Source organism: Pantoea sp. SM3640, from assembly GCF_015654165.1.
Lineage (GTDB): Bacteria > Pseudomonadota > Gammaproteobacteria > Enterobacterales > Enterobacteriaceae > Pantoea > Pantoea vagans.
In genome coordinates this window covers 3,854,838-3,912,508 of sequence record NZ_CP064872.1, presented here as the reverse complement: position 1 = coordinate 3,912,508, position 57,671 = coordinate 3,854,838, and the positions used below count along the sequence as shown (strand labels likewise).

Here is a 57,671-nt window from a genome sequence, read left to right as displayed (position 1 = left end):
CATCCGTTTCGGTTCATCAACGTCCGGCTCACATGTGGCTATCGACGATATCGAAGCGGCATGGAACACCGGTAAAGAGTACGAAGGCGGTAACAAAGGTCACCGTCCGGGTCTGAAAGGCGGCTACTTCCCGGTTCCACCGGTTGACTCATCACAGGACATCCGTTCTGCCATGTGTCTGACCATGGAGCAGATGGGTCTGGTTGTTGAAGCGCATCACCACGAAGTGGCGACCGCAGGTCAGAACGAAGTGGCAACCCGCTTCAACACCATGACCAAAAAAGCGGACGAAATTCAGATCTACAAATATGTCGTCCACAACGTTGCGCACGCTTACGGCAAAACGGCGACCTTTATGCCGAAGCCAATGTTTGGCGACAACGGTTCAGGCATGCACTGCCACATGTCACTCTCTAAAGGTGGCCAGAACCTGTTTGCCGGCGATAAGTACGGCGGCCTGTCTGAAATGGCGCTGTTCTACATCGGCGGTATCATCAAGCACGCGAAAGCGATCAACGCCCTGGCGAACCCGACAACCAACTCTTACAAGCGTCTGGTCCCAGGTTATGAAGCACCGGTTATGCTGGCTTACTCTGCCCGTAACCGTTCTGCCTCAATCCGTATCCCGGTTGTTGCCAGCCCGAAAGCTCGTCGTATCGAAGCGCGCTTCCCGGATCCAGCCGCTAACCCATACCTGGCGTTCACCGCTCTGCTGATGGCTGGCCTGGATGGCATCATCAACAAAATCCATCCTGGCGACGCGATGGATAAGAACCTGTATGACCTGCCACCGGAAGAAGAAGCTGAGATTCCAAAAGTTGCAGGCTCGCTGGAAGAAGCGCTGAATGCACTGAACGAAGACCGCGAGTTCCTGACTCGTGGCGGTGTATTCACAGACGAATCGATCGATGCTTACATCGAACTGCGTAAAGCAGAGATGGATCGCGTTCGCATGACGCCACACCCGGTTGAGTTCGAGCTTTACTACAGCGTTTAACTGGTCAGACGTTTTTGTTGCCGTGGAAACTTTTAGCCCATCTTCGGATGGGCTTTTTTCTCCGCGAATTCACCGTTCATTCGCCCTCTTTTCGGCTTAAAGACTAAAATGCACCTGACTGGTGCAGAGGAACGTTGTATGGCAACTGGCTCTCTGCCCGATGCAGGGCAGATTCTCAACGCGTTAATCAACAGTATTTTGTTAGTGGATAACGATCTGGTTATTCATTACGCCAATCCGGCGGCGCAGCAATTACTGGCGCAAAGCTCACGCAAATTGTTCGGCACACCATTACCGGAATTAACCGGCTACTTTTCGCTGAATATTGAGGTGATGCGCGAGAGTCTTGAGGCTGGCCAGGGATTTACTGACAGTGAGGTCACGCTGGTGGTAGATGGTCGCGCACATATTATGTCGCTGACCGCCCAGCGGTTACCCGATGGCTTAATCCTGATGGAAATGGCGCCGATGGATAATCAGCGTCGCCTCAGTCAGGAGCAGTTACAGCACGCGCAGCAGGTCGCCGCTCGCGATCTGGTTCGCGGTCTGGCACATGAGATTAAAAATCCGTTGGGCGGATTACGCGGCGCGGCACAGCTTCTATCCCGCGCCCTGCCCGATCCGTCACTGAATGAATACACCAAAGTGATTATTGAACAGGCCGACCGGTTGCGAAATCTGGTGGATCGTCTGTTAGGTCCGCAGCAGCCAGGCATGCACATCACGCAGAGCATTCATCAGGTGGCCGAACGGGTGGTCAATCTGGTGTCGATGGAGCTGCCGGAGAATGTTTCGCTGGTACGGGATTACGACCCCAGCCTGCCGGAACTGCCGCATGACCCCGACCAGATTGAACAGGTGCTGCTTAACGTAGTTCGCAACGCACTTCAGGCGCTGGGCGACGACGGTGGCACCATTGTTATCCGCACCCGCACTGCTTTCCAGTTGACGCTGCACGGCACGCGTTATCGCCTGGTGGCACGTATTGATATTGAAGATGATGGCCCCGGCATTCCGGCCCAGCTGCAGGATACGCTGTTTTATCCGATGGTCAGCGGACGTGAAGGCGGAACCGGTTTAGGCCTCTCCATCGCCCGTAGCCTGATTGATCAACATTCAGGAAAAATAGAATTTAACAGTTGGCCGGGACACACCGAATTTTCGGTTTACCTGCCTATTCGCCAGTGAGGTTTCTATGCAACGAGGGATAGTCTGGATCGTCGATGACGATAGCTCCATCCGCTGGGTGCTTGAACGCGCGCTCACTGGAGCCGGTTTGAGCTGTGCGACCTTTGACAGCGCAAGCGAGGTGCTGGATGCCCTCTCAACCAAGACCCCGGACGTTTTACTGTCAGATATTCGCATGCCCGGTATGGATGGCCTGGCGCTGCTGAAACAGATTAAGCAGCGTCATCCGATGCTTCCGGTCATCATAATGACGGCGCATTCGGATCTGGACGCCGCTGTCAGCGCCTATCAGCAGGGTGCCTTTGATTACCTGCCTAAACCGTTTGATATTGACGAAGCGGTGGCGCTGGTCGAGCGAGCCATCAGTCACTATCAGGAACAGCAGCAGCCGCGAAATCAGCCGGTCAGCGGACCCACCACCGATATCATTGGTGAAGCGCCAGCGATGCAGGATGTGTTTCGTATCATCGGCCGGTTATCGCGCTCGTCGATCAGTGTGCTGATCAACGGTGAGTCAGGAACCGGTAAAGAGCTGGTAGCTCATGCGCTGCATCGCCATAGTCCGCGTACCAAAGCGCCTTTCATCGCGCTTAACATGGCGGCGATTCCCAAAGATTTGATTGAATCCGAACTGTTCGGTCACGAGAAAGGTGCCTTTACCGGCGCCAACCAGATCCGTCAGGGCCGTTTTGAGCAGGCGGATGGCGGCACGCTGTTTCTGGATGAGATCGGTGATATGCCGCTGGATGTGCAGACCCGTCTGCTGCGCGTGCTGGCCGATGGCCAGTTCTATCGCGTTGGTGGTTATGCGCCAGTGAAAGTGGATGTACGTATTATCGCCGCAACCCACCAGAATCTGGAATTACGCGTGCAGGAAGGCAAGTTCCGTGAGGACCTTTTCCACCGCCTGAATGTGATTCGCGTGCATCTGCCACCGCTGCGTGAGCGTCGTGAGGACATCCCGCGTCTGGCACGTTACTTCCTGCAGGTGGCGGCCCGTGAGCTGGGGGTGGAAGCGAAGATTCTGCATCCGGAAACCGAGACAGCCTTAACCCGTCTTCACTGGTCCGGTAACGTTCGTCAGCTGGAGAACACCTGTCGCTGGCTGACCGTGATGGCGGCGGGCCAGGAAGTACTGATTCAGGATCTGCCCGGAGAACTGTTTGAATCCAGTACCCCGGAAAATCCGGTGCAGTCGCTGCCTGACAGCTGGGCAACCCTGCTGGCACAGTGGGCCGACCGCGCCCTGCGTTCCGGTCATCAGAATCTGCTGTCAGAAGCCCAGCCAGAGATGGAGCGTACGCTGCTCACCACTGCGCTGCGTCATACGCAAGGCCACAAGCAGGAAGCAGCACGTCTGCTGGGCTGGGGCCGAAACACGCTGACGCGCAAGCTGAAAGAGCTGGGCATGGAGTAAGCGGTTCAGTACGGGCTGGTGTGGTCTGCCAGCCCGTTTCTTCAGATAACGCGCGAGAACTGCTGCTGACGCGCTTTCTGACGCAGATAACGATCAAAACACATGCAGATATTACGAATCAGTAACCGGCCAATCCCCGTCACCTCCAGCCCGCCAGCCGTTTGTACCAACAGCCCATCGGCGATTAACGGTTTCAGCAGCGCCAGGTCCTCAGCAAAATAGTCGCTGAAGCAAATTCCCCATTGCGCTTCTGTCGCGGCAAAATCCAGCGAGAAGTTACAGATCAGCGTTTTAATCACGTCACGACGCAGGCAATCATCGTCGGTTAAGGCGATGCCGCGCCACAGGCCATTCCCCTGCTGTTCAACACTCTTGTACCAGGTGTTGAGGTCTTTCTGGTTCTGCGCATAACTGTCGCCAATCATGCTGATGGCTGAAACGCCAAGCCCCAGCAAATCGCTGTCGCCCTGCGTCGTGTATCCCTGGAAATTACGATGCAGCTGCCCTTTCCGCTGCGCGATGGCCAGCTCATCCTGCGGCTTCGCAAAGTGATCCATCCCGATAAACTGGTAGCCCTGCTGAGTCAGCGTCGTGATGGTCTGCTGTAAGATATCCAGCTTTTGCTGAGCGGAGGGCAGTTCGTCCTCTTTGATTTTACGCTGTGCCGCGAACATCGCTGGCAGATGCGCATAGTTAAACACGCTAAGGCGATCGGGATTGAGTGCCAGTACCCGCTCCAGCGTCCAGGCAAAGCTGGCTGGCGTCTGCAGGGGCAAGCCATAGATCAGGTCGATGCTGACAGAGCTGAAGCCCTGTTCACGGGCGCGCGCCATCAGGCCGAAAATCACCTCTTCGTCCTGCACCCGGTTAACCCGTTCCTGCACCGCTTTATTGAAATCCTGCACGCCCATGCTCAGACGATTGAATCCCAGCGATCGCAGGTGATCAATCATATCCAGCTCAATTTCACGGGGATCAATCTCGATTGACATTTCAACATCGCTGGCCACGCTGAAGTGTTGCTTCAGTAAACCCACCAGCCGTGAAATCTGCGCATTGTCGAGAAAAGTTGGCGTGCCGCCGCCCCAGTGAAGCTGCGTGACCTGACGCTGACGAAACAGCGGCGCACGCTGAATAATCTCCTGCTCAAGCACATCCAGATAACGGTCCGCTTTGTGGCGCTGACGGGTCACAATCTTATTGCAGCCGCAGAAGTAGCAGAGACGATGGCAGAAGGGAATATGGACGTAGAGTGACAGCGGACGGTCAGGGTAGCGCGCCACGGCTCGCTGAAAATCGCCTTCCGCATAGTGCTCGCTGAACTCCAGCGCGGTGGGATAAGAGGTGTAACGCGGGCCGGCATAATTGTACTTTTCAATTAACGCCTGATCCCACTCAATCTGCTGCGATGGCATGCTCACTCCTTCCGATGACGTCGTCTGAGAGAAGGTCGCGAAGAAGAGGAGATGAAAGGTGAGCGGGTTGAGACCCGACGTAAACGTTGCTTCAGCCGCGACAGGCGTCGTAGTTTAAACAATAACCACAGCAGATAAAATGTCGCCAGCAGCGCGAAAATTGATCCAGGCCAAAACATTGTTGTTTACCTGATAAGTACGGCATGCGGAAACCGCATGCCGATCAAATCTGCTTAGTTGCCCTTCAGCAGACGGTACATATCTTCTTCAGCCTGCTCATCTTCAGCATCATCCATCACAATGCCTAACTGCTCCATCAGTTCGTCGATACGATCCAGCGAGGCATCCAGCCAGCCCTGATCTTCAGCCGACAGCGTTTCGCCATTTTCCAGACGATCCAGCAGCGCATCCAGACGCTCGTCATTTTCCAGCTTCGCCAGCTCTTCTTCGGGCGTCAGACGCACTTTCTTCTCAGCTGCCGGTTTTGCCACGCTTTTCTTTGGCTTAACGGCTGCGGTTTTCCCCTCAGCAATCAGGGCCACCGGTTTTTTACTGCCGATACGCGGATCTTTTACGCTGCTCTCCTGACGTCCGCCGTTGCTTTCGGACGCAGCCGGATTAGCACGGCTGCCAGATGCGTGTCCGCGATGCTTTTTATCACGTTTGCGATCGCGTGCTTCATGGTTGATATCGTCACGCGATTTGCGTTTGGCTTTGACGGCAGGTTTGCCGTTAGCAGCTCGTGCAGGTTGCTTCATAGTATTCGGTCCCGGCTTTTTTATTCAGTATAGAATTGCGGCGAAATCTAGCAGAAACCAGACAAAGAAAAAAGGCGACAGCTCAAGCTGTCGCCTTATTTCATACCTTCATAAGAAGGAATCATGTTTTAAGTCCTTTTCGGCTCGTAACATCCCGGTCAATCCCGCGCCTGCTCAACTCCTGAGCTTTTCCTTATCCCTTTCTGGCCGTATCCCTGACCGTTTCCATTCCACCGCTCGTTGCCTTCCTGACATCCCTGAGCGCATCATCCTGATGTGTGCTGCCGTTCACTGCACAATAATGTAGACCAACTGGTAAAAGCCTCAAGTCGGTGTCAAAAATAGTTAGTTCAAAAAAAGAACGATTATTGTCAACGTTATGAATTTTAATGTTTTTTATTTTTAGTAATTAAAGTAAAAAGCGAAATAACCTGCAGCCTGAATGGCAAATCTCTTACACACTTTGTTATCGAGATGTGATTGAGCACTTTCGCGCCATAACGCGTATAATCGCCGCCATTGCCTTAATGCGTTTTCTGGAGTGTTACCTTGTCTGAATTGAATTATCACGTTACCCACTTTGTCATGAGCGCGCCGGATATCCGTCATCTGCCTGCCGATACCGGAATTGAAGTGGCTTTTGCTGGCCGTTCGAACGCGGGAAAATCGAGTGCGCTGAATACGTTAACCAATCAGAAAGGTCTGGCACGTACCAGTAAAACGCCGGGACGTACGCAGCTGATTAACCTGTTCGAAGTGAAAGAAGGTAAGCGTCTGGTCGACCTGCCAGGTTACGGTTATGCCGAAGTGCCGGAAGAGATGAAGCTGAAGTGGCAGCGTGCATTAGGAGAATACCTGCAAAAACGTCAGGCCCTGAAAGGACTGGTCGTGCTGATGGATATCCGTCATCCGCTGAAAGACCTTGATCGACAGATGATTCAGTGGTCAGTGGAAAGCGGTATTCCGGTGCTGTTGCTTCTGACCAAAGCAGACAAACTGGCCTCAGGTGCCCGTAAAGCGCAGCTCAATGTCGTGCGTGAAGCCGCACTCGAATTCGTGGGTGATGTGCAGGTAGAGCTCTTCTCCTCGCTGAAGAAAATCGGCGTGGATAAGGTTCGTCAGAAGCTGGACAGCTGGTTTAATACGCTTGAACCGGCGGTTGAGGATCAGGACGGGGAAGAGTAACTGGCAACACGGTGCCGATGAAGCTGGCGGTACAAAAAGCCCAATAAAAAACGCCCCAGTCACAGAATGACTGGGGCGGCTAAATTCAGCCAAATCCGATTACGTGAAGTAAAAGGTCTGAAAGATAGAACATCTTACCTCTGTACCCTACGCGACGAACTTTACCTGATTTTGTGTGCGTGACAAAGGCTTTTTTGTTGCTTACTTACATCAAACAGGGCTTTTTTTACCATACACATCACAAAAATAGCGTTGCGATGTAGTTAAATAACGAAAAAAGTGTTTAGCCGATAAGCAGTTAGAAAAGCGCGTAATCTCAGTACCAGCGCTGGCCGGGTTAAACCAGGTAATTAAACGATTTACTTATACCTGACTAAGGGTCGATTCCGCTCTGTGGAACCGACCTGAAGCCGTGAATCAGTGGGCTTCATCCCAGTTGTCACCCACACCGACTTCAACCAGTAAAGGCACGTCGAGCTGCACGCTACCTTCCATCAGCGCGCGGATTTTCTGACTGGCTGCTTCAACGGCCTCCGCTTTCACTTCGAACACCAGTTCATCGTGAACCTGCATGATCATTCTGACACTATTGTCGTTTTGCTGTTCCAGCCACGCATCAACAGCAATCATCGCCCGCTTGATAATATCTGCTGCCGTTCCCTGCATCGGCGCATTGATCGCGGCACGTTCAGCGGCTTTCCGGCGAATGGCATTGCTGGATTTAATATCCGGCAACCACAGTCGACGGCCTTCAATCGTTTCGACATAGCCTTTACTTGCCGCCAGCTGGCGGGTGTTCTCCATATAGCGCAGTACGCCCGGATAACGTTCAAAGTAGAGGTCCATATACTTTTTCGCTTCGCCTGCGCCAATGTTCAGCTGGCGCGAAAGACCAAATGCACTCATGCCATAGATCAGACCAAAGTTGATCGCTTTCGCACTACGGCGCTGTTCGGCGCTGACCTTGTCCAGTGGTACACCAAATACTTCGGATGCCGTGGCACGGTGAATATCTTCGCCCTGGGCAAAAGCGTCCAGTAATCCTTTATCCTGAGAGAGATGCGCCATGATACGCAGTTCGATTTGTGAATAGTCTGCCGCCACAATGCGATAACCTTTGGCCGCGACAAAGGCCTGACGGATTCGGCGTCCTTCGTCATTACGCACCGGGATGTTTTGCAGATTCGGATCGGCAGAGGATAAGCGACCGGTTGCGGTAACGGCCTGATGATAAGAGGTATGCACCCGCCCGCTCAGCGGGTTGATCATCAGGGGTAATTTATCCGTATAGGTCGACTTAAGTTTAGATAAGCCGCGATGTTCCAGAATCACTTTGGGCAGCGGATAGTCGAGTGCCAGCTCAGCTAACACCTCTTCGCTGGTTGACGGCGCACCGCCCGGTGTTTTCTTGGTGGGTTTGATACCCTGTTTTTCAAACAGGATCACCTGCAGCTGCTTGGTGGATGAGAGGTTGAAGGGTTCTCCCGCCAGCTCATGTGCTTTTAATTCAAGCTCAGCCAGTCGGGCAGTCAGCTCTTTCGAATGTTGCGCCAGAATAGCCTGATCGATTAACACGCCATTGCGCTCAATCCTGGAAATTACCGTCAGTAATGGCATCTCAATCTGCTCGAAGACTTTTCTCGGGCCCGCTTCTTTCTCCAGCTCTGGCCACATCTTCAGATGCAACTGCAGGGTCACATCGGCATCTTCGGCAGCATAATGGGATGCCTGCTCCAATGCGATTTGATTGAACGTCAGCTGATTTTTGCCTTTACCAGCGATCTCCTGGAAGGTGACCGTTTTGTGGTTAAGCCAGCGAGCAGCCAGGCTATCCATGTCATGTTTACCCACCACGCTGTTGAGAATATAGGACTCAAGCATGGTGTCGAATTTGATACCGGCCAGTTCAATATCGTAGTTTTTCAGTACGCCACGATCGTATTTCAGGTTCTGGCCCACTTTCCAGGCGCTGTCATCTTCCAGCAGGGGCTTGAGCTGTGCCAGAACGGCCGCGCGATCCAGTTGTTCAGGCGCATCGAGATAGTCATGGGCAACCGGCAGGTAGGCGGCTTCGCCGGGCGAAATCGCGAAGCTGATGCCCACGATGTTAGCGCTCAGGGTATCCAGCGCGTCGGTTTCCAGATCAAAGGCGAAGACCTCGCTGTTTTTCAGTTTCTCCAGCCAGCTGTCAAAAAGATCCTGATCCAGAATGGTGACATAATTCTCGGTCGGTAATACGCTGCTGGTTTCAGGCACAGCAACCGGCTCATCGGAGAGCGCTTTCTGTGCCTGAGTATTACTTTTCTTGCCCTGCAGCCATTTCCCATCCTGCAGGTCACTCAGCCAGCGTTTGAACTCATAACGGCTGAACAGGGTCTGCAGCGCCTCGACATTGGGTTCAGTGACCGTGAGCTCTTCACAGGGCAGCGCCAGCTCGACGTCCGTCTTGATGGTCGCCAGCTGGTAAGAGAGAAACGCCACATCCCTATTCTGCTCAAGTTTGGTCGCCATGGTTTTCGCGCCACGAAACCCGAGATCCGCTACTTTATCCAGATTGTCATAGATGGTCTGCATGCTGCCCAGACCCTGCAGCAGAGCCTGTGCCGTTTTCTCACCCACGCCGGGAACGCCAGGGATGTTATCTGAGCTGTCGCCCATCATGGCCAGAAAATCGATGATTAAGGCTGGTGGCACACCATATTTCTGCTCGACCTCTTCCGGCCCCAGGATGGTGTTGCTCATGGTGTTAATCAGCGTGATGGCTGGCGTGACCAGCTGCGCCATATCCTTGTCGCCGGTGCTGATTAGCACTGAAAGGCCTTTTTTCTCCGCTTCCAGCGCCAGCGTACCGATAACATCATCGGCTTCAACGCCGCTCACAGCCAGTAGCGGCAGACCCATCGCCCGCACCATCTCATGCAGCGGCTCGATTTGCGCCCGCAGTTCGTCAGGCATCGGCGGACGATGAGATTTATAATGCTCGAACAGCTCATCCCTGAAGGTTTTGCCTTTGGCATCGAACACTACAGCAACGTGACTCGGATTATATTGCGCCAGCAGGCTTTTCAGCATGTTGAGCACGCCGTACATGGCGCCAGTGGGTTCACCTGCACTATTGGTCAGCGGCGGAAACGCGTGATACGCGCGATAAAGATAGGATGAGCCATCGACCAGAATGAGGGGATTTTCTGCTATTTGCGCCATAAGTCTGTGTTGTCTTCGTTGCTATGGGTTGGTCTATAAGGATGCCACAAGCTGGCGGAAATGGTGAACTAAGGCACAGGATATATCGCGTTTTTAACGGTTCTGGAGGAAAGATCGCAACGATCATTCTGTGGATAACTTTGTGCGTAAAAATTATAACGCGCTGCTATTCAGGATCTTAAATGATTTGGCTATTAATAAAATACATAATTTTCATTAGCTTATTTAATTTCCGTGACCCGATCGCCATTTTTAATTACGTGATCCCTTGTGTGGATATTAAATTTATGCCCTGGAGATGGACAAAATTTACGTCTCTGTTTAATGGCATAAAAAAACGCCAGCAGAGCTGGCGTCAGATGGGGTGGTAAGGCAGATTACTTCTGGCTTACGAGGAATTTAACCACGTTCGCGTAATCAGCAACGAAATTGTCCATAGAGCTGGTATCGAGGCCGCCGTTGTTCACCATATATTTGCCATTCACGAACATCGCTGGCACACCGCGCAGATCAACATCCGCAGCCGCTTTCTGCTGTTGTGCAACCAGCGCTTTTACGGCAAAGCTGTTCCAGGCAGCATCGTAGTCAGCAGCGGAGATACCGGCCGCTTTAACAAAAGCCTCTTTCAGACTGGCAGGATCGGTAATGGTCTGCGTTTTCTGAATGCCATCAAAGATCGGTGCTGTCACCTTATCTTCAACGCCCAGCGCCATGGCGACAGCCCATGCCTGAGTCACAACCGGTCCCAGATCACCACCAAGGAAATCGACGTGGTATTTCACCAGCTTTGTATCAGCAGGCAGATTCTTTTTCACCGCGTCATTAACGTGATAAATACGTTCAAACTGATAGCAGTGCGGGCAGAAGAAGGAGAAGAACTCCATCACCTGAGGTTCACTGGCCACAGGTTTTGGCAGACTCACATATTGTTTACCTTCAGTGAACTGGGCAGCAGACGCGCTGAATGCCAGCACTAAACCCATCAGTGCAAACCAAATTTTTTTCATCGTGAAAACTTCTCCTGACTACGTCGTTAATATTGCGGTGTCAGCTGCAGAGGAGGTTCCTGCAACAGCTTCTCCTGCTCGGTAAAGAGTGAAATTTGCCTGCGCCAGAAATCTTCATCTGTCATCCAGGGGAAAGCGCGCGGAAAAGCGGGATCCTGCCAGCGTCGGACAACCCAGGCCAGATAATAAACCATGCGCATAGCGCGTAAAGGTTCAATCAGTGACAATTCATTAATATCAAAGTCACTGAATTCACTGTAAGCCTCCAGCAAAATATCCCACTGTATACGCTGTTCCTGTCGATCGCCGCTGATGAGCATCCACAAATCCTGTACCGCCGGACCATTACGGGCATCATCCAGATCGACAAATAGCGGTCCATCGCGCCACAGGATATTCCCCGGATGACAGTCGCCATGTAATCGTAGCGGCTGCCACGTGGTACGCCACTGTTGCTGCAGCGTGTTACCTAGCTTATCGATAGCCTGTAGCAGCGCGGTCTTAAGCGAAGCAGGCACTAATTGTGAGTGCTCCAGCGCCTGTCGGGGTTCATGCAGATACTCATCAAGACCGATGGCAGGACGATGGTTGAACAGCGCTTTGCGCCCGGTCTGATGAATGCGGCCCAGGAATCGGCCTACCCATTCCATCTGATCTTCATTGTCTGTCTCATATTGCCGTCCGCCCAGACTGGGAAATACGGCAAAGAAGAAGCCAGCGTGGCTGTGCAGTGTCTCGCCCTTTAACCGCAATGGTGCCGCGATGGGCACCTCATCAGCCAGCAGATCGAGCGCATACTGATGCTCTTCAGCGATCTGTTCAGCACGCCAGCGCTGTGGGCGATAAAACTTCGCGACATAGCGGCGTTTTTCATCATCGCTGAATTGGTAAACCCGGTTCTCATAGCTGTTCAGGGCTGTCAGACCTGATTCGACGCGAATTCCTGTATCCCAGAGCGCATCAAGCAATACGTCGGGATTCAATGTCTGGAAGTTGAAAGCAGCGTCGCTCATCATATTACCTGTAGTTGCCCTTGCAAATAGCAGCCAAGGATAACACTACTCGTCCTGTTTAATGACACCCCGTGCGCGGAGCAGTGCGGTTTTGAAATCAACTTCATAGTCTTTTTTCAGGCCTGGGATCGCATCATCGCTGGCTGAGTCACGCATTTTGAGATGGTAAATTAATACATCGTCGGTTAATTCACTTAACGGGCCACGGAAACCAGATTCCTGCGCCAGTTTCTGTAAAAATGTGACCAGATTCAGGTCAGGCTCTTTTTGCCAGGCGGGTTGCAGCAGTTCGATCAACTCGTTTAAACGATGGCATTTCATTGAGGTTTCTCCGTTATTCACAGTGCGTCATCAGCGAGGGCAAAGCCATGACAATATTGACCGGCATCATTCTGGCTGGTGGTCAGGGCCGCCGTATGGGTGGTCAGGATAAAGGATTAGTGCAACTGGATGGCAGGCCGCTTTATCAGCATGTCCTTGAACGGCTCAGGCCACAAGTCGACATTGTCATGATTAATGCCAATCGTAATATTGATCGCTATCAGTTAAGCGGGTGTCGGGTTGTGCAGGATGTTTTTGATGGCTATCCGGGTCCGCTGGCCGGTATCTACAGTGCATTAGTAGCCATCGACGGTGAATGGGCTGCGTTTTGCTCCTGTGATACGCCTGCAGTTCCTCTTAACTTCGTTGAAAAGCTGGCTGAACAACGTGGAGACGCCCCTGCAGTCTGGGTCCGCTCACAATCACGCGACCACCCCACGCTGGCGCTGATTCATCGGAAGATGGCAGTGCCTCTTCATGACTATCTTCACGCCGGTGAACGACGTCTGATGCATTTCCTGCGCGACCACGGCGGCCATGCTGTTCAGCTGGATAATGATGAAGCTGCCTTCCACAATATCAATACGCCTGATGATCTAAATCATACTAGCTCAACCAACTGAGGAGGGGATTAATATAGATAAAATTTAAAAAACGAAGCTCAGTTAACAATGTTTTTTTATTAAAAATAAGGCAGGCAATTTATCACGCTCGAAAAAATAATCCGTTACTCATTTAAAATAATAGAATTGTATCTGAGTTGAATTTTCCTGAAAGTGACCAATAAAATTGTTAACGGGAAGTCAGCGGACTACATTAAATGGGCAATAATAGTCATTACTGCCCAAGCGCTTTAGAGAGCTATCAGCCAGCAGTGAGGATATTAGTCCAAACTGCATCAGCACGGGCCACTGAGTCAGTAGTCCCTTCAGCAGCACCGACTACCAGTCCAAAAACAGCACCCCAAATACCGCCAAACAGGCCACCAAGGACACCCTGTGCTGGAGCCAGAATTCCACTGGTTACGCCGTCAGTATTAGCAGAAATATTATAGCAGGACCATGCAACGCCCATTGCGCCAGCGATCATTCCAACCACTGCGCCACCGATGCTGTCTAAGAATCCAGTAGAGGCAGCACCTGATACTAATTCTGTTTCAGCGATAGTAAGTTCTTTCATTTTAATCTTCCTTAAATTAGTTAATACGCAATTGAAATCCATCTAAGACATTTAACTTAATTAAACATCATCATTAGTTTCAATCAGTTACTAATAAATGTAAATAGAATAAAATCCATTTATTCCAGCAATATATTTTCCGTCTGTTATAAAATCCACAATCACATTAAGTTAATAAGTTAGTTAAATATTAAATTGTAGAATATTAAAAGTAATTAACTCGATATTTATTCTATTTTTCACCTGTTGAGTGTCGTAATAGTCAATATAAAGGAGATCACTGGCCGTAGTTTACCGTATCAGAGAGGGGTTCTCAGGCTGTTTTCGGAGATTATGGTGCGGTTTTTCACGATCTGCAGACGTAAAAAAGCCCCGCACTCGCGTGCGGGGCTTCTTCACTTATTTAATGCCTGGCAGTTCCCTACTCTCGCATGGGGAGACCCCACACTACCATCGGCGCTACGGCGTTTCACTTCTGAGTTCGGCATGGGGTCAGGTGGGACCACCGCGCTAAAGCCGCCAGGCAAATTCTGTCTCCGCGCCGCCACAGGGGGCCGCGCAGAATATCCGGTAACAAGGCTGAAAATCGTGTCTCTCAAAAACGCCTCTGGCGTTGTAAGGTTAAGCCTCACGGGTCATTAGTACCGGTTAGCTCAACGCATCGCTGCGCTTACACACCCGGCCTATCAACGTCGTAGTCTTCAACGTCCCTTCAGGACTCTCAAGGAGTCAGGGAGAACTCATCTTGGGGCAAGTTTCGTGCTTAGATGCTTTCAGCACTTATCTTTTCCGCACTTAGCTACCGGGCAATGCCATTGGCATGACAACCCGAACACCAGTGGTGCGTTCACTCCGGTCCTCTCGTACTAGGAGCAACCCCCCTCAATTCTCCAGCGCCCACGGCAGATAGGGACCGAACTGTCTCACGACGTTCTAAACCCAGCTCGCGTACCACTTTAAACGGCGAACAGCCGTACCCTTGGGACCTACTTCAGCCCCAGGATGTGATGAGCCGACATCGAGGTGCCAAACACCGCCGTCGATATGAACTCTTGGGCGGTATCAGCCTGTTATCCCCGGAGTACCTTTTATCCGTTGAGCGATGGCCCTTCCATTCAGAACCACCGGATCACTATGACCTGCTTTCGCACCTGCTCGAGCCGTCACTCTCGCAGTCAAGCCAGCTTATGCCATTGCACTAACCTCACGATGTCCGACCGTGATTAGCTGACCTTCGTGCTCCTCCGTTACTCTTTAGGAGGAGACCGCCCCAGTCAAACTACCCACCAGACACTGTCCGCAGCCCGGATCACGGGCCTACGTTAGAACATCAAACATTAAAGGGTGGTATTTCAAGGTTGGCTCCACGCAGACTGGCGTCCGCGCTTCAAAGCCTCCCACCTATCCTACACATCAAGGCTCAATGTTCAGTGTCAAGCTGTAGTAAAGGTTCACGGGGTCTTTCCGTCTTGCCGCGGGTACACTGCATCTTCACAGCGAGTTCAATTTCACTGAGTCTCGGGTGGAGACAGCCTGGCCATCATTACGCCATTCGTGCAGGTCGGAACTTACCCGACAAGGAATTTCGCTACCTTAGGACCGTTATAGTTACGGCCGCCGTTTACCGGGGCTTCGATCAAGAGCTTCTCCTTGCGGATAACCCCATCAATTAACCTTCCGGCACCGGGCAGGCGTCACACCGTATACGTCCACTTTCGTGTTTGCACAGTGCTGTGTTTTTAATAAACAGTTGCAGCCAGCTGGTATCTTCGACTGGCTTCGGCTCGGGGAGTAAATCCCTCCACCTACGCGCCAGCGTGCCTTCTCCCGAAGTTACGGCACCATTTTGCCTAGTTCCTTCACCCGAGTTCTCTCAAGCGCCTTGGTATTCTCTACCTGACCACCTGTGTCGGTTTGGGGTACGATTCTGTGTTACCTGATGCTTAGAGGCTTTTCCTGGAAGCAGGGCATTTATCACTTCAGCACCGTAGTGCCTCGTCGTCACGCCTCAGCGTTGATAAGGGACCGGATTTACCTGGACCCTCCGCCTACACGCTTAAACCGGGACAACCGTCGCCCGGCTGATATAGCCTTCTCCGTCCCCCCTTCGCAGTAACACCGAGTACAGGAATATTAACCTGTTTCCCATCGACTACGCCTTTCGGCCTCGCCTTAGGGGTCGACTCACCCTGCTCCGATTAACGTTGAACAGGAACCCTTGGTCTTCCGGCGAGCGGGCTTTTCACCCGCTTTATCGTTACTTATGTCAGCATTCGCACTTCTGATACCTCCAGCATGCCTCACAGCACACCTTCAACGGCTTACAGAACGCTCCCCTACCCAACAACGCCTAAGCGTCGCTGCCGCAGCTTCGGTGCATGGTTTAGCCCCGTTACATCTTCCGCGCAGGCCGACTCGACCAGTGAGCTATTACGCTTTCTTTAAATGATGGCTGCTTCTAAGCCAACATCCTGGCTGTCTGTGCCTTCCCACATCGTTTCCCACTTAACCATGACTTTGGGACCTTAGCTGGCGGTCTGGGTTGTTTCCCTCTTCACGACGGACGTTAGCACCCGCCGTGTGTCTCCCGTGATAACATTCCTCGGTATTCGCAGTTTGCATCGGGTTGGTAAGCCGGGATGGCCCCCTAGCCGAAACAGTGCTCTACCCCCGAAGATGAGTTCACGAGGCGCTACCTAAATAGCTTTCGGGGAGAACCAGCTATCTCCCGGTTTGATTGGCCTTTCACCCCCAGCCACAGGTCATCCGCTAATTTTTCAACATTAGTCGGTTCGGTCCTCCAGTTAGTGTTACCCAACCTTCAACCTGCCCATGGCTAGATCACCGGGTTTCGGGTCTATACCCTGCAACTTAACGCCCAGTTAAGACTCGGTTTCCCTGCGGCTCCCCTATACGGTTAACCTTGCTACAGAATATAAGTCGCTGACCCATTATACAAAAGGTACGCAGTCACCCTGATAAATCAAGGCTCCCACTGCTTGTACGTACACGGTTTCAGGTTCTGTTTCACTCCCCTCGCCGGGGTTCTTTTCGCCTTTCCCTCACGGTACTGGTTCACTATCGGTCAGTCAGGAGTATTTAGCCTTGGAGGATGGTCCCCCCATATTCAGACAGGATACCACGTGTCCCGCCTTACTCATCGAGCTCACAGCATATGCGCTTTTGTGTACGGGAGTATCACCCTGTACCCTGCGACTTTCCAGACGCTTCCACTAACACACATGCTGATTCAGGCTCTGGGCTGCTCCCCGTTCGCTCGCCGCTACTGGGGGAATCTCGGTTGATTTCTTTTCCTCGGGGTACTTAGATGTTTCAGTTCCCCCGGTTCGCCTTGCAGCACTATGTATTCATGCTGCAATGATGCACAGAGTGCACCGGGTTTCCCCATTCGGACATCGACGGCTGTAGCGGTTCATATCACCTTACCGTCGCTTTACGCAGATTAGCACGTCCTTCATCGCCTCTGACTGCCTGGGCATCCACCGTGTACGCTTAGTCGCTTAACCTCACAACCCACAGGCGTTTTTCAACGCTGCGAGCTGCAAGCATTTGAGAGACTCGAACGTATCGTATTTTTCATTCTTATTACGGAGAATGAAAACGACACGTCGTTTCAATTTTCAGCTTGTTCCGGATTGTTAAAGAGCAAATATCTCAAACGCGACCCGGCTGCTTACGCAACCCGAACGGTTTTGAGATACTGTATGGAGACACCTTTCACCTGTCACCAAGCAGGTGGCGTCCCCTAGGGGATTCGAACCCCTGTTGCCGCCGTGAAAGGGCGGAGTCCTAACCGCTAGACGAAGGGGACACGATAGTGTCACGACTTCGCAGCCGTCCTGCTCATTACTTTTTATCAGACAATCTGTGTGAGCACTGCGCGGGAAGGTATCTTCAGGTAAGGAGGTGATCCAACCGCAGGTTCCCCTACGGTTACCTTGTTACGACTTCACCCCAGTCATGAATCACAAAGTGGTAAGCGCCCTCCCGAAGGTTAAGCTACCTACTTCTTTTGCAACCCACTCCCATGGTGTGACGGGCGGTGTGTACAAGGCCCGGGAACGTATTCACCGTGGCATTCTGATCCACGATTACTAGCGATTCCGACTTCACGGAGTCGAGTTGCAGACTCCGATCCGGACTACGACGCACTTTGTGAGGTCCGCTTGCTCTCGCGAGGTCGCTTCTCTTTGTATGCGCCATTGTAGCACGTGTGTAGCCCTACTCGTAAGGGCCATGATGACTTGACGTCATCCCCACCTTCCTCCGGTTTATCACCGGCAGTCTCCTTTGAGTTCCCGACCGAATCGCTGGCAACAAAGGATAAGGGTTGCGCTCGTTGCGGGACTTAACCCAACATTTCACAACACGAGCTGACGACAGCCATGCAGCACCTGTCTCACGGTTCCCGAAGGCACTAAGGCATCTCTGCCGAATTCCGTGGATGTCAAGAGTAGGTAAGGTTCTTCGCGTTGCATCGAATTAAACCACATGCTCCACCGCTTGTGCGGGCCCCCGTCAATTCATTTGAGTTTTAACCTTGCGGCCGTACTCCCCAGGCGGTCGACTTAACGCGTTAGCTCCGGAAGCCACTCCTCAAGGGAACAACCTCCAAGTCGACATCGTTTACGGCGTGGACTACCAGGGTATCTAATCCTGTTTGCTCCCCACGCTTTCGCACCTGAGCGTCAGTCTTTGTCCAGGGGGCCGCCTTCGCCACCGGTATTCCTCCAGATCTCTACGCATTTCACCGCTACACCTGGAATTCTACCCCCCTCTACAAGACTCAAGCCTGCCAGTTTCAAATGCAGTTCCCAGGTTAAGCCCGGGGATTTCACATCTGACTTAACAGACCGCCTGCGTGCGCTTTACGCCCAGTAATTCCGATTAACGCTTGCACCCTCCGTATTACCGCGGCTGCTGGCACGGAGTTAGCCGGTGCTTCTTCTGCGGGTAACGTCAATCGACGCGGTTATTAACCGCACCGCCTTCCTCCCCGCTGAAAGTACTTTACAACCCGAAGGCCTTCTTCATACACGCGGCATGGCTGCATCAGGCTTGCGCCCATTGTGCAATATTCCCCACTGCTGCCTCCCGTAGGAGTCTGGACCGTGTCTCAGTTCCAGTGTGGCTGGTCATCCTCTCAGACCAGCTAGGGATCGTCGCCTAGGTGGGCCATTACCCCGCCTACTAGCTAATCCCATCTGGGTTCATCCGATAGTGAGAGGCCCGAAGGTCCCCCTCTTTGGTCTTGCGACGTTATGCGGTATTAGCCACCGTTTCCAGTGGTTATCCCCCTCTATCGGGCAGATCCCCAGACATTACTCACCCGTCCGCCACTCGTCACCCAAGGAGCAAGCTCCTCTGTGCTACCGTCCGACTTGCATGTGTTAGGCCTGCCGCCAGCGTTCAATCTGAGCCATGATCAAACTCTTCAATTTAAGTTTGATTTGCTTAAACAAGTTAAGCGGTGCTCATCTGTAAAACGTCATAATGAATTTCATTATGTGTTCACTCGTGAGGCTTTGATATTTTTTACGTCCTAAGACGCTGATATCAATCCTGCGAGTGCCCACACAGATTGTCTGATAAATTGTTAAAGAGCAGTGCGAACAGTGCGTTAGCGTCCTGTCGCGAGGTGGCGTATATTACGCTTTCCTCCTGCAGAGTCAACCTCTTTCTCAGAAGTTTTTCTCCGGCGGCGCAGTCTCCTGTGCCTCTCAGCCCGTTTCCCGTTGCCGGTGTTCCGTATCGATGGAGGCGCATTATAGGGAGTTTCCTCAGGCTGACAAGTGTTTCTTCGAATTAATTTACTGAGCGCATCTTTTTTAAACGAACGGCTTAAAAAGAGACGTTTCATGGCCGAATAACGCACAAAAACAGCGATCAAACGTTGTAAAGAGACCTGCCGTTGGGGGTTACGGGTGCTATTATTTTGCTTCTTCTCGCAGGATAACCCCAGGAAGGACACTCAATGATAAAATCCTCGCGCAGCATGGCCGGTTTGCCATGGATAGCGGCTATGGCCTTTTTCATGCAGTCACTCGACGCCACTATACTGAATACTGCCCTGCCCGCTATCGCCACCAGCCTCGACCGCTCTCCCCTGGCCATGCAATCCGCCGTTATCAGTTACACCCTCACTGTCGCGATGCTGATTCCGGTCAGCGGCTGGCTCGCCGATCGCTTCGGCACGCGTAAGGTATTTATCATTGCGGTTTCGCTGTTCACCCTCGGCTCGCTGGCGTGTGCGCTCTCACCGACGCTTTCGGTGCTGGTTATATCGCGAATCGTGCAGGGCGTGGGTGGCGCAATGATGATGCCGGTCGCACGACTTGCACTGCTACGCGCCTATCCGCGCAGTGAACTGCTGCCGGTGCTCAATTTCGTCACCATGCCAGGATTGGTTGGCCCGATACTGGGCCCGATGCTGGGCGGTGTGCTGGTCACCTATGCGACGTGGCACTGGATCTTCCTGATTAATATCCCGATAGGTATTCTCGGCATTATCTACGCACGCAAATATATGCCGGACTTCACCACGCCTAAGCGCCGCTTCGACTTTCTGGGTTTTATACTGTTCGGGGCTGGGCTGGTAATGATCTCGATTGGGATTGAGCTGTTCGGTGAGCGGATTGTTTCCGCCTGGCTGGCTGGCGGGATATTACTCAGCGGCATCGTGCTTTTACTTCTCTATATAGTGCATGCCCGAAATCACCCGTCGCCCCTCATCAACCTGCCGATGTTTAAAACCCGGACCTTCTCGGTTGGCATTGGCGGCAACATTGCATCACGTCTCGGTACCGGCTGCGTCCCCTTTTTAATGCCGCTCATGTTGCAGGTTGGCTTTGGCTATTCAGCTATTATTGCAGGCTGCATGATGGCACCTACCGCCATTGGTTCAATACTGGCGAAGTCCACGGTGACACAACTGCTGCGCTGGCTGGGCTACCGCCGTCTGCTGGTCGGCATCACCGCTATTATTGGCATCCTGATCGCCAGCTTCTCTCTGCAGTCGCCTGCTGAAAGCATCTTTGTGCTGTTGCTTCCGCTGTTTATTCTCGGCATGGCGATGTCTACGCAGTTCACCGCCATGAACACCATTACTCTGGCCGATCTGGATGATGATAACGCCAGCGGGGGTAACAGCGTGCTGGCCGTGACGCAGCAATTAGCGATCAGTTTTGGTGTGGCGGTCAGTGCTGCGGTACTGCGCTTCTATCAGGAGTTTGAAACCAGCACCATTTCACAGTTCCATGCCACGTTCCTGACCATGGGTGTCGTTACCGTGCTTTCAGCGCTGACTTTTCTGCTGCTGAAAAATGGCGATGGACGTAATCTGATCACGAATCGCGACAGGAAGAAAAAGCGCTAAACTGAGCCACGTACCACCAGCTCCGGCGTCAGCACCAGCGTTTGCTGGCTGGCGTCGGGATCGCTGAGACGATGAATTAAGGTATCTATCGCCAGTTCGCCCAGCGCATCTTTGGGCTGGTGAATCGTACTCAGTGGCGGAGTGAGATAGCGCGCCAGTTCAATATCGTCATATCCCATGACCGCCATCTGCTGCGGAACCTGCATGCCAGCCTGATAGAGGGCGTGATAAACGCCGACAGCCATCGCATCGTTACTGGTAAATACTGCTTCCGGCAGCGTTTCCAGCGCCAGCAACTCGACCATCCCGTTGTAGCCACCCTGAAATTCAAAGTCACCATTCACGATATAGCCAGGCAAAATCTCCAGCCCACTCTTAGTCATGGCGTTGCGATAACCTTCCAGACGCATACGGGCCGGGGTTTTATCCTGGGGACCGGCGATACAGGCGATGCGGGTATAGCCGCTGTCGATAAGATGCTGAGTGGCCAGCTCGCCGCCCAGCAACGCGTTATCCTGAATGATGTCACCGCGACCTTCAAACGGTGCCCAATCCATCATCACCGCAGGTATAGAGGGATAACGATTCAGGATGTCTGCCGACGGCAGGTGACTTTCAGTGCACATGATCAGCAAACCATCGACGCGCTTCTGCATCAGCGTCTCCAGGCTGCGGTTCATCCGCTCCTCATCACCCGCCGTGTTGCAGAGAATCAGGCTGTAGCCACGCTGATAACAGCTCTCTTCCACGCCCCGCACCACTTCGGCATAAAAGGGGTTACTACTGGTGGTCAGCAGCATACCGATGGTGTGCGTCTGATTGATCTTCAGACTGCGCGCCAGTGCAGAAGGGGCGTAGTTAAGATGACGTATCGCCTGCTCAACTTTTTCCCGCACGCCTTCACTGACAAAGCGGTTGTTATTAATAACGTGCGAGACAGTGGAGGTAGAGACGCCCGCCAGGCGAGCGACATCTTTCATGGTACTCAATCGCTTAACCCTGCTGCTGCAAAAATTCATCGATCTCCGCGCGCCACGGCACGGAGGGCTGTGCACCTGAACGCGTAACGGCAATCGCGGCGGCGGCATGGGCAAATCGCACCGCGTCATACATCGGCTTCTGCTCCAGTCGTGCCGTAATAAAGGCACCGTTAAAGGTGTCGCCTGCGGCGATGGTATCAATAGCTTTAACGCTGAAGCCCGCAATACGCTGACCGTCTCCCTGCTCGCTCAGCCAGACACCGCGGCGTCCCAGCGTAATCAGTACCGTGCCGATGCCTTTCGCATGCAGTGCTGCCGCCGCGCGGGCCGCATCTTCATCATTGTAAACCGCAATACCGGTCAGACTCTCGGCTTCGGTCTCATTCGGCGTAATAATGTCGATCAGCGCCAGCAGCTCATCGGAGAGAGGGGTAGCGGGTGCCGGATTGAGAATTACCTGCGTCTGATGCTGTCGGGCGAAGGTCGCGGCGGCCAGCACGCTCTCCAGCGGCGATTCCAGCTGCATTAAGAGTGCATCGGCATCGGCGATAACCTGCTGATGACGTGCTACGCAATCGGGTGTTAACGCCGCGTTTGCACCGGAGTAGATGCCGATATTGTTCTCACCGTCACCGTTGACGAAAATCATCGCCACACCGGTCGACTCGCCCTCAACCACTTCTACGGGCGTGGTATCAATATTGTCCTGCGCGAGCTGCTCACGAATACGTTCGCCAATGTCGTCAGCGCCCACACAGCCAATAAAGGCGATATCGGCACCCGCACGACCCGCGGCGACCGCCTGATTCGCGCCTTTACCGCCAAACGCAACCTGATAATTCTGCCCGATCACCGTTTCACCGGGACGAGGGAAGTGCGCCAGATTAAGGATGTGGTCAGCATTAATGCTGCCAAGAACGGCCAGTTTTGCGTTTTTGCTCATTAGGGGAGTCCGGAATAAGTGCGCCACCGGGAGGGTGGCGCGGTGCCCTGCTTTTCTTTGAGTTATTGAGTGACCAGCTTCAGGTCGACCGGATTGATCGCCTTCACTTTTTCACCCTTCAGCACTTTATCAGCGGTATCCACGCCGATCATGCCAATTTTTTCTGGCATCTGTGCCACGGTCGCAGTCAGTTTGCCAGCTTCCACGGCTTTAACGCCATCAGCAGTGCCATCAAAACCCACCACGATCACACCGGTTTTTCCGGCAGTCTGCAGCGCACGCAGTGCACCCAGCGCCATTTCGTCGTTCTGAGCGAATACTGCCTGTACATCCGGATGCGCCTGCAGCAGGTTCTGCATGACGTTCAGACCTTTAGTACGGTCAAAATCAGCAGGCTGGCTGGCGAGGATCTGGAATTTATGCGCATCAGCGGCCTGTTTGAAGCCTTCGCCACGTTCGCGGGCAGCAGAGGTTCCGGCAATGCCCTGCAGCTCAATAATTTTGGCATTTTCGCCGACTTTTTTGGCGATGAAGTCACCGGCCATTTTACCGCCGAAACGGTTATCGGAAGCGACGTGGCTGACCACCGTGCCCTGTGCCGCAACGCGGTCCAGCGTGATGACAGGAATATTCGCCTGGTTAGCCATCTTCACTGCGTTGCCCACAGCATCAGAGTCAGTCGGGTTGATCAGCAGCAGCTTAGTGCCGCGAACGGTCAGATCCTGTACGTTTGCCAGCTCTTTAGCCGGATTGTTCTGTGAATCCAGCACGACCAGGTTGTAGCCCAGTTTGTCCGCTTCTTTCTGTGCACCCTCTTTCAGGGAGACAAAGAACGGGTTGTTCAGGGTTGAAACCACCAGCGCGATGGTATCTTTTGCCATGGCGCTGGTACTGAGCGTTGCGCCGAGGATCATGGCCAGTGCGGTTAACTTTTTCATCTTATTATCCTGTGTAAGGTCAGAGTTATTTACTGCTTTTATTATCCACCAGCACCGCCAGCAGGATGACTACCGCTTTAACGATCATCTGGTAGTACGAAGAGACGCCCATCAGGTTCAGGCCGTTGTTCAGGAAGCCGAGGATCAGCGCGCCAATCAGGGTGCCGAAAATACGGCCTTTACCGCCAGCCAGACTGGTTCCGCCTAACACGACCGCAGCAATCGCATCCAGCTCATAGCCGGTACCCGCTGTCGGCTGTGCTGATGAGAGACGCGCCACTTCAATGGTGCCCGCCAGCGCTGCCAGCATGCCGCTCAGTGAATAGACGATGATTTTGACGCGATTCACATTGATGCCGGAGAGACGCGTTGCCGCTTCGTTACCGCCAAGCGCATAGATATAGCGACCCAGACGCGTGTGCTGCAGCATGTACCAGGCGGCGATAAAGACCAGCGCCATCAGCCAGACCGGCGCAGGGATACCCAGCGGGCGACCAATACCAAACCAGCCCAGCAGATCGGCATTGGCACTGAAACCGGTGTTAATCGGGCTGCCGTCGGTGTAGACCATGGTCACACCGCGCAGCAGCAGCATCATGACCAGCGTGGCGATAAAGGCCTGCACCTTACCGCGCGCCACAATAGTCCCGGTCAGGGCACCGATTGCCGCACCCAGAGCCAGCGAAGCCGCCACCGCGACCAGGGCGTTGACCTCCATGCCCACCAGCGATGCACCCACTGCGCCCGTCAGAGCCAGCAGCGATCCCACCGAGAGGTCGATACCTGAAGTCAGGATCACCAGCGTCATCCCGACCGCCATAATGGCGTTAACCGAGGTCTGCTGCAGAATGTTGAACAGATTTGCCACGGTAAAGAAGTTCGGGCTCTGGCTGGCCACCACGGCGATCAGCACCATCAGCGCAATCAGCGACTTCTGTTCCAGCAGCCAGCTTTTGCTAAACCAGCGACGGCTGGCCGGTAAAGTTTGGGTCGTCATACCACTAAATCCTCGCTGTGTTGCTTGCCTACGGCGGCTGCCATCAGGCTTTCCTGAGTGGCGTCTTCACGGGTAAATTCGCCGCTGATACGGCCTTCATGCATCACCAGAATCCTGTCGCTCATGCCCAGCACTTCCGGCATTTCCGAGGAGACCAGGATGATGCTCAGCCCTTCGGCTTTAAACTGGTTAATCAGTTGGTAGATCTCTTTCTTCGCACCGACATCCACACCGCGGGTCGGTTCGTCCAGAATCAGCACGTTAGGGCGGGTCATCAGACCCCGGGCAATCGCCACTTTCTGCTGGTTGCCGCCTGAAAGCAGGCCAATCGGCTGCTCCATAGAAGGCGTTTTCACGTTGAACAGCCGGATAAAATCGCCTACCGCCAGCTGCTCTGCCGCATGTTTCAGCGTGCCACTGCCGTGACTGAAATAGCCTAACGCCGTCAGCGACATGTTCTCTTTCACTGACATGCCCAGCACCAGACCATCACGCTTACGATCTTCCGAGATGTAGACGATACCGTTAGCCAGCCCGTCCTGCGGCGAACGCGTCACCACTTCTCGTCCATTAAGCCACATTGCACCTTCACGACGCGGCAGCGCGCCGTAGAGCACCTTCATCAGTTCAGTGCGGCCCGCGCCCATCAAACCCGAGATGCCAAGGATTTCACCTTTGCGCAGACTGAAGCTGACGTTCTCCACGCCCGGCCCGCTGACGTTCTCCACTTTAAGCCGCACGTCGCCTGGCGCCTGATCAAGATGCGGATATTGATCTTCCAGCTTGCGCCCGACCATCATCTCGATCAGGCTCTCTTCGGTCAGCTCGCTGACCGGACGTTCAGCAATAAACTGACCGTCACGGAATACCGTGACGTCATCGCAGATCTCAAAAATCTCTTTCATGCGATGCGAGATATAGACGATGCCGCAGCCCTGCGCTTTCAGTTCATTGATCACCCGGAACAGCGACAGCGTTTCGGTATCGGTCAGCGCATCGGTCGGCTCATCCATGATGATGACCTGCGACTCAAAGCTCAGCACTTTGGCAATTTCGACCATCTGCTGATCGCCAATCGACAAATCGCCCACCAGCTTGTGGCTGTTGAAGCGCAGATTGAGCCTTTTGAGCAGCGCATCGGCTTCGGCATACATTCGCGGCCACTGGATACGGCCAAAACGCCCCACATATTCGCGACCGAGAAATATATTCTCCGCCACGGTTAACTGAGGGATCAGGTTCAGCTCCTGATGGATGATGCCAATGCCCGCTTCCTGTGACGCTTTTGGTCCACTGAAACGGGTCTCTTTGCCGAGCCAGCGCAGCGTACCGGCATCATATTGATAGATCCCGGTCAGCACTTTCATCATGGTGGACTTGCCTGCGCCGTTCTCGCCCACCAGCGCCATCACGCGTCCTGCACGGACATTCAGCGACGCCCCCTTCAGGGCTTTTACACCCGGAAAGGATTTTTCAATGCCGTCGAGTTGCAGTAAAGGTTGCATAGCGGCCTCAGAAGGTCACACCGGCGCTGAGGATGACATTCGCAAACGGAGAGCACTCTCCGCTCCGAATGACCGCCTGACTACGCTGCGTTTGTTGTTTGAATTGTTCATGACTGGTGTAGCTGATGGTGATGCGATTCCCCTGGTGCTGTTGCAAGGCTTCGAGCACGGCGACAAGCGCGCTATGAAGGTGCGGATTATGCTGCTTAATCTCCTCCGCGATCAGGGCGCTCTCTACCTGCATCTCCAGTGCGACAGCATTAACCACCTGCATAAAATCGGGCGTACCCGGCGTGAGCGCTAAGTCGATGCGCTGCGGTCCAGCCGGAATCGGCAAGCCAGCATCGGCAATCGTCAGCGTATCCGTGTGTCCCAGGCGGGCAATCACATGTGAGAGTTCAGCGTTTAACAGGCGACCTTTTTTCATCTTTTCACTCCACAGCGAAACGTTTCGCTGTCTGGAGTGTATGAAAAGCCGCCATCAACTCAACCGGCAAAGAAGAAATCTGTGATCACTATCGAAACGTTTCGCTTACGCGGGAGGAAATTTGCATTAAGGCGAGCAAAGGAACGAAAAAAGGGCCGCGAATGCGGCCCGGCAGGAGGGAATTAAGGCAGTTTCTTAACCTGCTTAACGTCCATCTCAATGCTGTTGAAATCTTTATCCAGTTCACCCGTCAGCTCAACGTTATCTTTGGGCGTGATGGTCTGGCCGTTCCAGTGCTTGTGGTCGATTTCGACCTTCATGGTGCCGGTCTGATCACGGAACAGATAATCTTCCTTGCCGATCTGTTTTTCCAGCTTGCCGCGTACGGTGATCCAGCTGTCATCTTTCATCTCTTCAGCCTGCTTCACGGTCACCACACTGGTGTAATCGGCACTGAAGCCGCCCTGACCGGATGCTGACGGCGTCTGTGCGGCTGGCGCACTGGGATCAACAAATCCGCCCTGCTGTGCAGCGAAAACCGGGGCGGAAGCCAGCATAACGACGGCCAGAATTGCAGCGTGCTTTTTCATGGTGTACCCCTTTCTCAGTGGTGTTTTCGGTTTGAATACGCCCAGTTGACCACAGAGTTCTTAACAGCTTCTTAAGCATGAAAAATAAGCCATTTTCGCCGAAATCAGCTGTACAGTGAGGAAGTTGCTTCGTATAAAACGCTATCGGAACAGGGAGACGTGATGCGTATTTTACTGATTGAAGACGATCGCTTAATTGGCGACGGTATCAAAGCGGGGCTGAGTAAACTGGGCTTCAGCGTTGACTGGTTTACGTCTGGTGAGGCGGGCTGTAACGCGCTGGAGGCCGCGCCCTGGGATGCGGTGATCCTGGACCTTTCTCTGCCTGAGCGGGATGGACTCGATATCCTGCGGCAGTGGCGGCAGCAGGGAAATGATGTGCCGGTCCTGATACTGACTGCCCGCGATGCGCTCGATCAGCGGGTTGAAGGCCTGCAGATGGGAGCCGATGACTATCTGTGCAAGCCCTTTGCCTTAACCGAAGTGGCCGCGCGCTTACAGGCGCTAATCCGCCGCCGTCACGGTCAGCTGCAGCCCGAACTCCGTCACGGTAACGTGGTACTGATCCCCGGCAGTCACAGTGTGATGCGCGAGGGCGAGACGATTGAGCTGAAAAGCCGTGAACTGGCGCTGCTGGAACTCTTTATGCGCAACCCGGGCCGGGTGCTGACGCGCAGCCAGCTGGAAGAGAAGCTCTACAGCTGGGATGCCGACGTCTCCAGCAACGCGGTAGAAGTGCATATCCATCATCTGCGTAAAAAGCTGGGCAGCGCGTTTATCCGCACGCTGCACGGCGTCGGTTATACCCTGGGAGCCGCTGAATGCGATCAATGAGCCTGTTTCTGCGGCTGGGCCTCGGTTTCGTGCTGCTGCTCGGCCTCTGCTGGGCCAGTGCCAGCCTGAGTGCCTGGCATCAGACCCGTGAAACCCTTGATGAGCTGTTTGATACCCAGCAGATGCTGCTGGCCAAGCGCCTGCTGACGCTGGATTTCTCTTCGCTGGACAACACCACATTGCCCCGAACCAAAGCGATGCTGCGGCACCATCGTGGCGATCAGGATGACGATGCCCTGGCCTTTGCTGTCTTCACACGTGACGGCAGGCAGGTGATGAATGATGGCGATAATGGCCGCTATCTGCCGTTTGAGGCGGACTATCAGGGATTTCATGAAGGACAGCTCACCAATGATGACGATCGCTGGCGGTTTGTCTGGCTGACCACGCCGGATCAGAAGTTCCGGGTAGTCGTCGGTCAGGAGTCGGAATACCGCGACGACATAACACAGGATCTGATGAAAGCCAGTATGCTGCCCTGGCTGATCGCGCTGCCGTTTATGCTGCTGTTGCTCATCGGACTGGTCTGGTCTGAACTGCGACCGCTGAAGACGCTGGCGCAGCAGCTGGCGCAGCGCGCGCCTGATGACGATACGCCGCTGCAGGCAGACCGCGTGCCGAAAGAGGTACAGCCGCTGATGATGGCGCTCAATGGCCTGTTCAGCCGCATCAGCGCCATGATGCAGCGTGAACGTCGCTTTACCTCCGATGCCGCACATGAGCTGCGCAGTCCGCTGGCCGCTCTGCAGGTGCAAAGCGAAGTGATCCAGCTGACGGCGGATGACGAAGTGATGCGAACCCATGCGCTGCAACAGCTGGATGCCGGCATTGCACGCGCTACGCGGCTGGTGGATCAGCTGCTGACGCTTTCGCGGGTTGAAGCCGATGATGCACGCAGCGCCTTCGAACCGGTGGCGCTGAAACGCACGGTGCAGGAGACGATCGCCGCACAATTGCCGCTGGCCGATAAAACCGGCGTCACCCTGCGGCTGCACGCGGAGGCCGATCCGCAGATTCAGGGTCATCCACTGTTACTGTCACTGCTGGTGCGGAATCTGCTGGATAACGCCATTCGCTATACGCCTGCGGGCAGCGAAGTCGATGTGCGGTTGCAGGCAAACAGCCTGTCGGTAGAGGATAACGGTGAGGGTCTGAGTGCTGCCGACCTGCAACGGCTCGGTGAGCGTTTCTGGCGACCGCCAGGTCAGGAGAAGAGCGGGAGCGGGCTGGGATTATCGATAGTGCGTAATATTGCCCAGTTGCATGGGATGCAGGTTACGTTCAGCCAGCGACCCGGCGGCGGCTTGTGCGTCACGCTACGCTGGTCAGCGCCCGCCCCGTAAGGCGGGCGCAGCCAATCAAATCTCGACCTGGGTGCCCAGCTCAATCACGCGGTTTGGCGGGATCTCAAACTGGTCTGGCGCACGGAGCGCATTGCGCTGCAACGCCAGGAAGAGTTTGCCGCGCAGGCGCAGATACCACGGCCGTTTGCCGATGATCAGCGACTCATGCGACATAAAGAACGAGGTCTCCATCATGCGGCAGTTAAGTCCTTCCAGCCCGCAACGGTGGAAAATCTCCTCAACGTTTGGCGTCTCACGCCAGCCATAGCTTGCCACCACCCGCCAGAAGGTCGGCGACAGCTGCTCAATGGTGACACGACGCACGTTGTGCACGTATGGCGCATCTTCAGTGCGCAACGTCAGCAGCACGACCCGCTCATGCAACACTTTGTTGTGCTTGAGGTTGTGCAGCATGGCAAACGGAATCACATTCAGGGCACGCGACATATAGACCGCCGTGCCCGGCACGCGAACCGGTGGCGATTTCTCCAGCGACGCGATCATCGCCTCCAGGGAGTTACCATGTTCGTGCATACGGCGCAGCAGACGGAAACGTTCGCTTTTCCACGTCGTCATAATGATAAACATCACCAGGCCGAGACAGAGCGGCAGCCAGCCACCTGAGAAGATTTTTACCAGGTTGGCGGTAAACAGCGGCACGTCGATGCAGAGCATCAGCACCAGGATGACGGCGACCGCCAGCTTATTCCAGTGCCAGTTTTTAACCGCCACCGTGCAGGAGAGCATTGCCGTCAGCACCATGGTGCCGGTCACCGCAATACCGTAGGCCGCAGCCAGATTACTTGAATGCTCAAAGCTGATAATCACAATCAGCACGGCGAAGTAGAGCACCCAGTTGATTACCGGAATATAAATCTGGCCCGATTCGCGCTCAGAAGTGTGGATGATACGCATCCCTGGCAGATAACCCAGTCGCACCGCCTGACGCGTCAGCGAGAAGACACCGGAGATCACCGCCTGTGAAGCGATAACGGTGGCCAGTGTTGCCAGAATCAGCATCGGGATCAGCGCCCAGTCCGGAGCCAGCAGGAAGAAGGGGTTTTTAATTGCTTTAGGATCGCTGAGTAACAGCGCGCCCTGACCAAAGTAGTTCAGCACCAGCGACGGCAGCACCACCGAGAACCAGGCCAGCCGAATCGGCACTTTACCGAAGTGCCCCATATCGGCATAAAGCGCCTCGACCCCGGTAATTGCCAGCACAACTGCACCGAGGGCGAAGAACGAAACGGACTTATAGTGCAGGAAGAATTCCACCGCATAGGCAGGATTCAGCGCATGCAGTACGTCCGGGTTCCGCATGATGCCCATGACACCCAGGATCGCCAGCACCAGAAACCAGACCAGCATTACCGGCGCGAAGAGTTTGCCCACCATACCGGTGCCATGCTTCTGAATGGCAAACAGCAGCGTCAGCACCGCAATCGACATCGGCACAATAAAGGGATCCAGCGACGGCGCGGCAATCTCAAGGCCTTCGATGGCGGACATCACCGAAATGGCTGGCGTGATTACCACCTCTCCATAGAAGAAGCTGCCACCAATCAGGCCCATGATCACCAGCACCGCCGTGGCGCGTGCACCGGTATGGCGACCTGCCAGCGACATCAGGGTCAGAATCCCGCCTTCCCCGGCGTTGTCGGCGCGCATCACATAACTGATGTACTTCAGTGAGACCACCAGCACCAGCAGCCAGAAAATCAGCGACAGAAAGCCAAATACCGCTTCCCGCTCAACGCCGAAACCAAACTGTCCGGAGAGACATTCACGCAAGGTATACAGCGGACTGGTGCCGATATCCCCGTAAACAACACCAATAGCGGCCAGCGTTAATCCGCGAAGTGACTGCTTATTATCCGAGCTCATAGAGTTATCTTTTGTTGGAGTCTAAGAGGTACAAAAACCCCTCGCTCAGGCCATCAAAAAGCGCACAGTATGCACGGTTTAACGAAAATTCCTATACCCGCTTCGCCTCGCGGTCAGGGTAACGGGGTCATTTCAGACGATAAATTGTCATCCGGCACCACTTTAAAACAGGCAAACCTTCTGAAACAAAAAAGCTGACAGCTATCAACGCTTTCACGCATGATGATCTATAGAGTAAGGCGCTTGCTTAAGCGCGGCGGCCCGACGATCGTAAGGACATTGATGTGATTATGGCTCAACCCCATCTTTTGGCAGAAAGAATTTCTCGCCTTAGCAATGCGTTAGAAAAAGGATTATATGAACGGCACCATGCCATTCGCCTTTGCCTGCTGGCCGCGCTGAGCGGTGAAAGCGTGTTTCTGCTGGGACCGCCGGGCATCGCCAAGAGCCTGATTGCCCGCCGCCTTAAATATGCCTTTCAGCACGCCCGCGCCTTTGAATATCTGATGACCCGTTTCTCCACGCCGGAAGAAGTGTTTGGCCCGCTCTCCATTCAGGCACTGAAAGACGAAGGACGCTACCAGCGTCTCACTAAAGGGTATCTGCCCGACGCCGAGATTGTTTTTCTGGATGAGATCTGGAAAGCCGGCCCGGCGATTCTGAATACCCTGCTGACCGCTATCAATGAACGCCGCTTCCGCAATGGTGACAGCGAAGAGACCATCCCGATGCGGCTGCTGGTCACCGCCTCCAACGAACTGCCGGAAGCGGATAGCGGCCTTGAGGCGCTTTATGATCGAATGCTGATCCGCCTGTGGCTGGATAACGTGCATGAGAAGCAGAACTTTCGCAGCATGCTGACCCACCAGCAGGATGAGCACACCAATCCGGTCGCGGAGTCCCTGCGCATCAGTGATGAAGAGTATGCGCAGTGGCAGCTCGGCATCAGCCAGGTCAGCCTGCCCGATGCCGTCTTTGAGCTGATTTATCAGCTGCGTCAGCAACTGGAGAGCCAGCCTGCCGCACCTTACATTTCCGATCGTCGCTGGAAAAAAGCCATCCATCTGCTGCAGGCCAGCGCCTTCTACAGCGGTCGCAATACCATTGCCCCGATAGACCTGATCCTGCTGAAAGATTGCCTCTGGCACGACGTCGCCTCCATGCAGCTGCTGGAACGAGAAATCGATCAGCTGATGACGCAGCATGCCTGGCAGCAGCAGCCAATGCTGCTGAAACTGCAGCAGATAAAAGCGCGTCGTCTGGCTCTGCAACAGCAGCAGAGCATCGCGCAGGCGATCACTCTGGAAAGACACAGCGGCATGTTCAGCCGCAAGCCCCATTACGATCTGCCGGAAAGCTTTACCGATGAGCAACTGACGCTGATGCTGCAAAAGCCGCTGATGCTGCACGACATGCAGGTAAGCCATATTATGATTGCGCGTGATGCCCTGAATCAGTGGCTGCAGAAAGGCGGTGAGGTTCGCGGCAAGCTCAACGGGATTGGCTTTGCACAAAGCCTGGATTTACAGGTGGATGCGCAGCACTGCCTGGCTATCCGTGATGTGAGCCTGCAATCGTCACGTCTGATGCTGCCAGGCGTCAGCAACAGCGAGCCGTTGCCCGGTGAAATCACCGAAGCACTGGATGCGCTGGAAAGTGAGCTGCGGTCGCAGCGTCATCTGTTCAGCCAGCATCAGCGCTGCCTGTTTATCAGTGATGACTGGCTGGCGCGGGTCGAAACCAGCCTGCAGGATGTGGCAGAACAGCTGAAACAGGCGCGTAAATGATCTCAGTCGAGACGCTGAGCACGCTGCTCTCAGTGGGTGAGACCGAACTGATTGAAGAGCTGATTATTGCCCTGCTGGCGTCCCCACAGCTGGCGCTGTTTTTTGAAAAATTCCCCGGACTGAAAAAAGCGCTGCTGCGCGATGTGCCACGCTGGCGAGCGGAGATTAGTGCTGAACTCAAAGACACGCCGGTTCCGGCCACGCTGGCCGAAGAGTTTCAGCTGTTCCAGCGCATCCAGCTCCTCAGCGATCGTGAATTCAGCCAGCAGCTGACTGCCACACTTGAGGCGCTTCAAAGCCTGCCGTCTCCTTTTCTTGATGAAGCTAACCGGCTGCTGCAACACACCGATATCGGCCATCTCAGCAGCGCGCAGCACCAGCTTTTTTTACAGCGCTGGCGGCTGAGCCTGACCTTACAGACTCTGACGCTGAATCAGGATTTGCTGGAGCAGCAGCGCGAACGCCTGCTGGCGGAACTGCAGCAGCGCATGGCACTGAGCGGTCAGCTGGCTCCGATTCTCAGTGACGATGATGAAGCCGCCGCTGGCCGGCTGTGGGACATGAGCAAAGCGTCACTGCAGCCCGGCGATTATCAGCTGATGCTGCAATATGGCGACTTTCTGGCGCAGCAACCGGAGCTGCTGAAGCTGGCCCAGCAGCTGGGTCGCAGCCGCGAGGCAAAATCGGTACCGTCACAGGATGCCCCGATGGAAGCTTTTCATCATCTGGTGCAGGAGCCTGCATCCGTGCCGGAAGAGGTCAGCGGCATTCATCAGAGCGATGACGTGCTGCGACTGTTACCGCCGGAGTTAGCCGCGCTGAGCATCAGCGAACTGGAGCTGGAATTTTACCGGCGGCTGGTCGAGAAACGGCTGTTGACCTATAAGCTGCAGGGCGATGCCTGGCATGAAAAGGTGACGATGCGTCCGGCCAGCCACCAGCAGCATGAAGAGCAGCCGCGCGGGCCGTTTATCGTCTGCGTGGATACCTCCGGTTCGATGGGTGGCTTTAATGAGCGTTGCGCTAAAGCCTTTTGTCTGGCACTGCTGAAGGTCGCGCTGGCCGATCGCCGTCGCTGCTACATCATGCTGTTTGCGCATGAGGTGATTGGCTATGAGCTGACCGGTGAGGACGGACTGGAGCAGGCGATTCGCTTTCTGAGCCAGCGTTTCCGTGGCGGCACCGATCTGGCCGCCTGTCTCTCTTCGGTTGTCACCCGAATGGAAGGCGCACTGTGGGAGGAAGCCGATGCGGTGATCGTTTCCGATTTTATTGCCCAGCGTCTGCCGGAAGAGGTCATCGGGGCGATCAAAAAGCGCCAGCGACATAATCAGCAACGTTTTCACGCCGTGGCAATGTCGGCCCACGGGAAACCAGGTATTCTGCGCATCTTCGACCATATCTGGCGCTTCGACACCGGCATGAAAAGCCGCCTGCTGCGCCACTGGCGCCGTTAAGTCATCTTGCAGAAATGCTTATTTGCTATAGTGAATTACCGTTTCACTTACTCAGCAATCTGGAGCTTCCTGTGACGCTTGCTCAACCCCATCGCGATCTGCCTGCACCGACGCGGACGTTAATGCTCTCCGGCCAGAACATAGAACAAAAACGTGCCGAATTGCTGGCCTATTTTCATCAGACCTGGGAACAGTATGAAAGTCTGTTCACCTGTCTGGCCGATTCACAGGCCTGGTTTACCAAAGCCATTCCGCTGCGCCATCCATTAATCTTCTATTTTGGTCACACCGCCACCTTCTACATTAATAAGCTGATGGCCGGACGCCTCATTGATGCGCGTCTGGACGATCGTATCGAAGCGATGATGGCGATTGGTGTGGATGAGATGAGCTGGGACGATCTCAACGACAGTCACTATAACTGGCCCACCATTGATGAAGTCCGTGAATACCGCGGACGCGTTAAAGCGCTGGTCAGCGATCTGATCCAGACCCTACCGCTCACGCTGCCGATCAGCTGGGAGAGCCCGGCCTGGGTGATCCTGATGGGCATTGAGCATGAGCGTATTCATCTGGAAACCTCCAGCGTGCTGATCCGCCAGTTACCGATTGAGTGGGTCAGACCGCAGGCCGCATGGCCGGTCTGTCCAATGGCGCGCCATCAGCGCGAAGCTGTTCCGGCCAATGCCCTGCTGCCGATGCCAGGCGGCACCGTCACGCTGGGTAAAACCGACGATACCTACGGCTGGGATAATGAATATGGCCGCCAGCAGGTTACGCTGCAGCCGTTCCAGGCGAGCAAAATGCTGGTCAGCAATGCGGAATTCATGGCGTTCGTTGATGCGGGCGGTTATCAGGATGCCCGCTGGTGGGATGATGAAGGCTGGGGCTGGTGTCAGTTTGCCAAAGCAGAGATGCCCACTTTCTGGGTCGGCACGCCTGCGATGCCCGATCAGCTTAAACTGCGTCTGATGTGTGAAGAAGTGGCGATGCCGTGGGACTGGCCTGCCGAGGTCAATCAGCTGGAAGCGGCGGCTTTCTGCCACTGGAAAGCGGAACAGACCGGTATGAGCATTCAGCTCCCCTGTGAAGCGGAGTGGGCTCAGCTGCGCGAACAGGTCGCGGGCGATCAGCCGGACTGGGAGCGGGCACCGGGCAACATTAACCTGGCGTACTGGGCGTCCTCATCGCCGGTGGATCTCTTCGCTCAGGGCGCGTTCTTCGATATCGTCGGTAACGTCTGGCAATGGACGACCACGCCGACCAATGGCTTTGAAGGCTTCAAAGTCCACCCGCTTTACGATGATTTCTCTACCCCAACCTTCGATGGCAAACATTCCCTGATCAAAGGCGGCAGCTGGATCTCGACCGGCAATGAGGCGCTGAAATCGGCACGCTATGCGTTCCGCCGCCACTTCTTCCAGCACGCCGGTTTCCGATACGTGGTGTCCAGCCATCAGGAAACCATGGCGCTGAACCCGTATGAATCCGACGCGATGGTGTCGCAGTACCTCGACTTCCAGTATGGCCCGCGCTATTTCGGCGTGGATAACTATGCCGAGAGCCTGGTGAAGCTGGCGCTGAATTACACCTCAGCCCGTGGTGATGCCCTGGATATCGGCTGTGCCACCGGACGCGCCAGTTTCGAACTGGCTCGCCACTTTGAGCGCGTTACCGGAATGGACTACTCGGCACGCTTCATCGACGTGGCGCTGCAGCTGGCCAGCGGCGAAGACTTCCGCTATCTGCTGCCTCAGGAAGGCGATCTGGTGGAGTATCGGCAGGTTCGCCTGAAAGATTTTGCGCTGGAGAGTGAACTGGCACAGCGGATTCAGTTTGTTCAGGGCGACGCCTGTAACCTGAAGCCGCAGCCGGGTCGTTACGATCTGGTGCTCGCCTCCAACCTGATCGACCGCCTGCGCCAGCCTGCTCGTTTCCTGCGGGATGTCACGCCGATGCTGCGTCAGGGCGGCATCCTGCTGCTCTCATCGCCTTATACCTGGCTGGAGGATTTCACGCCGAAGGAGAACTGGCTGGGCGGCGTGCGTGAAAATGGTGAGGCGCTGACGACGCTGCAAGCACTGCAGCGTCTGCTGGCAGCCGACTTCGAACTGGTCGGTGAACCGCAGGATAAACCCTTTGTAATCCGCGAAACGGCCCGCAAATTCCAGCACACGCTGGCGCAGGTCACCGTCTGGCGCAAACGCTAAGTGAACCGGCAGCGGCGCCCGTCGCTGCCGGTAGTTGCCTGAACCGCTATTTTGCTGCACATTCACCCTTGTTTACTTAAAGCAGACCAATAACGAGGATGGCCATGGCCGAACATCTGCAGCTCGATAACCTGGATCGCGGCATTCTGAATGCCCTGCTGGATAATGCGCGCACCGCTTACGCCGAGCTGGCAAAACAGTTTAATGTCAGCCCCGGCACCATTCATGTGCGGGTGGAAAAGATGAAGCAGGCGGGCATTATCCTGGGCACCCGGGTTGATATCGATCCGCGTCAACTGGGGTTTGATGTCTGCTGTTTTATCGGCATCATCCTCAAGAGCGCACGAGACTATCCGGCGGCGCTGAGCAAACTGGAGGCGCTGGATGAAGTGGTTGAGGCCTGGTACACCACCGGCCACTACAGCATCTTTATTAAAGTGATGTGCCGGTCAATCGACGCTCTGCAACAGGTGCTGATCAACAAGATCCAGACCATCGATGAAATTCAGTCGACAGAAACCCTGATCTCGCTGCAAAACCCGATCATGCGTACTATCAAGCCCTGATCCATCCCGCCTTGTGCATAATCTTATCCCTGACGAATGTAGCGGCTGACAACGGCTGCGTTCGCTTCTTCTGATCTATTAACCCTGTTGTCCACAGGTGGATCACTGCTTGATCACAGCGTACAATGCTCGCCTTAATCTCCGGGAGAGCAAGATGGCCGATATTACCTTAATCAGTGGCAGTACCTTGGGTAGCGCAGAGTATGTGGCTGAACATCTGGAAGAAAAATTACAGGAAGCGGGCTTCTCAACGCAGATGCTGCATGGCCCGGAGCTGGATGAGGTGCCGCAGGAGGGTATCTGGCTGGTGGTCTGCTCAACTCATGGTGCAGGGGATATTCCCGACAATCTGCTGCCACTGTTCGAAGCCATCACGGAAAGCCAGCCCGATCTCTCTCAGGTCCGGTTTGGTGCGATTGGACTCGGCAATCATGAATATGATCTCTTTTGTGGCGCGATCCGCCAGATAGAAGCGCTGTTAATTGCTCAGGGTGCCCGTCAGATCGGCGATCGCCTGGAGATTGACGTGCTGGAGCATGAGATCCCTGAAGATCCGGCGGAAGCCTGGCTGGAAAGCTGGAAAAAGGCGATCTGAATGGGGCTGGGGATCGCGAAATAGTCACGATCCCCAGTGGAAGATGCTGATTTTATCCTTTTCCGCTCGTTTATTTTGTGGATAACTACCCTATTTTACTGCGTATAACCGGTAGTTATCCAAAGAACAACGGTAGAATGATTTTTGAGCTGTGGATAACATGGCGTTTTGATCCCAGCTTATACGGATCAGGATCACCGATCACTCACAGGTAGTGATCCTCTTCATCCTGTTGTTTCTGCAATGCTTCTGGCACATATCCACAGAAAGCAGGGATCCTAATAAGAGATCTAACAGAAAGATCATATACAGATCTAAGATCCTTTCTTTTAAAACCGGACGATCCCGCGGCTTTCACCCCAGACGGAATTTGAGTAGAATCCACGCCCCAGGACGACGATCCTGCAAGTTCATCAACCGAGGTACCACTTCATGTTTTATCAGGATCCTTTTGACGTCATCGTAATTGGTGGTGGTCATGCGGGCACCGAAGCCGCAATGGCGGCAGCCCGAATGGGTCAGCAAACCCTGTTACTCACCCATAACATTGATACGCTTGGACAAATGTCCTGTAACCCGGCGATTGGTGGTATTGGCAAAGGACATTTGGTGAAGGAAGTGGATGCCCTGGGTGGTCTGATGGCCAGTGCGATTGACCAGGCGGGTATTCAGTTCAGGATACTAAACGCCAGTAAAGGCCCGGCAGTACGGGCGACCCGTGCTCAGGCCGATCGCGTGCTCTATCGCCAGGCGGTGCGTACGGCACTGGAGAATCAGCCCAATCTGATGATCTTCCAGCAGGCGGTCGACGATCTTATCGTGGAAAACGATCGTGTCGTGGGTGCCGTCACTCAGATGGGACTGAAGTTCCGCGCGAAAACCGTCGTTCTTACCGTCGGAACATTCCTTGACGGCAAAATTCATATCGGTCTGGACAACTACAGCGGCGGTCGCGCTGGCGATCCCCCGTCTATTCCACTGGCAAAACGATTGCGTGCGCTGCCGCTGCGGGTAAACCGCCTCAAGACCGGTACGCCACCGCGTATCGATGCGCGCACCATCGACTTTTCAGTGCTCAGCCCGCAGCACGGTGATAACCCGATGCCGGTCTTCTCGTTTATGGGCAATGCCTCTCAGCATCCGCAGCAGGTGCCGTGCTGGATCACGCATACCAACGAGAAAACCCATGAGGTGATCCGCAATAACCTGGATCGCAGCCCGATGTACGCCGGGATCATTGAAGGGATCGGCCCACGCTACTGCCCGTCGATCGAAGACAAAGTGATGCGTTTTGCCGATCGCAACTCGCATCAGATCTTCCTGGAGCCGGAAGGGCTGACCAGCAATGAGATCTACCCGAACGGTATCTCGACCAGTCTGCCTTTTGATGTGCAGATTCAGATCGTCCGGTCGATGCAGGGCATGGAGAATGCGAAGATCGTGCGTCCGGGCTATGCCATCGAGTATGACTTCTTCGATCCGCGCGATCTCAAACCGACGCTGGAAAGTAAATTCATTCACGGCCTGTTCTTTGCCGGACAGATCAACGGCACAACCGGCTACGAAGAAGCGGCTGCGCAGGGAATGCTGGCCGGTCTGAATGCGGCCCGTCAGTCTGCCGACAAAGAGGGCTGGGCACCACGCCGCGATCAGGCTTATCTCGGCGTACTGGTGGATGACCTCTGCACACTTGGCACCAAAGAGCCGTACCGGATGTTTACCTCCCGTGCGGAATACCGCCTGATGCTGCGCGAAGACAATGCTGACCTGCGCCTGACCGAAACCGGCCGTGAACTGGGCCTGGTGGATGATGCGCGCTGGGCGCGTTTCAATCAGAAGCTGGAAGCGATTGAACAGGAGCGTCAGCGCCTGCGCGATATCTGGGTTCATCCGAAGTCAGAGCATGTGACCGAAGTGAATACGGTACTCAGCGCGCCGCTGACTAAAGAAGCGAGCGGTGAAGATTTGCTGCGCCGTCCTGAGCTGACCTATCTGAAGCTGATGACGCTGGATGCCTTTGGTCCGGCACTGGCTGATGAACAGGCCGCTGAGCAGGTTGAGATTCAGGTCAAATATGAAGGCTATATCGCGCGTCAGCAGGAAGAGATCGATCGGCAGCTGCGTAATGAGAATACGCTGCTGCCGGTGGAACTCGACTACCGTCAGGTGAATGGCCTCTCGAACGAGGTGATCGCCAAGCTGAACGATCACAAACCCGTGTCGATTGGTCAGGCAACGCGTATTTCCGGCATTACTCCGGCGGCCATCTCAATACTGCTGATCTATCTGAAAAAACAGGGTCTGCTGCGCAAAAGCGCCTGATCTGAAACGGGGCGAGGCGACTCGCCCCCGCTGAATGGACTTATGCTGTGATTAACACACTCACGTCGCTGCTAAAGGCAGCCGGTATTTCCCTCTCCGATCAACAAAAACAGCAGCTGGTTGCCTATGTCGGCCTGCTGGATAAGTGGAACAAAGCCTACAATCTGACATCCGTGCGCGATCCGCAGCAGATGCTGGTTCGCCATATCCTCGACAGCATTGTGGTGGCGCCGCATCTGAAAGGTTCGCGTTTCATTGATGTCGGCACCGGTCCCGGTCTGCCTGGCATTCCGCTGGCTATCGTGATGCCCGATGCGCATTTTACGCTGCTCGACAGTCTGGGCAAGCGGGTGCGCTTCCTGCGTCAGGTTCAGCATGAGTTAGGACTCACTAACATTACTCCGGTACAGAGCCGGGTTGAGGCGTTTCCGGCTGAGCCACCTTTTGATGGCGTCATCAGCCGTGCATTCGCCTCGCTGACCGACATGGTGAACTGGTGTCACCATCTGCCTGGCGGGGAAGGGCGCTTTTATGCGCTCAAAGGTGTCCGCCCGGACGATGAAATGGCTGAGTTACCCGCTGGCTATCTCTCAGATGCAGTGATAAAGCTGCAGGTGCCTCAGCTGGAAGGTGACCGTCATCTGGTCATTATTCGTCACCAGCAGGCCTGAGTTTCCAGAAATTTAACGCTTATCTGCCAGGGTTTTTATCAGGGTATGGATGAAAAAAGTGCAGATGATGCGCTATCAATAAAAGATTTTGATTAAGCCCTGGCTGAGCGAAGGTTAAAAACGGAGACGGAAATTATCCGAAAAGCTCTGTTACATTTAACGTTTAATTCACATTCAGTTATCAGAAATATCACTTGTATAGGCGGGTCGCGGAATAAAAGTAGTCACGCCGGAAAATATATCGTGGTAATAACTTTGCGTACGTAATATCAATTTCACGATTCTCATGCACAGTTCGATGTCAATAGCGTGTTTTCTGTGAAAATAGTCTTGCGGACACATTTTTGTAATTTCAATATTCTGATTTTAAAGGATTAATCTGTTTTGCAGATTGTTCTTAAATAGACCGCAGATAAAACTCAATGTCGTGTGAGTGCTTATTATGTGATCTAAAGCACGCTTTAAAAGCAAGATGCGAGTGAATTTTCAGTCAGATTCGGGTGAATCTCTGCAGGGTAATCTTTGGAAAAATAGCCCTCCGGAAAGAAATTTAAATAATTGTTCACCTTTTCGCTACTTACCGATTGAAATCGCAGGTGCGGCCCGTATAATTTGCACGGCTTTTGCTGCTTGACTCAACTGCGCAAAGGCAGTCTTATACGACACGCGACATACCCCTAATGGGGCAGGAGAGTATCAGCGTCATGTCAGTGTCTCTTTACAGTGTAAAATTCGCCCGAACGGTGCTGATGATTCAGCTGGTGACGATAGTCATCATCGGCGGACTCTTTGCTGTTAAAGATGTCACCTGGGGTGTCTCTGCTCTTGCTGGCGGAGCGGCAGCCTGGCTGCCAAACGTATTGTTTTTGTTTTTAGCCTGGCGCCTGCAGGGGCAACCCCCCGCTTCGGGGCGAGTCGCGTGGAGCTTCGCTTTAGGTGAAATTGCTAAAGTGTTTGCGACCATCATTTTGCTCATTGTGGCGTTGGGTCTGTTCGGGGCGGTCTTCTGGCCGGTCGGAATAACCTGGTTATCGGTGCTGGTGGTTCAAATGCTGGCACCGGCGGTAATTAACAACAAAGGGTAAGAGGCATCATGGCTGCAGGAGAAATCTCTACTCCGCAAGAGTACATTGGTCACCACCTGACTCATCTTCAGTTGGACCTGCGTACCTTCGAGTTAGTGAATCCGCACGACGCTCCCGCGACGTTCTGGGTATTAAATATCGATTCCATGTTTTTCTCTATGGTGCTGGGAATCATCTTCCTGGTGTTGTTCCGTAGCGTGGCGAAGTCTGCTACCAGCGGTGTACCAGGGAAAATGCAGGCGGCTATCGAACTGGTTGTCGGTTTCGTTGATAGTAACGTGCGCGACATGTATCACGGTAAGAGCAAACTTATCGCCCCGCTGGCTCTGACAATTTTTGTCTGGGTCTTCCTGATGAACTTCATGGATCTGCTGCCAATCGACCTGCTGCCATATATTGGTGAGCACGTATTGGGGTTACCGGCGCTGCGCGTCGTACCGTCTGCAGACGTGAACATCACGCTATCTATGGCGTTGGGCGTATTTATTTTGATTCTGTTCTACAGCATCAAAATGAAAGGCATTGGCGGCTTCACGAAAGAGCTGACGCTGCAGCCTTTTAACCACCCGATCTTCATCCCGATCAACCTGATTCTGGAAGGTGTAAGCCTTCTGTCTAAGCCTGTGTCACTGGGTTTACGACTGTTCGGTAACATGTATGCGGGTGAACTGATCTTTATCCTTATTGCCGGTCTGTTGCCGTGGTGGTCGCAGTGGGTGCTGAATGTGCCGTGGGCCATTTTCCACATCCTGATCATTTCGCTACAGGCTTTCATTTTCATGGTCCTCACGATTGTCTATCTGTCGATGGCATCTGAAGAGCATTGATTTTTTTCTCAACACTACTTTCCCTCTTGATTCCGGGTTGCAGCGTACTCCGCTGAAGCCCGGAAGATGAAGGGAGCATTTAACTGAAACAAACTGGAGACTGTCATGGAAAACCTGAATATGGATCTGCTGTACATGGCTGCCGCTGTGATGATGGGCCTGGCGGCAATCGGTGCTGCGATCGGTATCGGCATCCTCGGAGGAAAATTCCTGGAAGGCGCTGCTCGTCAGCCTGACCTGATTCCTCTGCTGCGTACGCAGTTCTTTGTTGTAATGGGTCTGGTGGATGCAATCCCGATGATCGCTGTTGGTCTGGGTCTGTACGTGATGTTTGCTGTCGCCTAAAGCCCTGTGTTCACTCAGCGCACAATGTGCAGGGGTGAACGGATTCTGCCGCTTATCACAACGATAACGGCAGAAAAGTTAAATACTCAATCTAGAGGCATTGTGCTGTGAACATTAATGCAACAATCCTCGGCCAGGCTATCGCGTTCATCCTGTTTGTCGCGTTCTGCATGAAGTACGTATGGCCGCCGCTCATGGCTGCTATCGAAAAGCGCCAGAAAGAAATTGCTGAAGGCCTTGCTTCTGCTGAACGTGCAAAGAAAGATTTGGATCTCGCGCAGGCTAATGCGACCGACCAGCTGAAAAAAGCCAAAGAAGACGCTCAGGTCATTATCGAGCAAGCGAACAAGCGTCGCGCGCAGATTCTGGACGAAGCGAAAACCGAAGCTGAAAACGAACGTAATCGCATCGTGACACAAGCGCAGGCTGAAATTGATGCCGAACGTAAACGTGCACGTGAAGAACTGCGTAAGCAGGTTGCGTTGCTGGCTATGGCTGGCGCCGAGAAGATCATCGAACGCTCCGTGGATGAAGCTGCTAACAGCGACATCGTTGATAAACTGGTCGCTGAACTGTAAGGAGGGAGGGGCTGATGTCTGATCTGATTACTGTAGCTCGCCCCTACGCCAAAGCAGCTTTTGACTTTGCTGTTGAGCATCAAAGTATAGAACGCTGGCAACAGATGCTGGCGTTTGCCGCAGAAGTGGCTCGCAATGAACAGATGGCTGATCTTCTCTCCGGTGCATTAGCACCTGAAGCGCTGGCAGCGTCGTTTAACGCAGTCTGTGGTGATCAACTGGATGAACCCGCGCAGAACCTGATTAAGGTTATGGCGGAAAACGGACGTTTGACAGCGCTTCCGGCTGTACTGGCCCAATACATCGAACTGCGTGACGCTCATGAAGCCACCGCTGAAGTTGATGTTATCTCCGCCAGTACGCTGAGTGACGACCAGCTGAGTAAAATCAGCGCCGCGATGGAAAAACGTCTGTCACGCAAAGTTAAGCTGAATTGCAAAATTGATAAGTCTGTGATGGCAGGCGTGATCATCCGTTCGGGTGATCTGGTTATTGATGGCAGCGTACGCGGCCGTCTTGACCGTCTGGCTGACGTCTTGCAGTCTTAAGGGGACTGGAGCATATGCAACTGAATTCCACCGAAATCAGCGAACTGATCAAGCAGCGCATTGCTCAGTTCAATGTCGTGAGTGAAGCTCACAACGAAGGTACGATTGTTTCTGTAAGTGACGGTATCATCCGCGTACACGGCCTGGCCGATGTGATGCAGGGTGAGATGATTGCCCTGCCGGGTAACCGTTACGCTATCGCCCTGAACCTCGAGCGTGACTCGGTTGGTGCAGTGGTGATGGGTCCTTACGCTGACCTCGCCGAAGGCATGAAGGTTAAGTGTACTGGCCGTATTCTTGAAGTACCGGTAGGCCGTGGCCTGCTGGGCCGCGTTGTGAACACCCTGGGTGCGCCAATCGACGGTAAAGGCGCAATCGACAACGACGGTTTCTCACCGGTCGAAGTGATTGCACCTGGCGTTATCGATCGTCAGTCAGTCGACCAGCCGGTTCAGACCGGTTATAAGTCAGTCGATGCGATGATTCCAATCGGCCGTGGCCAGCGTGAGCTGATCATCGGTGACCGTCAGACCGGTAAAACCGCGATGGCGATCGATGCGATCATCAACCAGCGCGACTCAGGCATCAAGTGTGTCTATGTTGCGATTGGTCAGAAAGCCTCAACCATCTCTAACGTGGTTCGTAAGCTGGAAGAGCATGGCGCACTGCAGAACACCATCGTTGTTGTGGCGTCTGCTTCTGAATCAGCTGCACTGCAGTATCTCTCTCCGTACGCAGGTTGTGCGATGGGCGAATACTTCCGTGACCGTGGTGAAGACGCGCTGATCGTATACGATGACCTCTCCAAGCAGGCTATCGCTTACCGTCAAATCTCTCTGCTGCTGCGTCGTCCACCAGGCCGTGAAGCGTTTCCTGGCGACGTGTTCTATCTCCACTCCCGTCTGCTGGAACGTGCATCACGCGTAAGCGCTGATTATGTAGAGCGTTTCACCAATGGCGCAGTGACAGGTAAAACCGGTTCACTGACCGCGCTGCCGATCATCGAAACCCAGGCGGGCGACGTTTCTGCGTTCGTTCCGACCAACGTAATCTCGATTACTGATGGTCAGATCTTCCTGGAATCGAACCTGTTTAACTCCGGTATTCGTCCGGCCGTTAACCCAGGTATTTCGGTATCCCGCGTTGGTGGTGCTGCACAGACCAAGATCATCAAGAAACTGTCCGGTGGTATCCGTACCGCGCTGGCACAGTATCGTGAACTGGCGGCGTTCTCGCAGTTCGCATCTGATCTGGATGATGCCACCCGCAAACAGCTGAGCCATGGTCAGAAAGTGACCGAGCTGCTGAAGCAGAAACAGTATGCGCCGATGTCTGTCGCGCAGCAGGGTCTGGTTCTGTTCGCTGCAGAGCGTGGCTACCTGAACGACGTTGAACTGGCAAAAATTGGCAGCTTCGAAGCTGCACTGCTGGCCTTCGCCGATCGCGACCACGCTGAGCTGATGGCTGAAATCAACCAGTCGGGTAACTTTAACAACGATATCGAAGCGAAGCTGAAAGGCCTGATCGATACGTTTAAAGCAACCCAGTCCTGGTAATGTCTGGCGGCTTGTCTGAAAAGGCAGGCCGCAAGGCTTTGAGGAGAAGCTAATGGCCGGCGCAAAAGAGATACGAAGCAAGATTGGAAGCGTGAAAAACACGCAGAAGATCACCAAAGCGATGGAAATGGTCGCCGCCTCCAAGATGCGTAAAACGCAGGAACGCATGGCGGCCAGCCGTCCGTATGCAGACACCATGCGCAAAGTGATTGGTCACCTTGCGTTGGGTAATCTGGAATACAAGCACCCTTACCTGGAACAGCGCGACGTCAAGCGCGTCGGCTACCTGGTCGTTTCTACAGACCGCGGGCTTTGTGGTGGTTTGAACATTAACCTGTTCAAAAAATTACTGGCGGATATGAAGTCCTGGTCCGATAAAGGCGTGCAGAGCGATCTGTCGATTATCGGTTCAAAAGGGGCGTCATTCTTCAGTGCTGTGGGTGGCAACATTGTGGCGCAAGTCAGCGGCATGGGCGATAAACCTGCCCTGTCTGATCTGATTGGCCCGGTAAAAGTGATGTTGCAGGCTTATGATGAAGGCCGCATCGACAAACTGATGATCGTCAGTAACAAGTTCAATAACACCATGTCTCAGACTCCGACCATCACCCAACTGCTGCCGTTAGCGCCAGCGGAAGGTGAAGAAGAGATGAAGGCGAAGACCTGGGATTACCTGTACGAACCCGATCCGAAAGCGCTGCTGGATACCCTGCTGCGTCGTTATGTCGAATCGCAGGTTTATCAGGGTGTGGTGGAAAATCTGGCCAGTGAGCAGGCTGCACGTATGGTGGCGATGAAAGCCGCAACCGACAACGGCGGAAATCTGATCAAAGAGCTGCAGTTGGTATACAACAAAGCTCGTCAGGCCAGCATCACCCAGGAACTTACCGAGATCGTCTCGGGGGCCTCCGCGGTTTAACCAGGTTTGGAATTAGGTAGAGGATTCAAGATGGCAACTGGAAAGATTGTCCAGATTATCGGCGCCGTTGTTGACGTCGAATTCCCTCAGGACGCGGTACCGCAAGTGTACAGCGCCCTCGAGGTAATGAATGGTGATGCGCGTCTGGTGCTGGAAGTACAGCAGCAGCTCGGCGGCGGCGTAGTTCGTACCATCGCAATGGGGACGTCTGACGGCCTGAAGCGTGGTCTGAACGTCAACGACCTGCAGAAACCTATTCAGGTTCCGGTCGGTAAAGCGACCCTGGGCCGTATCATGAACGTTCTCGGCGAGCCAATCGACATGAAAGGCGAGCTGAAAGAAGAAGACGGCAGTGCAGTAGAGATCGCCTCTATTCACCGCGCAGCGCCTTCTTATGAAGATCAGTCTAACTCGCAGGAACTGCTGGAAACCGGCATCAAGGTTATCGACCTGATGTGTCCGTTTGCTAAAGGCGGTAAAGTGGGTCTTTTCGGTGGTGCGGGTGTCGGTAAAACCGTCAACATGATGGAACTGATCCGTAACATCGCGGCTGAACACTCAGGTTACTCTGTGTTTGCCGGTGTGGGTGAGCGTACTCGTGAGGGTAACGACTTCTACCACGAAATGACTGACTCAAACGTTATCGATAAAGTTGCGCTGGTCTATGGCCAGATGAACGAGCCGCCGGGTAACCGTCTGCGCGTTGCACTGACCGGTCTGACCATGGCGGAAAAATTCCGTGATGAAGGCCGCGACGTTCTGCTGTTCATCGATAACATCTACCGTTATACCCTGGCCGGTACAGAAGTTTCTGCACTGCTGGGTCGTATGCCATCTGCGGTAGGTTACCAGCCAACGCTGGCAGAAGAGATGGGCGTGTTGCAGGAGCGTATTACCTCCACCAAGACCGGTTCAATCACCTCCGTACAGGCCGTTTACGTCCCTGCGGATGACCTGACTGACCCGTCACCAGCAACCACCTTTGCGCACTTAGACTCAACGGTAACGCTGAGCCGTCAGATCGCTTCTCTGGGTATCTACCCGGCCGTTGACCCGCTGGATTCTACCAGCCGTCAGCTGGATCCGCTGGTTGTCGGTCAGGAACACTATGATGTTGCGCGTGGCGTTCAGTCACTGCTGCAGCGTTATCAGGAACTGAAAGACATCATCGCCATCCTCGGTATGGATGAGCTGTCTGAAGAAGACAAACTGCTGGTGGCACGTGCGCGTAAAATTCAGCGCTTCCTGTCTCAGCCGTTCTTCGTTGCGGAAGTATTCACCGGTTCACCGGGTAAATACGTTACGCTGAAAGACACTATCCGTGGCTTTAAAGGCATCATGGAAGGTGAGTTTGACCACCTGCCAGAGCAGGCCTTCTACATGGTTGGTGCCATCGAAGAAGCCGTGGAAAAAGCGAAGAAACTGTAATAACGGTTTCCCGGGAGGAAGATTATGGCTATGACTTATCACCTGGATGTGGTCAGCGCAGAGGAGCAGTTGTTCTCTGGTCTGGTACAGAAAATTCAGGTGTCAGGTAGCGAAGGTGAACTGGGGATTTTCCCTGGCCATGCGCCGCTGCTGACTGCCATTAAGCCTGGAATGATCCGTATCGTGAAACAGCACGGCGAAGAGGAGTATATCTACCTCTCTGGCGGCGTGCTGGAAGTGCAACCGGGCAGCAGCACCGTTCTGGCCGATACCGCGATTCGCGGTACCGATCTGGACGAAGCGCGAGCTCTGGAAGCAAAACGCAAAGCAGAAGAGCACATGAACAGCAGCCACGGCGACGTGGACTACGCTCAGGCCTCTGCCGAGCTGGCGAAAGCCATTGCTAAACTGCGCGTGATCGAACTGACCAAAAAAGCGATGTAATCCAGCTTTATGCGTCACGAAATGCCAGCCCTCGGGCTGGCATTTTTTTTGCCTGCGGTGCCCGATCTGCCCGTCCGCCTAATTTCGGCCTGAGAAAAATGTAGTAATCTCAACCCCAAACCGTTTTACTTTCACCCGTAAAAATTCACTCAGGATAGTTATGTCTAACAGTGCGATGAGTGTGGTGATCCTTGCTGCTGGCAAGGGCACCCGTATGTATTCCGATCTGCCTAAAGTTCTGCATACGCTGGCAGGCAAACCGATGGTTCAGCACGTCATTGATGCCGCCAAAGGGCTGGGCGCACAGCAGGTGCATCTGGTCTATGGTCACGGCGGCGATCGCCTGAAAGCGACACTTACCGACAGCACGCTGAACTGGGTACTGCAGTCTGAGCAGCTCGGCACTGGCCATGCCATGCAGCAGGCCGCGCCTGCCTTCGCCGATGATGAAGATATCATGATGCTCTATGGCGACGTGCCGCTGATCTCTCAGGCGACATTACAGCGTCTGCGCGAAGCAAAACCGCAGGGCGGCATTGGCTTACTTACCGTGGTACTGGACGACCCGACCGGCTATGGCCGCATCGTGCGTGAGAACAATACCATCACCGGCATTATCGAACAGAAAGATGCCAGCCCGGCGCAGCTCATGATTAAAGAGATCAACACCGGTATTCTGATCGCCAACGGCGGCGATTTAAAACGCTGGCTGTCACAGCTCACCAATAACAATGCGCAGGGTGAGTATTACATTACCGATATTATCGCGCTGGCACATCAGGAAGGTCGGGTGATCAACGCGGTTCATCCGGCACGCATCAGTGAAACCGATGGCGTGAATAACCGTCTGCAGCTGGCGACATTAGAACGCACATACCAGGCTGAACAGGCCGAAAAACTGCTGCTGGCCGGCGTGATGCTGCGCGATCCGGCACGGTTTGATCTGCGCGGGACGCTGGCGCATGGACGGGATGTCGAAATCGACACCAACGTTATTATTGAAGGCCGGGTCACGCTGGGCTCGCGCGTCAAAATCGGCGCGGGCTGCATCATCAAAAACAGCGTGATCGGCGATGATTGTGAAATCAGCCCCTATACAGTGATCGAGGATGCTCATCTCGCTACCGCCTGTACCGTCGGACCCTTTGCCCGTCTGCGTCCTGGCAGCGATTTGGCCGACGCTGCGCACGTGGGCAACTTCGTCGAAATGAAGAAAGCGCGTCTGGGCAAGGGATCGAAAGCGGGCCACCTCTCCTATCTTGGCGATGCGGAGATTGGCGACAACGTGAACATCGGTGCAGGCACTATCACCTGCAACTATGATGGCGCGAACAAATTCAAAACCGAGATTGGCGATGACGTATTTGTCGGCTCAGATACGCAGCTGGTGGCTCCGGTCAGCGTCGCGGCAGGTGCTACCATTGCGGCAGGCACCACCATCATGAAAGATGTGACCGAAGCCGGTCTGGTCTATAACCGTAAAGAGCAGAATCACAAAGCGGACTGGCAGCGTCCGGTGAAGAAAAAATAAAATTTTTAACGGCCCGCTTTATGCGGGCCGATACAGTGCAGTGCCAAAACTATAATCCCCACTCTCTACAAGGCTCGGGGAACCGGCAAAGCCGGATATCAGGTCGCATGACAACAGAAGTGGCGAAAAGCCATGTAGTCAGGAAAACATCATTATGTGTGGAATTGTTGGTGCAGTAGCGCAACGCGATATCGCAGAGATTCTGCTGGAAGGTCTGCGTCGTCTTGAATATCGCGGATATGATTCGGCCGGTCTGGCCGTGGTCGATCGTCAGGGGCACGTCACGCGCCTGCGGCGGTTAGGGAAAGTGCAGAAACTGGCGGAAGCCGCTGAACAGCAGCCGCTGATCGGTGGTACCGGCATCGCGCACACGCGCTGGGCAACTCATGGCGAGCCGTCGGAAGCAAATGCGCATCCGCACGTCTCAGAGCACATCATCATCGTGCACAACGGCATCATCGAAAACCATGAGCCGCTGCGTGCTGAGCTGATCGAACGCGGCTACGTTTTTGCCTCTGAAACCGACACCGAAGTGGTGGCGCATCTGGTTCACTGGGAGCAGAAGCAGGGCGGTTCGCTGCGCGAAGTCGTATTGCGCGTGATCCCACAACTGCGTGGTGCTTATGGCATGGTGATCATGGACAGCCGCGATCCGTCGCTGCTGGTGGCAGCCCGTTCCGGCAGCCCGCTGGTGATTGGCCGTGGCATGGGCGAAAACTTTATCGCCTCGGATCAGCTGGCCCTGCTGCCGGTGACCCGCCGCTTCATCTATCTGGAAGAGGGTGATATCGCCGAGATCAGTCGTCGTGATGTGACGGTGATCGACCGTGAAGGCAATACCGTGACGCGTGCCGAGATCGAATCGAACCTGCAATATGACGCCGGTGATAAAGGTATTTACCGTCACTACATGCAGAAAGAGATCTACGAACAGCCGATGGCGCTGAAAAGCACCCTGAGTGGGCGCTTCAGTCAGGGGCAGGTTGACCTCAGCGAGCTGGGCGCGGGCGCTGAAGCACTGCTGAGTCAGGTGGAGCATATCCAGATTATCGCCTGCGGCACCTCTTATAATTCCGGGATGGTGTCACGCTACTGGTTTGAGTCGCTGGCAAATATCCCCTGTGACGTGGAGATCGCCTCAGAGTTCCGCTATCGCAAGTCAGCGGTGCGCAAAAACAGCCTGCTGATCACCCTGTCACAGTCGGGTGAAACGGCAGATACCCTGGCAGCGCTGCGTCTCTCGAAACAGCTGGGCTACCTGGGGTCGCTGGCCGTCTGCAACGTGGCGGGTTCGTCACTGGTGCGGGAATCTGACCTGGCACTGATGACCAAAGCGGGCACCGAAATCGGCGTCGCCTCCACCAAAGCGTTCACCACTCAGTTAGCGGTGCTGCTGATGCTGGTGGCGAAACTGGGTCGTCTGAAAGGGATGTCTGTGGAGACTGAGCATGAGATCGTTCATGCCCTGCAGGCGTTGCCGAACCGGATTGAGCAGATGCTGGCGCAGGATAAGCTGATTGAGAATCTGGCCGAAGGCTTCTCTGACAAGCATCACGCGCTGTTCCTGGGCCGTGGCGATCAATACCCGATTGCCATGGAAGGGGCGCTGAAGCTCAAGGAGATCTCCTACATTCATGCGGAAGCCTACGCCGCAGGCGAGCTGAAACATGGCCCGCTGGCGCTGATTGATGCGGACATGCCGGTGATCGTAGTGGCACCTAACAACGAACTGCTGGAGAAGCTGAAATCCAACATCGAAGAGGTGCGCGCACGCGGCGGCCTGCTCTATGTGTTTGCCGATCAGGATGCGGGTTTCAGCGACAGTGACGGGATGAAGATTATCCCGCTGCCGCATGTTGAAGAGGTGATTGCGCCGATCTTCTACACCGTGCCGTTGCAGTTACTCTCCTATCACGTTGCCCTGATCAAAGGCACCGACGTCGATCAGCCGCGTAACCTGGCAAAATCGGTTACCGTGGAATAACCTGGTGGGCCCCGTCGCGGGCCCACTTCATTCTGGCCCTTTGTCATATAACTGTCATATTTCGTACATTTCACTGTCATCAAACTGTCCTATTTTCCCTCCTGCAGCAATCACAGACTCTTACTAAAACGGCCCCTAGCCTGACTTTTCTCCCCTGGAGGGAATATGACACTGATGCGTAGCACCGTAGCCCGAATCCTCGCCACCACCTTCGCCGTAAGCGCGGTATCTGCTTTTGCGGCCACCGATCTCACCGGTGCAGGCGGGACGTTCCCGGCGCCGGTTTATGCCAAGTGGGCAGCAGAATATCAGCAAGCCACCGGTAGCAAAATTAACTACCAGGGCATCGGTTCATCTGGCGGCGTGAAACAGATCATTGCCAAAACCGTTGATTTCGGTGCGTCCGATGCGCCAATGAAAGATGAAGATCTGCAGAAAAATGGTCTGTTCCAGTTCCCTACCGTGATCGGTGGTGTGGTACTGGCGGTTAACCTGCCGGGCATCAAGTCAGGCCAGCTGACGCTGGATGGCAAAACTGTGGGGGATATCTACCTCGGCACCATCAAAAAGTGGAACGACCCGGCGATTGCCAAACTTAACCCGGGCGTGAAACTGCCAGAGACCAACATCAACGTGGTGCGTCGCGCTGATGGTTCAGGCACCTCGTTCGTCTTCACCAGCTATCTGGCGAAGGTAAACCAGGACTGGAACAGCAAAATCGGTAAAGGCAACACTGTTAACTGGCCGGTGGGTCTGGGCGGTAAAGGCAACGACGGCGTCGCTGCATTTGTTCAGCGTCTGCCGGGTTCAATCGGCTATGTGGAATACGCCTACGCCAAACAGAACAACCTGACCTACACCAAACTGATCGATGCCGATGGTAAAGCGGTCGCGCCAAGCGAAACCAGCTTCAGTAATGCCGCGAAAGGCGCTGACTGGAGCAAATCGTTCGCGCAGGATCTGACCTTCCAGAAGGGCGCGGATGCCTGGCCAATCTCCTCAACCACCTTCATTCTGATCTACAAAGATCAGGCGAATGCGGCTAAAGGCGCTGAAGTACTGAAGTTCTTCGACTGGGCTTACAAAAGCGGCAGCAAAACCGCTACAGCGCTGGATTATGCTGCGCTGCCAGAGAGCGTGACCGAGCAGATTCGCGCCGCCTGGAAAGCCAACATCAAAGACAGTTCTGGTAAAGCGCTTTATCAGTAATTGACCGACCCTGGCCGGACGGCTGTCCGGTCAGACCCAACGGGCGGCTCATGCCGCCCTGATAACTTCTGAAGACTGAGACTTCTATGGCTGCAACGAAGCCGGCATTCAAAGCCCCAGGCAAACAAGGTGACAGAATTTTTGGCGCGCTGGTCAGGCTGGCTGCGCTGATTGTGCTGTTACTGATGGGCGGCATTATTGTCTCCCTGATCATCTCCTCGTGGCCCAGCATCCAGAAGTTTGGTTTCGCCTTTTTGTGGACCAAAACCTGGGATGCGCCCAACGAACAATTTGGCGCACTGGTTCCGATCTACGGCACCCTTGTGACCTCCATTATCGCCCTGATTATCGCCGTGCCGGTGAGTTTTGGTATCGCGCTGTTCCTGACTGAACTCGCGCCAGGCTGGCTGCGTCGCCCGCTGGGTACCGCCATTGAGCTGCTGGCAGCAATTCCGAGCATCGTTTACGGCATGTGGGGCCTGTTTGTCTTCGCACCACTGTTTGCCGAATATTTCCAGACACCGGTTAACGACGTGATGTCGGGTATTCCGATTGTCGGCGAGCTCTTTTCCGGCCCCGCTTTCGGTATCGGTATCCTCGCGGCGGGAGTGATTCTGGCGATCATGATCATCCCCTACATCGCCTCGGTGATGCGCGACGTCTTTGAGCAGACCCCGGTAATGATGAAAGAGTCAGCCTACGGCATCGGCTGCACCACCTGGGAAGTGATCTGGCGCATCGTCCTGCCATTTACCAAAAACGGTGTGATTGGCGGCGTAATGCTGGGACTGGGTCGTGCGCTGGGTGAAACCATGGCAGTGACCTTTATTATCGGCAACACCTACCAGCTCGACAGCCCGTCGCTGTTTATGCCGGGTAACAGCATCACCTCGGCGCTGGCCAACGAGTTTGCGGAAGCGGAATCGGGTGTCCATGTCGCCGCGCTGATGGAGCTGGGCCTGATCCTGTTTGTGATTACCTTTATCGTACTGGCGATTTCAAAGCTGATGATTATGCGACTGGCGAAAAGTGAAGGAGCGCGCTCATGACCACGATTGAAATTCAGGCGCGCGCCGAACTGGACGCATCACGTCGTAAAATGCAGTCCTGGCGCAGCACGAAAAATAAAATTGCACTGACGCTGTCGCTGCTGACCATGGCGTTTGGCCTGTTCTGGCTGGTGTGGATCCTTTTCACCACCGTATCGCGTGGCGTGGATGGGCTGTCATGGTCCCTGTTCACCGAATCAACGCCACCACCGAATACGGCGGGCGGCGGGCTGGCGAATGCCCTGGCAGGCAGTGGCTTGCTGATTTTCTGGTCGACCTTTTTCGGCACGCCGCTGGGCATCATGGCCGGGATTTATCTGGCGGAATATGGGCGCAAATCGGCCCTGTCAGAAGTGATCCGCTTTATTAACGACATTCTGCTTTCTGCCCCCTCCATTGTGGTCGGCTTGTTCGTCTACACCCTGGTGGTGTCCCAGATGCAGCACTTCTCCGGCTGGGCCGGGGTAATTGCGCTGGCGCTGCTGCAGGTGCCGATTGTGATTCGTACCACCGAAAATATGCTGCGGCTGGTGCCAGACAGCATGCGTGAAGCGGCTTATGCGCTTGGCACGCCCAAGTGGAAGATGATTTCGGCCATCACCCTGAAAGCCTCGGTCTCGGGCATCATCACCGGCGTGCTGCTGGCGATTGCCCGCATCGCAGGGGAAACGGCTCCGCTGCTGTTTACGGCGCTGTCGAACCAGTTCTGGAGCACCGACATGATGCAGCCGCTGGCAAACCTGCCGGTCACCATTTTTAAGTTCGCCATGAGCCCGTTCGCCGAATGGCAGAGCCTGGCCTGGGCGGGCGTGCTGATCATTACCCTCTGCGTGCTGCTGCTGAATATTGTGGCACGGGTGATTTTCGCCAAAGGTAAACACGGTTAACTTCCGGCGTGGCCCTGCGCGGCGCCGAATAAGAGAGATTAATTATGAGTATCGCGACAGCAACAGCCGATAAAATTCAGGTCCGTAATCTGAACTTCTATTACGGCAAGTTTCATGCGCTGAAGAACATTAACCTGGATATCGCTAAGAATCAGGTCACCGCGTTTATCGGCCCATCGGGCTGTGGTAAGTCGACCCTGCTACGTACCTTCAATAAGATGTACTCGCTCTATCCGGAGCAGCGGGCCGAAGGGGACATTCTGCTGGATGGCGAAAACATTCTGGCGACACAGCAGGATATTGCGCTGCTGCGCGCCCGCGTCGGCATGGTATTCCAGAAGCCGACGCCGTTCCCGATGTCGATCTATGACAACATCGCCTTTGGCGTCCGCCTGTTTGAAAAGCTGTCGCGTGCCGATATGGATGAGCGCGTCCAGTGGGCGCTGACCAAAGCGGCGCTGTGGAATGAAACCAAAGACAAGCTGCATCAGAGCGGTTACAGTCTCTCCGGCGGCCAGCAGCAGCGGTTGTGCATTGCGCGTGGCATCGCGATTCGGCCGGAAGTCTTACTGCTGGATGAGCCCTGCTCCGCACTGGATCCCATCTCCACTGGCCGTATTGAGGAGCTGATCACCGAGCTGAAGCAGGACTATACCGTGGTGATCGTGACGCACAATATGCAGCAGGCGGCACGCTGCTCTGACCATACTGCTTTCATGTATCTGGGCGAACTGATTGAGTTCAGCGACACCGACACGCTGTTCACCAAGCCCGCGCAGAAACAAACCGAAGACTACATTACTGGCCGCTACGGCTGATCTGACAGGAGATCGACATGGATAATCTGAATCTGAATAAGCACATCTCCGGTCAGTTCAATGCCGAACTGGAGCATATCCGAACTCAGGTAATGATCATGGGCGGCATGGTCGAGCAGCAACTGACCGATGCGATTACCGCCATGCATAATCTGGATGGCGAGCTGGCGCAGCGGGTGATCGACGGCGACCAGAAGGTCAATATGATGGAAGTGGAGATTGATGAAGCCTGCGTGCGCATCATCGCCAAACGTCAGCCAACCGCGATCGATTTGCGGCTGGTGATGGCGATCATCAAAACCATTTCCGAGCTGGAGCGCATTGGTGACGTAGCGGAGAAAATCAGCCGCACGGCGCTGGAGAAGTTTGGTCAGCAGCATCTTCCCCTGCTGGTGAGCCTTGAGTCGCTGGGTCGTCACACCGTGCAGATGCTGCATGATGTGCTGGACGCTTTCGCGCGAATGGATCTCAATGAAGCGATCACTATCTACCGTGAAGACAAAAAGGTGGATAAAGAGTACGAAGGCATTGTGCGCCAGCTGATGACCTACATGATGGAAGATCCGCGCACGATTCCCAGCGTGCTGACAGCGCTGTTCTGCGCCCGCGCGATTGAGCGCATCGGCGATCGCTGCCAGAACATCTGCGAAATTATCTTCTACTTCGTCAAAGGTCAGGATTTCCGTCACGTGGGTGGAGATCGGCTCGATGAATTACTGTCAGGTGACGATGGCAGCAACCGCCCTTCCTGATCCATCTTATCCCTGTGCCGGAGCGGCGCAGGGATAAGCCTTTTCAATTGGTCACATCCTGAACTCTCTTTATAATTGCGGCACTTTTCTTTCAGAGGTGCGCAACGATGTCCCCTTCTCCCCAATCTAAGCCGGGCGTAACGCCGGGCAAAGCGATGCTGGCTGCGGTCAGCGGTTATGCCATGGATGGATTTGACCTGCTGATACTCGGCTTTATGCTGCCGGCTATCAGTGTTTCGCTGGCGCTCAATCCATCACAGGCGGGATCGCTGGTGACATGGACGCTGATTGGCGCGGTTATCGGTGGCATCGTCTTCGGTCATCTCAGCGACCGTTATGGCCGTATCCGCATGCTGACCGTCACGATTCTGGTCTTCTCGATCTTTACCGGCCTGTGCGCGGTGGCGCAGGGCTACTGGGACCTGCTCGCCTGGCGAACGCTGGCAGGTGTGGGCCTGGGTGGCGAATTCGGTATCGGCATGGCGCTGATTGCCGAAGCCTGGCCTGCTGAGAAGCGTAACCGCGCCTCAGCGTGGGTCGGTATCGGCTGGCAGCTCGGCGTGCTGATGGCAGCCTTTATCA

47 protein-coding genes, 1 tRNA gene and 3 rRNA genes (2 of these 51 cut by a window edge) are annotated in these 57,671 nt (G+C 54.4%); 32 read left to right on the top strand and 19 right to left on the bottom strand.

What is annotated here, in order from left to right:
* From glnA to glnG, 3 genes are all read left to right on the top strand, one after another.
* Window positions 1-997, top strand: partial view of a glutamate--ammonia ligase gene (gene glnA / locus IV493_RS18060; protein WP_013359533.1) — the 3' portion only. 413 nt of this gene lie to the left of the window's left edge; 997 of the gene's 1,410 nt are visible here — the last part of the coding sequence; its start codon lies beyond the left edge, outside the window; its stop codon occupies window positions 995-997.
* A gap of 138 nt (window positions 998-1,135) precedes the next feature.
* Entirely contained in the window at window positions 1,136-2,185 is a 1,050-nt protein-coding gene (glnL, locus tag IV493_RS18055) for a nitrogen regulation protein NR(II) (protein ID WP_013359534.1), read from the top strand.
* A gap of 7 nt (window positions 2,186-2,192) precedes the next feature.
* Entirely contained in the window at window positions 2,193-3,602 is a 1,410-nt protein-coding gene (gene glnG / locus IV493_RS18050) for a nitrogen regulation protein NR(I) (protein ID WP_010258440.1), read from the top strand.
* 41 nt (window positions 3,603-3,643) lie between these two features.
* On the opposite strand, the gene hemN is transcribed toward glnG, so the two are convergent.
* Window positions 3,644-5,017: an oxygen-independent coproporphyrinogen III oxidase gene (gene hemN / locus IV493_RS18045; protein WP_013359535.1), complete on the bottom strand. Its 1,374-nt coding sequence runs from the start codon at window positions 5,015-5,017 to the stop codon at window positions 3,644-3,646.
* Between the two features lie 233 nt (window positions 5,018-5,250).
* Window positions 5,251-5,775, bottom strand: coding sequence for a Der GTPase-activating protein YihI (gene yihI, locus IV493_RS18040; RefSeq protein ID WP_033784327.1), 525 nt, complete (start codon window positions 5,773-5,775; stop codon window positions 5,251-5,253).
* 549 nt (window positions 5,776-6,324) lie between these two features.
* Here yihI and yihA point away from each other — a divergent pair.
* Window positions 6,325-6,960 (top strand): ribosome biogenesis GTP-binding protein YihA/YsxC, encoded by a 636-nt coding sequence (yihA, locus tag IV493_RS18035; protein WP_013359537.1) that lies wholly within the window; start codon window positions 6,325-6,327, stop codon window positions 6,958-6,960.
* Between the two features lie 417 nt (window positions 6,961-7,377).
* Here the strand turns inward: yihA and polA are convergent, their stop codons facing one another.
* From polA to IV493_RS18015, 4 genes are all read right to left on the bottom strand, one after another.
* The gene (gene polA / locus IV493_RS18030; protein WP_195857547.1) at window positions 7,378-10,164 is read right to left on the bottom strand and encodes a DNA polymerase I; all 2,787 of its coding nucleotides are present in this window, start codon (window positions 10,162-10,164) and stop codon (window positions 7,378-7,380) included.
* A 377-nt stretch (window positions 10,165-10,541) separates the two neighbouring features.
* On the bottom strand, window positions 10,542-11,171 hold the full coding sequence (gene dsbA, locus IV493_RS18025) for a thiol:disulfide interchange protein DsbA (protein WP_013359539.1): 630 nt from the start codon (window positions 11,169-11,171) through the stop codon (window positions 10,542-10,544).
* Window positions 11,172-11,197: 26 nt separating this feature from the next.
* Window positions 11,198-12,184, bottom strand: coding sequence for a serine/threonine protein kinase (locus tag IV493_RS18020; RefSeq protein ID WP_195858202.1), 987 nt, complete (start codon window positions 12,182-12,184; stop codon window positions 11,198-11,200).
* Window positions 12,185-12,229: 45 nt separating this feature from the next.
* Window positions 12,230-12,505: a YihD family protein gene (locus tag IV493_RS18015; RefSeq protein ID WP_033734564.1), complete on the bottom strand. Its 276-nt coding sequence runs from the start codon at window positions 12,503-12,505 to the stop codon at window positions 12,230-12,232.
* 47 nt (window positions 12,506-12,552) lie between these two features.
* Here IV493_RS18015 and mobA point away from each other — a divergent pair, with 47 nt between their 5' ends.
* Entirely contained in the window at window positions 12,553-13,128 is a 576-nt protein-coding gene (gene mobA, locus IV493_RS18010) for a molybdenum cofactor guanylyltransferase MobA (protein ID WP_195857546.1), read from the top strand.
* A 241-nt stretch (window positions 13,129-13,369) separates the two neighbouring features.
* Here mobA and IV493_RS18005 read toward each other — a convergent pair whose 3' ends face one another.
* From IV493_RS18005 to IV493_RS17985, 5 genes are all read right to left on the bottom strand, one after another.
* Window positions 13,370-13,684 carry a hypothetical protein gene (locus IV493_RS18005; RefSeq protein WP_041457144.1) on the bottom strand — a complete coding sequence of 105 codons (315 nt, stop codon included), beginning with the start codon at window positions 13,682-13,684 and terminating at the stop codon, window positions 13,370-13,372.
* Window positions 13,685-14,092: 408 nt separating this feature from the next.
* Window positions 14,093-14,208: ribosomal RNA gene (gene rrf, locus IV493_RS18000) — 5S ribosomal RNA — on the bottom strand.
* A gap of 93 nt (window positions 14,209-14,301) precedes the next feature.
* Window positions 14,302-17,211 (bottom strand): 23S ribosomal RNA (locus IV493_RS17995).
* A gap of 230 nt (window positions 17,212-17,441) precedes the next feature.
* Window positions 17,442-17,516, bottom strand: a tRNA-Glu gene (locus IV493_RS17990).
* A gap of 88 nt (window positions 17,517-17,604) precedes the next feature.
* Window positions 17,605-19,146: ribosomal RNA gene (locus tag IV493_RS17985) — 16S ribosomal RNA — on the bottom strand.
* Together the 16S, 23S and 5S rRNA genes with 1 tRNA gene alongside form the textbook arrangement of a ribosomal RNA operon.
* Before the next feature lie 533 nt (window positions 19,147-19,679).
* Between IV493_RS17985 and mdtD the strand changes: the two genes are divergently transcribed.
* Window positions 19,680-21,080 (top strand): multidrug transporter subunit MdtD, encoded by a 1,401-nt coding sequence (gene mdtD, locus IV493_RS17980; RefSeq protein ID WP_013359543.1) that lies wholly within the window; start codon window positions 19,680-19,682, stop codon window positions 21,078-21,080.
* Here the strand turns inward: mdtD and rbsR are convergent.
* From rbsR to IV493_RS17945, 7 genes are all read right to left on the bottom strand, one after another.
* Window positions 21,077-22,060 (bottom strand): ribose operon transcriptional repressor RbsR, encoded by a 984-nt coding sequence (gene rbsR, locus IV493_RS17975; RefSeq protein ID WP_041457145.1) that lies wholly within the window; start codon window positions 22,058-22,060, stop codon window positions 21,077-21,079. The genes mdtD and rbsR overlap by 4 nt on opposite strands.
* Before the next feature lie 13 nt (window positions 22,061-22,073).
* A complete protein-coding gene (rbsK, locus tag IV493_RS17970) occupies window positions 22,074-23,003 on the bottom strand; it encodes a ribokinase (protein WP_195857545.1) in 930 nt (309 codons plus the stop codon).
* A gap of 62 nt (window positions 23,004-23,065) precedes the next feature.
* A complete protein-coding gene (rbsB, locus tag IV493_RS17965; protein WP_013359546.1) occupies window positions 23,066-23,941 on the bottom strand; it encodes a ribose ABC transporter substrate-binding protein RbsB in 876 nt (291 codons plus the stop codon).
* A gap of 25 nt (window positions 23,942-23,966) precedes the next feature.
* The gene (rbsC, locus tag IV493_RS17960) at window positions 23,967-24,938 is read right to left on the bottom strand and encodes a ribose ABC transporter permease (RefSeq protein WP_013359547.1); all 972 of its coding nucleotides are present in this window, start codon (window positions 24,936-24,938) and stop codon (window positions 23,967-23,969) included.
* The gene (rbsA, locus tag IV493_RS17955) at window positions 24,935-26,443 is read right to left on the bottom strand and encodes a ribose ABC transporter ATP-binding protein RbsA (protein ID WP_013359548.1); all 1,509 of its coding nucleotides are present in this window, start codon (window positions 26,441-26,443) and stop codon (window positions 24,935-24,937) included. Before rbsA ends, rbsC begins: the two co-directional genes overlap by 4 nt.
* Before the next feature lie 7 nt (window positions 26,444-26,450).
* Window positions 26,451-26,870: a D-ribose pyranase gene (gene rbsD, locus IV493_RS17950; RefSeq protein WP_033784336.1), complete on the bottom strand. Its 420-nt coding sequence runs from the start codon at window positions 26,868-26,870 to the stop codon at window positions 26,451-26,453.
* 182 nt (window positions 26,871-27,052) lie between these two features.
* Complete coding sequence (locus IV493_RS17945; protein WP_195857544.1) at window positions 27,053-27,460, bottom strand: YgiW/YdeI family stress tolerance OB fold protein; 408 nt, start codon at window positions 27,458-27,460, stop codon at window positions 27,053-27,055.
* 162 nt (window positions 27,461-27,622) lie between these two features.
* Here IV493_RS17945 and qseB point away from each other — a divergent pair, with 162 nt between their 5' ends.
* Together qseB and qseC are read left to right on the top strand one after the other, a co-directional pair.
* Window positions 27,623-28,294 (top strand): quorum sensing response regulator transcription factor QseB, encoded by a 672-nt coding sequence (gene qseB, locus IV493_RS17940; protein WP_061061170.1) that lies wholly within the window; start codon window positions 27,623-27,625, stop codon window positions 28,292-28,294.
* On the top strand, window positions 28,282-29,637 hold the full coding sequence (gene qseC, locus IV493_RS17935) for a quorum sensing histidine kinase QseC (protein ID WP_081917169.1): 1,356 nt from the start codon (window positions 28,282-28,284) through the stop codon (window positions 29,635-29,637). The genes qseB and qseC overlap by 13 nt, the downstream gene beginning before the upstream one ends.
* Window positions 29,638-29,652: 15 nt before the next feature.
* Here qseC and kup read toward each other — a convergent pair whose 3' ends face one another.
* Window positions 29,653-31,521 carry a low affinity potassium transporter Kup gene (kup, locus tag IV493_RS17930; protein WP_013359553.1) on the bottom strand — a complete coding sequence of 623 codons (1,869 nt, stop codon included), beginning with the start codon at window positions 31,519-31,521 and terminating at the stop codon, window positions 29,653-29,655.
* Between the two features lie 290 nt (window positions 31,522-31,811).
* On the opposite strand from kup, the gene ravA reads away from it, so the two are divergent.
* From ravA to IV493_RS17810, 24 genes are all read left to right on the top strand, one after another.
* On the top strand, window positions 31,812-33,308 hold the full coding sequence (gene ravA / locus IV493_RS17925) for an ATPase RavA (RefSeq protein WP_195857543.1): 1,497 nt from the start codon (window positions 31,812-31,814) through the stop codon (window positions 33,306-33,308).
* Complete coding sequence (gene viaA / locus IV493_RS17920; RefSeq protein WP_033784340.1) at window positions 33,305-34,765, top strand: ATPase RavA stimulator ViaA; 1,461 nt, start codon at window positions 33,305-33,307, stop codon at window positions 34,763-34,765. The genes ravA and viaA overlap by 4 nt, the downstream gene beginning before the upstream one ends.
* Window positions 34,766-34,836: 71 nt before the next feature.
* Window positions 34,837-36,975 (top strand): 5-histidylcysteine sulfoxide synthase, encoded by a 2,139-nt coding sequence (gene ovoA, locus IV493_RS17915; RefSeq protein ID WP_195857542.1) that lies wholly within the window; start codon window positions 34,837-34,839, stop codon window positions 36,973-36,975.
* Window positions 36,976-37,079: 104 nt separating this feature from the next.
* Window positions 37,080-37,541, top strand: a complete 462-nt coding sequence (asnC, locus tag IV493_RS17910) for a transcriptional regulator AsnC (RefSeq protein ID WP_013359557.1) — start codon at window positions 37,080-37,082, stop codon at window positions 37,539-37,541.
* A gap of 154 nt (window positions 37,542-37,695) precedes the next feature.
* Window positions 37,696-38,136 (top strand): FMN-binding protein MioC, encoded by a 441-nt coding sequence (mioC, locus tag IV493_RS17905; protein ID WP_033784342.1) that lies wholly within the window; start codon window positions 37,696-37,698, stop codon window positions 38,134-38,136.
* A 432-nt stretch (window positions 38,137-38,568) separates the two neighbouring features.
* A complete protein-coding gene (gene mnmG, locus IV493_RS17900) occupies window positions 38,569-40,458 on the top strand; it encodes a tRNA uridine-5-carboxymethylaminomethyl(34) synthesis enzyme MnmG (RefSeq protein WP_013359559.1) in 1,890 nt (629 codons plus the stop codon).
* A gap of 47 nt (window positions 40,459-40,505) precedes the next feature.
* Window positions 40,506-41,129, top strand: a complete 624-nt coding sequence (rsmG, locus tag IV493_RS17895) for a 16S rRNA (guanine(527)-N(7))-methyltransferase RsmG (RefSeq protein WP_013359560.1) — start codon at window positions 40,506-40,508, stop codon at window positions 41,127-41,129.
* A gap of 704 nt (window positions 41,130-41,833) precedes the next feature.
* Window positions 41,834-42,214, top strand: a complete 381-nt coding sequence (gene atpI, locus IV493_RS17890) for a F0F1 ATP synthase subunit I (protein WP_013359561.1) — start codon at window positions 41,834-41,836, stop codon at window positions 42,212-42,214.
* Window positions 42,215-42,222: 8 nt separating this feature from the next.
* Window positions 42,223-43,041, top strand: a complete 819-nt coding sequence (gene atpB, locus IV493_RS17885; protein WP_003849506.1) for a F0F1 ATP synthase subunit A — start codon at window positions 42,223-42,225, stop codon at window positions 43,039-43,041.
* Between the two features lie 105 nt (window positions 43,042-43,146).
* Window positions 43,147-43,386 carry a F0F1 ATP synthase subunit C gene (gene atpE / locus IV493_RS17880; protein ID WP_003849523.1) on the top strand — a complete coding sequence of 80 codons (240 nt, stop codon included), beginning with the start codon at window positions 43,147-43,149 and terminating at the stop codon, window positions 43,384-43,386.
* Between the two features lie 107 nt (window positions 43,387-43,493).
* Window positions 43,494-43,964: a F0F1 ATP synthase subunit B gene (gene atpF, locus IV493_RS17875; RefSeq protein WP_003849528.1), complete on the top strand. Its 471-nt coding sequence runs from the start codon at window positions 43,494-43,496 to the stop codon at window positions 43,962-43,964.
* Between the two features lie 14 nt (window positions 43,965-43,978).
* Entirely contained in the window at window positions 43,979-44,512 is a 534-nt protein-coding gene (gene atpH, locus IV493_RS17870; RefSeq protein ID WP_033784344.1) for a F0F1 ATP synthase subunit delta, read from the top strand.
* A gap of 14 nt (window positions 44,513-44,526) precedes the next feature.
* Window positions 44,527-46,068: a F0F1 ATP synthase subunit alpha gene (gene atpA, locus IV493_RS17865; protein WP_003849532.1), complete on the top strand. Its 1,542-nt coding sequence runs from the start codon at window positions 44,527-44,529 to the stop codon at window positions 46,066-46,068.
* 52 nt (window positions 46,069-46,120) lie between these two features.
* Entirely contained in the window at window positions 46,121-46,987 is an 867-nt protein-coding gene (gene atpG, locus IV493_RS17860; RefSeq protein ID WP_003849534.1) for a F0F1 ATP synthase subunit gamma, read from the top strand.
* Between the two features lie 30 nt (window positions 46,988-47,017).
* Window positions 47,018-48,415: a F0F1 ATP synthase subunit beta gene (atpD, locus tag IV493_RS17855; protein WP_008926373.1), complete on the top strand. Its 1,398-nt coding sequence runs from the start codon at window positions 47,018-47,020 to the stop codon at window positions 48,413-48,415.
* Window positions 48,416-48,439: 24 nt separating this feature from the next.
* The gene (locus IV493_RS17850; protein ID WP_008926374.1) at window positions 48,440-48,859 is read left to right on the top strand and encodes a F0F1 ATP synthase subunit epsilon; all 420 of its coding nucleotides are present in this window, start codon (window positions 48,440-48,442) and stop codon (window positions 48,857-48,859) included.
* 160 nt (window positions 48,860-49,019) lie between these two features.
* Complete coding sequence (gene glmU, locus IV493_RS17845) at window positions 49,020-50,390, top strand: bifunctional UDP-N-acetylglucosamine diphosphorylase/glucosamine-1-phosphate N-acetyltransferase GlmU (protein ID WP_195857541.1); 1,371 nt, start codon at window positions 49,020-49,022, stop codon at window positions 50,388-50,390.
* A 154-nt stretch (window positions 50,391-50,544) separates the two neighbouring features.
* Complete coding sequence (glmS, locus tag IV493_RS17840) at window positions 50,545-52,374, top strand: glutamine--fructose-6-phosphate transaminase (isomerizing) (RefSeq protein ID WP_195857540.1); 1,830 nt, start codon at window positions 50,545-50,547, stop codon at window positions 52,372-52,374.
* A 165-nt stretch (window positions 52,375-52,539) separates the two neighbouring features.
* Window positions 52,540-53,583, top strand: a complete 1,044-nt coding sequence (gene pstS, locus IV493_RS17835) for a phosphate ABC transporter substrate-binding protein PstS (RefSeq protein WP_033784347.1) — start codon at window positions 52,540-52,542, stop codon at window positions 53,581-53,583.
* 86 nt (window positions 53,584-53,669) lie between these two features.
* A complete protein-coding gene (pstC, locus tag IV493_RS17830; RefSeq protein WP_013359566.1) occupies window positions 53,670-54,632 on the top strand; it encodes a phosphate ABC transporter permease PstC in 963 nt (320 codons plus the stop codon).
* A complete protein-coding gene (pstA, locus tag IV493_RS17825; RefSeq protein WP_013359567.1) occupies window positions 54,629-55,519 on the top strand; it encodes a phosphate ABC transporter permease PstA in 891 nt (296 codons plus the stop codon). Before pstC ends, pstA begins: the two co-directional genes overlap by 4 nt.
* A gap of 44 nt (window positions 55,520-55,563) precedes the next feature.
* Window positions 55,564-56,337 (top strand): phosphate ABC transporter ATP-binding protein PstB, encoded by a 774-nt coding sequence (gene pstB / locus IV493_RS17820; protein ID WP_013359568.1) that lies wholly within the window; start codon window positions 55,564-55,566, stop codon window positions 56,335-56,337.
* A 17-nt stretch (window positions 56,338-56,354) separates the two neighbouring features.
* Window positions 56,355-57,089, top strand: a complete 735-nt coding sequence (gene phoU, locus IV493_RS17815; protein WP_009088225.1) for a phosphate signaling complex protein PhoU — start codon at window positions 56,355-56,357, stop codon at window positions 57,087-57,089.
* A gap of 107 nt (window positions 57,090-57,196) precedes the next feature.
* On the top strand, window positions 57,197-57,671 hold the start of the coding sequence (locus IV493_RS17810) for an MFS transporter (protein ID WP_195857539.1). Its footprint extends 764 nt past the window's final position; 475 of the gene's 1,239 nt are visible here — the first part of the coding sequence; it begins with the start codon at window positions 57,197-57,199; its stop codon lies beyond the right edge, outside the window.

Bases quoted from the DNA above. Each gene is read 5' to 3' on its own strand.
- glnL (WP_013359534.1), top strand. From the start codon at position 1,136: ATGGCAACTGGCTCTCTGCCCGATGCAGGGCAGATTCTCAACGCGTTA.
- glnG (WP_010258440.1), top strand. From the start codon at position 2,193: ATGCAACGAGGGATAGTCTGGATCGTCGATGACGATAGCTCCATCCGC.
- hemN (WP_013359535.1), bottom strand. From the start codon at position 5,017: ATGCCATCGCAGCAGATTGAGTGGGATCAGGCGTTAATTGAAAAGTAC.
- yihI (WP_033784327.1), bottom strand. From the start codon at position 5,775: ATGAAGCAACCTGCACGAGCTGCTAACGGCAAACCTGCCGTCAAAGCC.
- polA (WP_195857547.1), bottom strand. From the start codon at position 10,164: ATGGCGCAAATAGCAGAAAATCCCCTCATTCTGGTCGATGGCTCATCC.
- dsbA (WP_013359539.1), bottom strand. From the start codon at position 11,171: ATGAAAAAAATTTGGTTTGCACTGATGGGTTTAGTGCTGGCATTCAGC.
- IV493_RS18020 (WP_195858202.1), bottom strand. From the start codon at position 12,184: ATGAGCGACGCTGCTTTCAACTTCCAGACATTGAATCCCGACGTATTG.
- IV493_RS18015 (WP_033734564.1), bottom strand. From the start codon at position 12,505: ATGAAATGCCATCGTTTAAACGAGTTGATCGAACTGCTGCAACCCGCC.
- mobA (WP_195857546.1), top strand. From the start codon at position 12,553: ATGACAATATTGACCGGCATCATTCTGGCTGGTGGTCAGGGCCGCCGT.
- IV493_RS18005 (WP_041457144.1), bottom strand. From the start codon at position 13,684: ATGAAAGAACTTACTATCGCTGAAACAGAATTAGTATCAGGTGCTGCC.
- mdtD (WP_013359543.1), top strand. From the start codon at position 19,680: ATGATAAAATCCTCGCGCAGCATGGCCGGTTTGCCATGGATAGCGGCT.
- rbsR (WP_041457145.1), bottom strand. From the start codon at position 22,060: ATGAAAGATGTCGCTCGCCTGGCGGGCGTCTCTACCTCCACTGTCTCG.
- rbsK (WP_195857545.1), bottom strand. From the start codon at position 23,003: ATGAGCAAAAACGCAAAACTGGCCGTTCTTGGCAGCATTAATGCTGAC.
- rbsB (WP_013359546.1), bottom strand. From the start codon at position 23,941: ATGAAAAAGTTAACCGCACTGGCCATGATCCTCGGCGCAACGCTCAGT.
- rbsC (WP_013359547.1), bottom strand. From the start codon at position 24,938: ATGACGACCCAAACTTTACCGGCCAGCCGTCGCTGGTTTAGCAAAAGC.
- rbsA (WP_013359548.1), bottom strand. From the start codon at position 26,443: ATGCAACCTTTACTGCAACTCGACGGCATTGAAAAATCCTTTCCGGGT.
- rbsD (WP_033784336.1), bottom strand. From the start codon at position 26,870: ATGAAAAAAGGTCGCCTGTTAAACGCTGAACTCTCACATGTGATTGCC.
- IV493_RS17945 (WP_195857544.1), bottom strand. From the start codon at position 27,460: ATGAAAAAGCACGCTGCAATTCTGGCCGTCGTTATGCTGGCTTCCGCC.
- qseB (WP_061061170.1), top strand. From the start codon at position 27,623: ATGCGTATTTTACTGATTGAAGACGATCGCTTAATTGGCGACGGTATC.
- qseC (WP_081917169.1), top strand. From the start codon at position 28,282: ATGCGATCAATGAGCCTGTTTCTGCGGCTGGGCCTCGGTTTCGTGCTG.
- kup (WP_013359553.1), bottom strand. From the start codon at position 31,521: ATGAGCTCGGATAATAAGCAGTCACTTCGCGGATTAACGCTGGCCGCT.
- ravA (WP_195857543.1), top strand. From the start codon at position 31,812: ATGGCTCAACCCCATCTTTTGGCAGAAAGAATTTCTCGCCTTAGCAAT.
- viaA (WP_033784340.1), top strand. From the start codon at position 33,305: ATGATCTCAGTCGAGACGCTGAGCACGCTGCTCTCAGTGGGTGAGACC.
- asnC (WP_013359557.1), top strand. From the start codon at position 37,080: ATGGCCGAACATCTGCAGCTCGATAACCTGGATCGCGGCATTCTGAAT.
- mioC (WP_033784342.1), top strand. From the start codon at position 37,696: ATGGCCGATATTACCTTAATCAGTGGCAGTACCTTGGGTAGCGCAGAG.
- mnmG (WP_013359559.1), top strand. From the start codon at position 38,569: ATGTTTTATCAGGATCCTTTTGACGTCATCGTAATTGGTGGTGGTCAT.
- atpI (WP_013359561.1), top strand. From the start codon at position 41,834: ATGTCAGTGTCTCTTTACAGTGTAAAATTCGCCCGAACGGTGCTGATG.
- atpB (WP_003849506.1), top strand. From the start codon at position 42,223: ATGGCTGCAGGAGAAATCTCTACTCCGCAAGAGTACATTGGTCACCAC.
- atpE (WP_003849523.1), top strand. From the start codon at position 43,147: ATGGAAAACCTGAATATGGATCTGCTGTACATGGCTGCCGCTGTGATG.
- atpH (WP_033784344.1), top strand. From the start codon at position 43,979: ATGTCTGATCTGATTACTGTAGCTCGCCCCTACGCCAAAGCAGCTTTT.
- atpA (WP_003849532.1), top strand. From the start codon at position 44,527: ATGCAACTGAATTCCACCGAAATCAGCGAACTGATCAAGCAGCGCATT.
- atpG (WP_003849534.1), top strand. From the start codon at position 46,121: ATGGCCGGCGCAAAAGAGATACGAAGCAAGATTGGAAGCGTGAAAAAC.
- atpD (WP_008926373.1), top strand. From the start codon at position 47,018: ATGGCAACTGGAAAGATTGTCCAGATTATCGGCGCCGTTGTTGACGTC.
- IV493_RS17850 (WP_008926374.1), top strand. From the start codon at position 48,440: ATGGCTATGACTTATCACCTGGATGTGGTCAGCGCAGAGGAGCAGTTG.
- glmU (WP_195857541.1), top strand. From the start codon at position 49,020: ATGTCTAACAGTGCGATGAGTGTGGTGATCCTTGCTGCTGGCAAGGGC.
- glmS (WP_195857540.1), top strand. From the start codon at position 50,545: ATGTGTGGAATTGTTGGTGCAGTAGCGCAACGCGATATCGCAGAGATT.
- pstS (WP_033784347.1), top strand. From the start codon at position 52,540: ATGACACTGATGCGTAGCACCGTAGCCCGAATCCTCGCCACCACCTTC.
- pstC (WP_013359566.1), top strand. From the start codon at position 53,670: ATGGCTGCAACGAAGCCGGCATTCAAAGCCCCAGGCAAACAAGGTGAC.
- pstA (WP_013359567.1), top strand. From the start codon at position 54,629: ATGACCACGATTGAAATTCAGGCGCGCGCCGAACTGGACGCATCACGT.
- pstB (WP_013359568.1), top strand. From the start codon at position 55,564: ATGAGTATCGCGACAGCAACAGCCGATAAAATTCAGGTCCGTAATCTG.
- phoU (WP_009088225.1), top strand. From the start codon at position 56,355: ATGGATAATCTGAATCTGAATAAGCACATCTCCGGTCAGTTCAATGCC.